Below are 57,671 nucleotides of genomic sequence, written 5' to 3'. Positions count from 1 at the left end.
ATTAGTAAAAGAACTTACAGGTTTAGGTTTGAAAGAAGCTAAAGATGTAGTTGACGGTGCTCCAAGTAACGTTAAAGAAGGTGTTTCTAAAGAAGAGGCTGAAGGTCTTAAAAAATCATTAGAAGAAGCTGGAGCTGTAGTTGAGCTTAAATAATTCAACTCAGTTTTAAGAACTAGGTTTAGGTCTTGAGTGAACGCTCAATGGCCTAAACCATTTTTCGTATAATAAAATATATCAAGTTTTATTATCAAATAGTTTAAAATACGAAAAAGTTTTTGATCAATACGAAGAAAAAAAATTGAACTGTTTTACTGGTTTATTTTTAAAGATGTATTGATTATAATAAGAAAGTATAGATTAAACAGTGTGTGTTTACACAAAAAATTACTTTTTTTTAATCAAAATTTTGTCCATTGATGATAACAAATCAGACTGAAAGATTGAATTTTGCCTCTACAAAAAATATTCCTGACTATCCAGATTTCTTAGATGTTCAGGTTAAATCTTTTAAAGATTTTTTTCAATTAGAAACTAAATCTGATGAAAGAGGCAACGAAGGGTTATACAACACCTTCATGGAAAACTTCCCAATTACAGATACAAGAAATAACTTTGTATTGGAGTTCCTAGATTATTTTGTAGATCCGCCACGTTATACAATTCAAGAATGTATAGAGAGAGGTCTTACTTATAGTGTGCCTTTAAAAGCCAGGTTAAAACTATATTGTACAGATCCAGAACACGAAGATTTTGAAACTATTGTACAAGATGTTTATCTTGGAACAATACCTTATATGACTCCAAGTGGTACTTTTGTTATCAATGGTGCTGAGCGTGTAGTAGTATCTCAACTACACCGTTCTCCTGGAGTTTTCTTTGGTCAATCATTCCACGCAAATGGAACAAAACTTTATTCTGCCAGAGTAATTCCTTTTAAAGGATCCTGGATAGAATTTTCTACAGATATCAACAGCGTAATGTATGCTTATATCGATAGAAAGAAAAAATTACCGGTTACGACTTTATTCCGTGCAATTGGATTTGAAAGAGACAAGGATATCCTTGAAATTTTCGACCTTGCTGAAGAAATTAAAGTTTCTAAAACAGGTATTAAAAAATATATTGGAAGAAGACTTGCTGCACGTGTATTGAACACTTGGCACGAGGATTTCGTTGATGAAGATACCGGTGAGGTAGTTTCTATCGAACGTAACGAAATTATCCTTGATCGTGATACTATTATCGACAAAGATAATGTTGAAGAAATCATTGATTCTAACGTTAAATCTATTTTGTTACACAAAGAGGATAATAATCAGGCAGATTATGCTATTATCCACAATACGTTACAAAAAGATCCAACAAACTCTGAAAAAGAAGCTGTTGAGCACATCTACAGACAATTGCGTAATGCAGAACCGCCTGATGAAGAAACTGCTCGTGGTATTATAGATAAATTGTTCTTCTCTGATCAACGTTATAACTTAGGTGAAGTTGGTCGTTACAGAATGAACAAAAAACTTGGTTTAGATATCCCTATGGAGAAGCAAGTGCTTACCAAAGAAGATATTATTACCATTGTAAAATATTTGATCGAATTGATCAACTCTAAAGCAGAGATTGATGATATTGATCACTTATCAAACCGTCGTGTTAGAACAGTTGGAGAACAATTGTCTCAACAATTCGGTGTTGGTTTAGCACGTATGGCTAGAACTATTCGTGAGAGAATGAACGTTAGAGATAACGAGGTGTTTACACCAATCGATTTGATTAATGCTAAAACATTATCATCGGTTATCAACTCTTTCTTTGGTACAAACCAGTTATCTCAATTCATGGATCAAACGAATCCATTAGCTGAGATTACGCACAAAAGAAGACTTTCTGCCCTTGGACCTGGTGGACTTTCGAGAGAGAGAGCTGGTTTCGAGGTTCGTGACGTTCACTATACACACTATGGTCGTTTATGTCCGATTGAAACTCCAGAGGGACCAAACATTGGTTTGATTTCATCTCTTGGTGTTTATGCAAAAGTTAACGGAATGGGTTTCATCGAAACTCCTTACCGTAAAGTTACAGATGGTGTAGTCGATTTAGAAAGTACACCTATCTATTTAAGTGCTGAAGAAGAAGAAGGTAAAATGATTGCTCAGGCAAACATTGAAATGGATGCTACAGGTAAAATTACAGCGAGTAATGTTATTGCTCGTGAGGAAGGTGACTTCCCGGTTGTAGAACCTTCTGCAGTACATTATACAGACGTTGCGCCTAACCAGATTGCTTCGATTTCGGCTTCATTAATTCCTTTCCTGGAACATGATGATGCGAATAGAGCCTTGATGGGATCTAACATGATGCGTCAGGCGGTTCCTTTGATCCGTCCGGAAGCACCAATTGTTGGTACAGGTTTAGAGCGTCAGGTAGCTTCAGATTCAAGAGTATTAATTAATGCTGAAGGAGATGGAACTGTAGAATATGTTGATGCAAACATCATTACTATCAAATACGACCGTACTGAAGAAGAAAGAATGGTAAGTTTTGATGCTGATGAAAAAACATACAACTTAATTAAATTTAGAAAAACCAATCAAGGAACAAGTATTAACCTGAAACCAATTGTAAGAAAAGGTGACAGAGTAATTCTTGGTCAGGTATTATCAGAAGGATATGCTACTCAAAATGGTGAATTAGCTTTAGGTAGAAACTTAAAAGTTGCGTTCATGCCATGGAAAGGGTATAACTTTGAGGATGCGATTGTAATCTCTGAAAAAGTAGTTCGTGATGATATTTTTACTTCTATCCACGTTGATGATTATTCATTAGAGGTTAGAGATACTAAGTTAGGAAATGAAGAGTTAACAAATGATATTCCTAACGTTTCTGAAGAAGCTACTAAAGATTTAGATGAAAACGGTATGATCAGAATTGGAGCAGAGGTTAAACCTGGCGACATTTTGATCGGAAAAATTACACCAAAAGGAGAATCAGATCCTACTCCTGAGGAGAAATTGCTTCGTGCAATCTTCGGAGATAAAGCAGGTGATGTAAAAGATGCTTCATTAAAAGCTTCTCCATCTTTACACGGTGTAGTTCTTGACAAAAAATTATTTGCAAGAGCCGTAAAAGATAAACGTAAACGTACTCAGGATAAAGATGCTTTAGGTGCTTTAGAAATGGAATTCGAAACTAAATTTGTTGAATTAAAAGACAGATTGGTTGAGAAATTATTCTTGATCGTGAACGGAAAAACATCTCAGGGTGTAATGAACGATTTGGGTGAAGAAGTTTTACCAAAAGGTAAAAAATATACTCAAAAAATGCTTTACGCAGTAGAAGATTTTGCTCACTTAAGCAAAGGTCAATGGGTTGCCGATGACGCTACTAACAAAATGGTTAATGATTTAATTCATAACTATAAAATTAAGCTGAACGACTTACAAGGATCTTTAAGAAGAGAAAAATTCACTATTACAGTTGGAGATGAATTACCATCTGGAATCTTGAAATTAGCGAAAATTTACATCGCTAAAAAACGTAAACTGAAAGTAGGGGATAAAATGGCAGGACGTCACGGTAACAAAGGTATTGTTGCAAGAATCGTTCGTCATGAAGATATGCCTTTCCTTGAAGACGGAACACCGGTTGATATCGTATTGAATCCACTTGGGGTACCTTCACGTATGAACATTGGTCAGATTTATGAGACTGTTCTTGGATGGGCTGGACAAAATTTAGGTAGAAAATTTGCTACTCCAATTTTTGATGGTGCTTCTTTAGATCAAATCAATGCTTTGACTGATGAAGCTGGGGTACCACGTTTTGGACATACACACCTTTATGATGGTGGTACTGGAGAGCGTTTCCATCAAGCTGCAACTGTGGGAGTAATTTACATGCTTAAATTAGGACACATGGTTGATGATAAGATGCACGCACGTTCTATCGGACCATACTCGTTGATCACTCAACAACCACTTGGAGGTAAAGCTCAATTTGGAGGTCAGCGTTTTGGAGAGATGGAGGTTTGGGCACTTGAGGCTTATGGAGCATCAAGTACGCTACGTGAAATCTTAACAGTTAAATCGGATGACGTTATTGGTAGAGCTAAAACTTACGAGGCTATCGTTAAGGGAGAATCTATGCCAGAACCAGGATTACCAGAATCATTCAATGTATTAATGCATGAATTAAAAGGTCTTGGACTTGACATTCGTTTAGAAGAATAAATAAAGTTTTAAGTTACAGTCTCAGTATTCAGTTTGCACTGAAAGCTGAGACTGAAGCTGTTTATTAAAATAAAAGTTTTTAGGATTTATACCCGTAAACCGTTCCGATTTTTTATTTAAACCTGAAAAGTTTTATAATTAGCACTTCAAAATTGACGTTTGAAGTTTAGAGAAGTAATCCGTGGTAGCGACTAATAATTTATTTTTTAAGAGAAATTATTAGTTAAAATCAATTTTTTAATTGCAGATAAATCAATAGTAAAAACTATGATGAATAATAGAAATAATAATAAAGATAAAAATCCGGTTAAAAGATTTAATAAAATCTCAATTGGATTGGCTTCACCTGAATCTATCTTGAAAGAATCAAGAGGAGAGGTTTTGAAACCAGAAACGATCAACTACAGAACTCACAAACCAGAACGTGACGGACTTTTCTGCGAAAGAATCTTCGGACCTGTTAAGGATTTTGAGTGTGCTTGTGGTAAATATAAAAGAATTCGTTACAAAGGTATTATTTGCGACCGTTGTGGTGTTGAAGTTACGGAGAAAAAAGTACGTCGTGACAGAGTAGGACACATCAACCTTGTTGTGCCAATTGCTCATATCTGGTACTTCCGTTCTCTTCCAAACAAAATTGGTTATATCCTTGGTCTTCCATCTAAGAAATTAGATATGATCATTTACTACGAAAGATATGTAGTAATTCAGGCAGGTATTGCTAAAAATGCAGATGGAGAATCATTACAAAGATTAGATTTCTTAACTGAAGAAGAATATTTGAATATTTTAGATACTCTTCCGCAGGAAAACCAATATTTAGATGACATGGATCCTAATAAATTTGTTGCCAAAATGGGAGCAGAATGTATTATGGATTTATTAGCACGTATCGACTTAGATGAGTTGTCTTACCAATTGAGACATAGTGCTAACAATGAAACATCTAAACAACGTAAAACTGAAGCTTTAAAAAGATTACAAGTTGTTGAGTCTTTCCGTGAGTCTAACTTAAACCGCGAAAACCGTCCTGAGTGGATGATTATGAAAGTGGTTCCTGTTATTCCACCAGAATTACGTCCGCTTGTGCCACTTGATGGAGGTCGTTTTGCAACTTCAGATTTAAATGATTTATACCGTCGTGTAATCATCCGTAACAACCGTCTGAAAAGATTAATGGAGATTAAAGCTCCGGAAGTTATCTTAAGAAACGAGAAACGTATGTTACAGGAATCTGTAGATTCATTATTTGACAACACGCGTAAAGCTTCTGCTGTTAAAACAGAATCTAACAGACCATTAAAATCATTATCTGATTCCTTAAAAGGTAAGCAAGGACGTTTCCGTCAAAACTTACTTGGAAAACGTGTGGATTATTCTGCTCGTTCGGTAATTGTTGTTGGTCCTGAATTAAAATTATTCGAATGCGGATTGCCAAAAGATATGGCATCTGAGTTATACAAACCTTTCGTTATCCGTAAATTGATTGAAAGAGGTATTGTTAAAACAGTAAAATCTGCTAAGAAAATTATAGACAAAAAAGAGCCGGTAGTTTGGGATATCCTTGAAAATGTAATTAAAGGTCACCCGGTATTACTTAACCGTGCTCCTACGTTGCACAGACTTGGTATCCAAGCTTTTCAACCAAAATTAATTGAAGGAAAAGCGATCCAATTACACCCATTAGTATGTACGGCTTTCAACGCCGATTTTGATGGGGATCAGATGGCAGTTCACTTACCATTAGGACCAGAGGCTATTTTAGAGGCACAATTATTAATGTTGGCTTCTCACAATATCCTGAATCCTGCAAATGGTGCTCCAATTACTGTACCTTCTCAGGATATGGTCTTGGGTCTATATTATATGACCAAAGAACGTATCTCTACACCAGAACACATAATTTTAGGTCAAGACTTAACATTCTATTCTGCTGAAGAAGTAAATATTGCATTAAACGAAGGAAGATTAGAATTGAATGCTCGTGTGAAAATTAGAGCAAAAGATTTTAATGAAGCCGGAGAATTGGTATACAAAATTATCCAAACAACTGCAGGACGTGTATTATTTAACGAAGTAGTACCTGAAGCAGCCGGATATATCAATGATGTATTGACTAAGAAAAACCTTAGAGATATTATTGGACACATTTTAAGTGTGACTAATGTACCTACTACTGCTGCTTTCTTGGACAATATGAAAGATATGGGTTATAAATTCGCATTTAGAGGAGGATTATCATTCTCTTTAGGTGATATTAGAATTCCAGAACAAAAAACTAAATTAATTGCAGATGCCAGAGAGCAAGTTGAAGGTATTTCTGTGAATTATAACATGGGTCTTATTACCAATAACGAGCGTTACAACCAGGTTATTGACGTATGGACTTCTGCAAATGCTCAGTTAACAGAATTAGCAATGAAAAATATTAGAGAAGACCAACAAGGTTTCAACTCTGTATATATGATGCTTGACTCTGGGGCGAGGGGTTCTAAGGAACAGATTCGTCAGTTAACAGGTATGCGTGGTTTGATGGCTAAGCCTAAAAAATCTACTGCCGGTGGTGGTGAGATTATTGAAAACCCGATTCTTTCTAACTTTAAGGAAGGTCTTTCGATCCTTGAGTACTTCATTTCTACTCACGGTGCTCGTAAAGGACTTGCGGATACTGCTCTTAAAACTGCCGATGCTGGATACTTAACAAGAAGGCTTCATGACGTATCACAAGATGTTATTGTTAACATCGAAGATTGTGGAACATTAAGAGGTGTTGAAGTTTCTGCTTTGAAGAAAAATGAGGAAATTGTTGAATCTTTAGGAGAAAGAATTTTAGGACGTGTTGCATTGCAAGATGTTATTAATCCTCTTACTAATGAAGTTCTGGTTGAATCCGGACAACAAATTACTGAAGCAATCATGAGAGTTATCGAAGCTTCTCCGATTGAAAGAGTAGAAGTAAGATCTCCATTAACTTGTGAAGCTTTAAAAGGTATTTGTGCTAAATGTTACGGTAGAAACTTAGCTACTGGTAAGATGACACAAAGAGGTGAAGCTGTAGGAGTTATTGCTGCTCAGTCTATTGGAGAACCAGGTACACAGTTAACACTTCGTACGTTCCACGTTGGAGGGGTTGCCGGAGGTATTTCTGAAGAGTCTAGTATTGTTACAAGATTCAACGGTAGACTTGAGATTGAAGATTTAAAAACTGTAAAAGGTGAAGACAGTGAAGGTAATGCGGTAGATATCGTAGTATCACGTTCAACTGAGTTAAAATTAGTTGACGAGAAAACTGGAATCGTCTTAAATACACACAATATTCCTTACGGATCTAGTATTTTCGTTAAGGACGGTGAAGTAGTTACTAAAGGATCTGTGATCTGTAAGTGGGATCCATATAATGGTGTAATTGTTTCTGAATTTACTGGTAAGATTGCTTACGAGGATTTAGAGCAAGGACAATCGTTCATGGTTGAAATCGATGAGCAAACAGGATTCCAGGAAAAAGTAATTTCTGAAGCAAGAAATAAAAAATTAATTCCAACTTTATTGGTTTACGGTAAAGAAGGTGAATTGATTCGTTCGTATAACTTACCAGTAGGAGCTCACCTTATGGTTGAGAACGGTGAGAAAATTAAAGCAGGTAAAGTATTAGTGAAAATTCCACGTCGTTCTTCTAAAGCAGGCGATATCACGGGAGGTTTACCAAGAATTACTGAGTTGCTTGAGGCTCGTAACCCTTCTAACCCAGCGGTTGTTTCTGAAATTGATGGTGTTGTATCTTTTGGAAAAATCAAAAGAGGTAACCGTGAAATTGTTATCGAATCTAAATTTGGTGAGATTAAAAAGTATTTAGTTAAACTTTCTAGCCAAATCTTAGTACAGGAAAATGACTTCGTAAGAGCAGGAGTGCCATTGTCTGACGGTGCAATTACACCAGATGACATCTTAAGAATTCAAGGACCAGCTGCTGTTCAACAGTACTTGGTAAATGAAATTCAAGAGGTATACCGTTTACAAGGGGTAAAAATTAATGACAAGCACTTTGAGGTAGTTATTCGTCAAATGATGCGTAAAGTAAGAGTTCAGGATCCAGGAGATACATTGTTCTTAGAAGATCAATTAATTCATACTAAAGATTTCATCGTTCAAAACGATAAATTATATGGTATGAAAGTAGTTGAAGATTCAGGAGATTCTGCTGTATTGAAACCAGGTCAGATTATTTCGCCTCGTGATTTACGTGATGAAAATTCATTGTTGAAACGAAATGATAAAAATCTAGTTGTAGCTAGAGATGTAATTACTGCAACTGCAACGCCAGTTTTACAAGGTATTACAAGAGCTTCGCTACAAACTAAATCATTCATCTCTGCTGCTTCCTTCCAGGAAACAACAAAAGTACTTAACGAAGCTGCTGTAGCTGGTAAAGTAGATGATTTAGAAGGATTGAAAGAAAATGTAATTGTTGGACACAGAATTCCTGCAGGAACTGGTATGAGAGAATACGATAACACTATCGTTGGATCTAAAGATGATTACAATGAAATGATGGCTAATAAAGAAGAATATATCTATTAATTAGGAAACTATGAGTAATCCGAAACAACAACAAGAGCAAATTAATATTGAGCTAGACGAAACAATTGCAGAAGGAATTTATTCTAATCTTGCAATAATCAACCACTCATCATCAGAGTTTGTTTTAGATTTTGTGAGCATTATGCCGGGTATTCCTAAAGCCAAGGTAAAGTCAAGAATTGTCTTGACACCACAACATGCTAAAAGATTATTAAAAGCAATTGGAGAAAATATTCATCGTTTTGAGGCCGCTCATGGCGAAATCAAAGAGACAGAACAAGCACCAATACCGCTTAATTTTGGTCCTACGGGACAAGCATAAATTATTAAAGTCCCATTTTTAAATGGGACTTTTTTATTTAAAATAGAATTGATTCCTAAATAATGTATTTCAACTGATTTAGTTTTACTTTCATCGACTATATTTCTCGTTTGCAATTTATTATCCTAATATTGGTATCTCCTAATATAAAGTAGGGATTTTTGGAATAAAATAACTTACAAGGTTGGTTAATTCAAATTAAAAAAAAGCACTAATATTTAATTAGTGCTTTTTTTATATTCTTTGATAAATTTAGATTTACTCTTGTAGTTATCAAGTGTTAAGGAATACTTCATTTAATAGGAGTGTGGCTTAAAGAAAAAGGGTTCACTTCCTTGTAAAGCTTATTTTACATCTTCAATTTTAGTGTTCTTTTTTTAAAATTTAATTTTATTATTTCAAAGTAATAAAATTATGTTTTTTTTTATTTATTGTTTTTATAAGTAGTTGATTATTATCTATGTATGTGTTTAATTGGAAGGGGAATCAATTTGTATAGCGTTTTTTAACGGCTAAAAGAGACTTTTTAGGGTATAAATATTCAGACGACTAAAAACAAAACCAATTTTTTTGAATGTTAAAATATTATATTTACTTGCTAGAATGTGTTAAAGTTGATGTAGGTTTTGATTTTAAATCATGAAAAATGGGAAAAAACTTAAAAATTTCTATTATATTGTTGTTTTCTGGATTGGCACTTAATTTTGCCAATACTCATCTTTCGATTTTAATCGTTTGTTTTAGCGTCGTTCCATTATTCATCTTACTAAATGAAAGTTCAAAAATCCGATCAATCCTTAATGGTTTTCTCTTTGGTTTTGGAATTGGATTAGGCATGTTCTTCTGGATGATAAAGGGAATTAATCATTATACAGGAAATGGGTTTCTTTATGGAATTTTTGTTTATCTTATCAGTAGTATTTTTTTAGGACTTTATTTCTCTTTAGTTTACTGGATTATTGCAAATATTTATATAAAAAATACGAAATCAACTAGATCATTATTTTTAAATAGATTGTGTATATCTGCAGTATGGACAGTTTTAGAATCTGTTTTAGCATTTGTATTGCAATCTTTTCCTTTACATTATTTCAGAATTGGTTTTTCTTTTGTTACAAATATTTATTTTCTTCAGCTAACTAGTATTGGTGGATTAGCTTTATTAAGCTTTTTAACGATCTTAATAAATCTTTTTTTGGCCGAATTTTATTTGCAAAAAAAGCAACTGTATCTAATATATAGTGGCTCTATTTTATTTTTAATGTTTGTAGTAGGAAGTATTTTCTATTATAGTTATTCACCCATATTTGCTGGGAGATCATTTAAAGTTGCTATAGTGTCAGATAATACAAATCCTGAAACAAAATGGAATAGTGAAAATGGTGACGCATTTGCTAATAAATATTTTCAGCTATGTAAGGACGCTACGAAACTCGAGCCTGATTTTATTATTTGGCCGGAGACAGCATTGCCTTGGACCTATTCAAATGAAGATGATCTTCTAAAAGAAATTGTAAGAATAAGCAATACCCAAAACATTACTCACGTCATTGGTATTAATAATGAAAACAGCGAGGACAAAAAACTTTTTAATTCTGTTTTTTATATTGATAAATACAATAAGGTAAGTGGAATTTACAATAAACAAATTTTGCTAAAAGGTATTGAGGAACCTTTAGGGAATTTTTTGATTCCTTTTTTGAGTCAGGAAGGTTTTGTTCTGTCAAGAGGTAAAAATCAAGTGCCGATTCAAACGAAATTTGGGAAAGCCGGAAATTTAATCTGCAATGAAGTTGTTTCTGAAAATTGTAGCTCAGAACAAGTACGAAGTGGTGCTAACGTCTTATTTAATTTTAGTAATGATGGTTGGTTTAAAGATAATTACATTTCAGATCTTCATTTCTATTACGCTCGATTACAAGCGGTAGAAAATCGTAAAGATATTGCTGTGGCCAATAATTGTGGTATTAATGCTATTATAAATAGTGATGGAACAATTGTATCAGAAAAAAAAGACACAAGTAGTACATTGGTTTTAGGGTCTATTCAGCCCAACACTAATTTATCATTATTTACGAAGTATCCTTTATTATTTAATATACTTCTTATCATTTATGTATTCATTTATTTAACATATATAAAACCTAAAACTATAAGAGCAGACACACATGAAGAATTAAAAAAATAACAAATAATTAATTTAATTAAATTTAAAATATGAATAAAACTTTACTCTTTACATTACTGCTTGCTAATTTCTTTTTTGCGAATGCAAATACAAGAATTTCAGCTTATCGTTGGCGAAATAATAATGGTAGCGAAACTACTGCTACCTGGAAAGCCCCACTTAATACTGCTGTAGAAATCAATAACTTTGACGCTTTAAGAATTAGAATAGCTGCAGAAGAGTATTCTACTGGTAGTACGGGCACTGTAAGTATAAACTCGAAGATTGAATTTTCTGAGAATAACGGAAACAGCTGGCAAAGCATTTTAATTTCGAATTCTCCATTTACTTTCGAAATTAATCCTGATTTAGCTCATGAAACAGCAACTACACAGCAAATTTCTACAGCAAGTCCTGGTATGTTTGTCCCAGGTTTATTTTTAAGCGCAGATTCAAATAGAGTGATAAGCTTAGATACTGGTCAAAATAAATTTACTGAACAGGAATTTTCGTTAAAGCCTACTGCATTCATTAAGATAGGTGTAACTTATAGTTTTAGGATAGCGGGTCTTCAGAACAACATTGTGGTTCCTTCACTTACAAGTACTGTGGGTATATGTACAACTCCTGAAGCCACAGTAGCTTCAACTCAAAAATTAAATATCAATTCAAAAGTGTCTGATTTAGTAGCAACTGGAACTGACATTAAATGGTATGCTGACGCTGTTGGTGGTAGTCCATTAGCTGCTACAACTCCTTTATCAACAGGATTGTATTATGTTTCTCAAACTGTATCTTGTGAAAGCTTACGTACTGAAGTACAGGTAAATGTTGTTGATCTTAATGGTACTTCCTTAGAGTTTCAAGGAGGTTATGTAGAACTTCCTAATAATATGCCTACAACGTATACCAAAGAAGCCTGGATAAAAATAAATGATTTTTCACCGGTAAATAATATTATTTCAGGTGGCGGTGTAGAAGGCGAGCATGCAATTTATGTACCTGGTGGTGTATTATCTTCCGGACATAATGGACAATGGGATGCAGTAGAAGATAGTGAACCATTAAATGCAGATACCTGGTATCATGTTGCTGTAACTTATGATTTAGCTACTTCTACAATGATATTGTATAAAAATGGCGTTGCTATTTCTGAAAATAATAACGTGCCTCCCTTTGTAGGAAATGTAGTAAGGATTGGAGCATTTGACCCGGGCGGAAATCTATTTAGTGGTGTAATGGATGAAGTTCGTATTTGGAATAAAGTTTTAACACAGACTGAAATCCAGAACAATATGAATTGCGAATTATCAGGTGCTCAACCTGGATTGATAAATTATTATAAATTTAATCAAGGAGTTGAAGGAGCAGATAATTCAGCAGTTGCAACCTTGACAGATTCAAGTGGAAATGGAAATGATGGTACATTAACAAATTTTGATTTGTCAGCAAGCACTTCTAACTGGATAACGGGTTCAATTATTCAAACGGGTAGTACTTGCACAACACTTGGCTTAGACGATCATAATTTAGATGGGATTTCTAGTTTAAAAGTATATCCAAATCCATCTAGTAGTGCATTTTTTATCAATAGTGATAGTAACGGTACAGCTGTCTTATTTGATATATTAGGAAAAACGATTCAAACACAAAAAGTGAATGTTGGAACTACTACATTAAATTTAGGAAACACTCCAAACGGAATTTATCTATTAAAGATAACGAATGAAAAAAATCAGTCAAAAACTGTTAAATTGATTAAAAACTAAAATTTAATTATTTTGAGTTTTAAAAAATAAAAGAAATTTAAAAACAGCAAAGAGAATGATTTAAAAGTCATTTTGTTTGCTGTTTATTTTATGAAGACGATTTATCTAAACAAAAATGCCAGCTTTTAAGCTGGCATTTTTTTTATTAAATATTTTAGTCAAATTCTGAAGTAAAAAATAACTTCACACTTGGATATTTATTTTGAGTCATTTGAATCGTAAAGTCAGAATCAGCTAAAAATACTAATTGACCGTATTTATCATGAGCCAGGAATTTTTGTTTGATACGTTTAAACTCTTTAAATTCATCATTTTTAGCATCATCAGGTTTTACCCAACACGCTTTATGAACCGGGAAGTTTTCATAGGTACATTTTGCACCATATTCATGCTCTAAACGATATTGAATAACCTCATATTGAAGCGCTCCAACAGTTCCGATCACTTTACGGTTGTTCATTTCTAAAGTAAATAACTGCGCAACTCCTTCATCCATCAACTGATCAATACCTTTATCCAATTGCTTGGCTTTCATAGGATCAGCATTATTGATATATCTAAAATGTTCCGGAGAAAAACTCGGAATTCCTTTAAAGCTCATTACTTCACCTTCAGTCAAAGTATCACCAATTTTAAAGTTTCCTGTATCGTGCAAACCTACGATGTCTCCAGGATAGGAAATATCAACTATTTCTTTTTTCTCAGCAAAAAAGGCATTTGGGCTGGAGAATTTTAGATTTTTCTTTTGACGAACGTGGTAATAAGGTTTGTTTCTTTCGAAAGTTCCGGAAACGATTTTGATAAAAGCCAAACGGTCTCTGTGTTTTGGATCCATATTTGCGTGGATCTTGAACACAAAACCAGTCATTTTTTCTTCGACAGGATCTACTAAACGAGTTTCAGAATCTTTTGGTCTTGGTGACGGAGCGATTGTTACGAAACAATCTAACAATTCGCGAACTCCAAAGTTGTTTAAAGCTGAACCAAAAAATACAGGTTGTAGTTTTCCATCTAAATAATCCTGACGATCAAATTTTGGATATACTTCATCAATTAATTCTAATTCTTCACGTAATCTATCCGCTGGTTTAGGACCAATAATTTTTTCTAATTCAGGACTTTGTACATCTGAAAAAGCAATTGTTTCTTCAATATTTTTACGACTGTCTCCGCTAAAAATATTAATGTTTTGCTCCCATAAATTGTAAATTCCCTGAAAGTCATAACCCATACCAATTGGGAAACTCAAAGGTGTAACAGTTAGGCCTAATTTTTGCTCTACTTCATCCATTAAGTCAAAAGCATCTTTTCCCTCACGGTCTAATTTGTTGATGAAAACAATCATTGGAATATTTCTCATTCTACAAACTGCTACTAATTTCTCAGTTTGTTCCTCAACTCCTTTTGCAACGTCGATTACCACAATAACACTATCAACAGCTGTTAAAGTTCTAAAAGTATCTTCGGCAAAATCCTTGTGTCCCGGAGTATCAAGAATGTTGATTTTTTTATCTTTATAGTTAAAAGCAAGTACAGATGTTGAAACCGAAATACCTCTTTGGCGTTCGATTTCCATAAAATCACTCGTTGCTCCTTTTTTAATTTTATTGTTTTTTACAGCACCTGCTTCCTGAATTGCACCTCCAAATAACAGTAATTTCTCTGTTAGTGTTGTCTTACCGGCATCAGGATGCGATATAATTCCAAATGTTCTTCTGCGTTGTATTTCTTTTAAAAAGCTCATATTTCGTATAAATAGGTTGCAAAAGTACTATTAATTACGGCTTAATAAAAATATTCACTTCCTAAATTAGGAACTCTTTTATTTTATTAAAGATAAGTTGTCAGCAAAAAATAAGGCCGTATTTTTAGAACGACCTTACTTATTATCATCAATTATTGATTAATTGACCAAACTGTATATCCTTTAGGCGGACATTGAATTTTCACCCATTTATCGGCTTGAGTTGTAGGAAACCAGGTTGAGTTTCCTGTAAAATCCTTAATTTGAGTACTGGCCCAGTTTGTCTCAACCCATCTTTCCTGCCAGGATGTTGAGTTGTTTATATAAACTACTAATCCTGGATTTCCGTTATATCCGTTTCTTCTGGCAACGTATTCATCATTGTCAGAATATAAAATAGAAGTGGTCCCTGTTGCTTTGTTGTTATGAATCCAGATTAGATTGTTTAATTTGTTTTTGTCCAGCCATTCTTCATAATCTCTGTAAAATATGGTAGGATATCCTTCGTGAGTAAGGATATAAGAATACGCTAATAATTTACTCGAAATTTCGTCAGTATCATGATTCGTAACAAAAGTTACTGCTTTATATGGATTTCTTTTCCACATCATATCATCATTCAATAGTGCAAGGTTATTTCCGTCAAAAGCATCATTCATTTTATAGTAACAAGCAAAATCGAATACAGAACTGTTGGCATTATTAGCCCAATCATTTAATATGTTTACATTAGAATCCCATAATTCACCTACAGAAAATCCGCCTACATTAGCATTCCAGTCTCTCACAACCCACGAACCAAAACCTTTTACATAGTCAAATCTCCAGCCATCAAATTTCATGGTGTTTTTATAATATTTACCAACTCCGTCAGTTCTTTTCCATAACCAATCCTGAACATACGGATCAGCATGGCATAAATCAGGAAAACCTCCAAAACTTCCTTCGTCATTATTTCCGTAACTGTTTTTATAGAAATTAGTGTAAGTACGTTTGAATTTTCCAGATGCAATTCCGTTAAAATTTGTCCAGGTATTAGTTCCCGTAAACGGATTGGCTTCAGATTGTCCGCCGCTATTGTGATTAATTACAATATCAGCATACACTTTCATGTTCTCCGTATGTGCGTTTGTAATTAAACTTACCAATTCGGTTTTTGAGCCAAATCGGGTTTCGACAGTACCATTTTGATTGTAATCTCCAAAATCAAAATAATCTGTTGGGTCATATCCCATAGAAAACGCTCCGTTTTGAGCCTTTGAAGCTGGCGGAAGCCATATTGATCCAATTCCCGCATTCCCCCAGGCGACTACTTTACTGCTTACAGTATTCCACCAATTTCCACCGGCCGGTACATCCCAATAAAAAGCTTGCATCATGACTCCGCCACCCGGATTATCAACATATTTACCTGTTAAAGAAGCACTGGAAGTTCCTGTGCTAAAAGGTTTCCCATCGTGATGTGTTACATTAATAATTTTAAATTGCTGACTTTCAGCTTTTGAATCTGTTTCGTTTGTTTCATTTTGAGAGCAGGAATACAAGAGTGTTGTAATTGCTAATAAACAAATCCTTACAATAGGTTTTTTCATAATGTAAATTTGGTTAAGGTTAGATAATAAAGTTTTAAAATTCATATTTATTGACGTCTAAAAAGAGTTATTCGTAATTTTTAGAGCAATAAATTATCAATTATTAATCTAAAGTATATGATTTTTAATTCGATTGGTTTTTATCAGAAAATATTTATATCACGAAAACGTTGTAGTATTAATAACTTTTTTTTATTGGATTGGTAGAGAGTAATCTGACGTCAATTTTTTAGAATTATACGAATCAGCTTTTATGTGATTTTAAAAAAGGATATCATGTCTTTTTTCTCCATAAGTTTATCCTTGTGAAAATAGTCGCTTATAGTAAAAACAATTATGTTCCATATAATTTTTTGTTAATAGTATAGACGATAGTTGTATTATGTAATTGAATTGTTATTTTTGTTCGTTATAAGTTAAAAAGAACTAGATCTTAATTATTTAGTATTTTCACATTCATAAGTTGAAGATGCATTTTTAAAATGATTGTAGTTTAAACGAAACTCTAAAGCAAGATCTTTACATTCAAATTAAATTTAAAATAATGTTATTAAAAAAATTACAGTTAAAAACAATTGATTTCAAGTTAGTGTTGACAATGTGTTTTTTATTTTTTTTCACCTCAATTATCTCAGCTCAGGAAATTATTAAAGATACTGTGATTCAAAAACCAGTTGCAGTTCCTTCTGGTCAAAAGCAAAAAATTGATGGTATTATTGCCACCGTTGGAGATTATATTGTTTTAGATTCAGATATTGACAAAGGATATTTAGAGATTTCTGCCCAGGGAGGTTCTACAAAAGATATTACAAGATGCCAGATGCTTGGTAAACTTTTAGAAGATAAATTATATGCACATCAGGCCATTCAGGATAGTATTGTTGTTAGTGACGCTGAAGTAAGAAGTATGATGGATGAAAGGTTGAATTATATGGTTCAGCAAGTTGGAGATATCAATAAAGTTGTGGCTTATTATAAGAAGAATTCGGTAGAGGAGTTTAAAACTTATTTTGCAGATATCTTAAAAGAACAAAAGTTAGCGTCAGAAATGACTAAAAAAATTGTAGATGCAGTAGAAATTACCCCTGAAGAAGTTCGTAATTTCTTTAAAAAAATACCAAAAGATGAATTACCAACTTTTGGAGCAGAGATGGAAGTTGCGCAAATCGTTGTAGAACCAAAAGTTTCGAAAGACGATGAGCAAAAAGTAATTGACAGATTAAATGCTATTAGAAAAGATGTTCTTGAAGGTTCAAGTTTTGCAACAAAAGCAGTTTTGTATTCTCAAGATCCGGGATCTTCACCAAATGGAGGTTTTTATAAAATGACGAGAAAAACCCCTTTCGTAAAAGAATTTAAAGATGTTGCTTTTAGTCTAGGTGAAGGTGAAGTTTCAGAGCCTTTTAAAACTACATTTGGATATCATATTATTATGGTAGATAAAATAAAAGGTCAGGAAGTAGAGTTACGTCATATTTTGATTGCACCAACTGTTTCTGAAACAGCATTGAAAGATGCAAAAGAAAGAATAACCAATATCAGAAATAAAATAGAAAACAAAGAGATTACCTTTGCTGAAGCTGCGAGAACAGAATCTGACGAAAAAGAAACCAGAGCAAACGGAGGAACTTTAGTGAATCCAAATACTCAGGATACACGTTTCGAGTTGACTAAAATGGATCCAACTTTATACAGTCAGGTTTCTAATCTTAAAGACAACGAAATATCACAACCGCTTTTAAATACAGATGATAAAGGAAAAAAGACCTATAAATTAATCACTGTTACCAATAGAATTGATGCACATACTGCTGATTATGCTAAAGATTATACTAAAATTAAAGAATTAGCATTGAAAGAAAAGCAGATCACTACAATTTCAAAATGGTTTGATACAAAAATAAAAGATACTTATATTAAAATTGTTGGAGAATACAGAGATTGTAATTTTGTATACAATTGGTTAAAAAAATAATTTTTATTAAATAAATAAAAAGAGTTAGTTTTATGAATTCATAGAACTAACTCTTTTCAATTTAAAAAAACATATCTAAATGTCTGACGTAGCAGCAATTCATAATTTAGTTCAAAAAAGAAATGAATTAAAAACCGAAATAGCAAAAATCATTGTAGGGCAAGATGCCGTTGTAGACCAAATTTTACTTTGTATATTTTCTGGAGGACACGCACTTTTAATTGGTGTTCCCGGATTGGCAAAAACATTAATGATAAACACTTTGTCTCAGGCTTTAGGTTTAGATTTTAAAAGAATTCAGTTTACGCCGGATTTAATGCCGTCTGATATTTTGGGAAGTGAAATTCTGGATGAAAACAGACATTTTAAATTCATCAAAGGTCCAATTTTTTCGAATATTGTTTTAGCAGATGAGATTAACAGGACACCGCCAAAAACTCAGGCAGCTTTACTTGAAGCAATGCAGGAACGTTCAGTTACCATTGCCGGACAAAATTATAAATTGGATTTGCCTTATTTTGTATTAGCAACTCAAAACCCAATTGAGCAAGAAGGAACTTATCCTTTACCTGAAGCGCAATTAGACCGTTTTATGTTTGCTATTAAATTAGAATATCCAACTTTTGAAGAAGAAGTTCAGGTAGTAAAACGTACAACATCTGATGCTAAAACAACTATTAATCCGTTGTTTACAGCACAGGAAATTATAGATTTTCAACATTTGATTCGTAGAATACCCGTAGCTGATAATGTGATTGAGTATGCAGTAACTCTGGTAAGTAAAACGCGTCCTGATAATGCATTATCAAATGATTTTGTAAAGAATTATCTGGATTGGGGAGCAGGTCCAAGAGCCTCTCAGAATTTGATTTTAGCCGCCAAAGCACATGCAGCTTTTAATGGTAAATTCTCACCGGATATTGAGGATGTAAAAGCAGTAGCAACTGGAATACTACGCCACAGAATTATTAAAAATTATAAAGCTGATGCTGAAGGAATCACAGAAGAGATTATTATCCAGAAGTTGATGTAAAAAATATAAAAGCCTGATACAATTTGTATCAGGCTTTTTTTATATTAACTCTCTATTACTGGTTTCGTTGATTAAGCGAACAGATTTATTGTAAAAAAGTTTTATTAAAAGAATTTCAACAAGCGAAGTGTATTTTTTATGATCACATTCGTACCACCAATAGGAATAATATTGAATCTTGTTTTTCTCCATTCTGACAAAACATATTTCTTCATTGTTTTTTTTGATCACTTTTGATTCTATTATTTTATATCCATTTCCAGTCCAGCAAATCAAAGGATTGTGAGATGGAATTTTTATATAAATAAGTTTTTCCGGAGTTGCAATTTTAAAAACTTCAGAATTAATCCAGATTCCACTCTTAATATTATAAACGGTATTTAGATTTTCGAGTAAATCATGTTTCAATTCTTTTTTAATTTCTAAACTAGTTGCTAATATTATTGAAAATGCTATGATTACAGGAAAGAAGATAAATTTATTAGAAGTTTGATTTGGTATTTCTTGCTGTTTTGGTTTAAAAAAACGTACTAAAAACAGCATTGGTATAATTTGATAAAAGATAAAACAAAGCATACCAATACTATAATGTAAAGCGTTTTCGTCTGTGCAATCGAATAAAATTAAAATTACGATTCTGAAATAATTCGAAATAATATTTAATAAAATCACCATAAAACAAAACAGGAAAATTTGTTTTACATTGAAATATGTATGTTGTTTACGTTCTTCTAAAGTCAGTAAAAAAGCGCCAATAAGTAATCCTGTTTTAAACATGGATAATCCCATGCATGCAGTATCAATTGTAATCTTCGCATTATTGATATAAAAATTTACACCTTCAATTTTGGTAATCGGAATACTGTTTTTTAAAACTAAGTATACGCCATAGCAAAGTGTCTGTTTAATTTCGACAGTTAAATACTCAAAAAAGGTATTAAATATAGAAGAAAATAAAAAGATACAGATAAAGGCAATGAATGAAAATTTTCCTGTAATAGTATAATATACGAAACAGGCAAATAAAGCTAAAGCTAAAAAATGCAAAGATTTGGTATGCAAACGAAAGCTTATAAATTCTAAGAGAAAAATTATTCCTAAAAGGGGGTAATTCATATTAAATGAAGTTTTTCTGCCCCCTATAAGAAATAGTATTATTGAAAATACAATTCCGAAAAGATTGCTGTCAAGACCGGATAAAACGATATTAGAATTTATAACCAGTAAGCAAACCAGAATCAATAGTACAATTGCGTTTCTATATTGAAATATAAGTTTCATTAAATAACTTGCTTTTTGTTTTTTCTGTAGTAAAAGAAAAGAATTGCCGATCCAAGAATAATTAAGATCCATTCATGTGGTTCAGGAACAGATCCGTCATTGCCTACAGAAGCATTTCCCAGCGTGTCGACGTTTTTCTCAATTCCGTTATTTTTATAATCTTCATCAGTTTCAAGAACAATTAAAGAAGAGATTGGAGTTACGATATTAGCATCTTTTGCTAATTCGACATATTGATTATTTGCTAAAGTGTCATTTTGAATTTTAACTTGTTCTTCAAGAACTTTTCCAAAAGCATACATTCTGTAAATATGATCTGGTCCTTTACTTTTTAACGTGGTGTCTTGCGGGCTTTCCTTAATAGAAATATTAGCAGGTTCAATATTGACCGTATTTTTCTCTGTTTTAAATAAAATAAACTGATTTTTATGGATGAGTTCCAAACTGTTTTTTAAACTGGTTTGAAAATAATCTACATATTTTTGCTCCTTAATAGTTTGCCAAAACGGATTGATATCAGATGAAATATTAATTACTTTTAAATTTCTGTTCTTTGTTTCTGTTCTTATTCTCTTTAAATAATTAGAATCTCCCAGTTCTTCAAAATTGGCCGAAAACGTACCATTTTTGGTTATGATCAAACTGTTTTGTGTTATTGCATAAAGAGGTAATAACGAATAATGCAGATCCTCAAATTCTAATGCTATAGCTTTAAAATTGTCTCTATTGATTTCTTTCTTTTTGCCATTAATAATGACAAATAAGTTCTTTTTGTTTAAGTCTGCAAAAGATTCTATTTGTTTAGTAGTCCAGCTACTGTTTAAATCTAATATAATTTCTGAAGGTGTAAACGGTATAGCTGTTTTCTGAATATTTTCAACTTCATAGGTTTTACCTTTCCATGCAAATGAATTTGATTGTAGGGTTTTTGATAAAGGCATATAAGCCTGCCAATCATCTAATCCTTTCGATTGATTAATATAGTAACCCTTATTAAGTTCAAAATCCTTACTGGTTTCTATGTTTGTATTTCCAACGGTCTGGATTCTTGATATCGTTTCAGCATTCGAAATGTTCGGGCCTTTTATCGAAAGGCACTGATATTTCATTTGGTTATCTTCTACTTTTAATGGAGTCGTAAATCCACATTTAAAGATTCTTGGAGTTTTGTAATTAATGGGAAAAACTCTGACTACGACTTTGTTTCCTTCTTTCCATTGCATTAAGGACGGATCGCGGTATTCTACTCCAACAATTTGTTTATATGCTGCTTTCGCTTTTTCTTTCGTAGTCAGAACACCTTTTCTTTCTGTACCATTAACCCATAATGAGAGTGATGTCGCGACTGAACCTTCAGGAAGCTGAAAAGAATAAATAGCTTCCTGATCACGCCATGAATCTTCTGTACAGGCAATTTTCATTGTAATTTCGGTATAGGCTAAACGTGTATCGGGATATAGTTTTACATCTTCTTTGATGCTTTTGGTAAATAAATCTTCACCACTCCATAATTGCTCTTCAGTTTCTAATCGTTTATCAAAGTTTGATTTTAAAATGTTTATTTTATCATCATTTGTCAGGTTAAGATCTTTACAAAACAAATAAGCAATAGATATAATCGGATTATGGATTTTACGCTCATTATATTGTTTATTACCAAAGGAATCAAATGTGCCAAAAGTAAATATATCATGTAGCGGAATGTAAACGATATCTTTTTTAAGTAAAATTTCATTGAAAAAATTAGGCTTTAAATTCTGAGAAATAGAGATATAGTCAGGAAGATCGTTATTTTGATCAAATGAATTTAATGTAGCAGATTGCGCTATTTTACGGCTTTCAATACTTAATCCTGCCGTAAAGAAAATTATACTAATTAATACCGCTAAAAAACCTCCACTAAAAGAAATAGCATAAATTTTATCTCTGTTTAAGTATCGAATAATTGTTGCGATATGGATAATAAGCACAAGTGCGGGAACCAATCCATAGAAACCTAATCCTAAAGCTAAAATTGCCATAAAAGAGAAAGGCATAATAGGAATCAGGTACATCGCAAAATATAAGATGATTGAAAACGACAAGCCATTTATAAAAAAGGCAATAGAAGTGTTTTTGTATTCGGATAAATTTCTGTAGATAAAAAAATTAGAAAGGCAAAATGCCAGAGTTGCTAAATATACCCATACCGGAAGATCATGAAAAACAGTAATAAAAGTATTTAAGCAGAAACACCCAATAAGCCAGTTCAAAATTAAAAAAGGCGTTAAATGGATATAAGTTTCTTTTTTTCTAAGTATTAAAAAAGAAAGTCCAACTCCATACACAAATTCAAATATCAGGCTTAATAAAGCAATTGGTTCAAAATCGTGCAAAAGGTACTCTTTGCAGACAAGAGAAACAATTAAGAAAAGACTGCTAATCAGTGTTACAATTAAACTAGTTAGGACTCCGGTTTTTTGAGTATAATATTCTGATAATTCTAATTTGTGTCTCATAGTTATATTTTTTTTAAAGTACTTTGAATTGCAAAGTTATAAGAAAATTAGAATTAGAAGTTTTTTATTTCATTTTTTTTATTCAGAATTTTAAAATTAACTAATAGGGCTTAGTTAATATTGTGAAGTGATAAAGACATATAATTTGACAACTATAACGTTGTAAATTTTAATTTAGAAAGATTCTTAGCTAAAAACGGGGTAAAATCTCACTTCCTTTTTAACAATCAATTCCGACTTTGTTAAAGAAAAGATCTTAAAATATCAATAATTCATTTTTTTAATACAAAATTGATGTTTTGGCAAAAACAAGCAGTCAAAATCGTTTTTTAACAATAATAATTTTTGAAAAGCCTACTTCTATTATATTTTTTTTAATTGTCGGCTTTAATATGTAAATTTGCGTACAAAAAAATAAAATACCTAGAAAAGACTTTTATTATGAATATTTATCAGGATTACATCCAAGAGATTGAAGAACGAAAAGGTCAAGGGCTTCACCCGAAACCAATTGATGGCGCTGAATTATTAAGCGATATCATTGAACAAATTAAAGATTTGAATAACGAATACAGAGAAGATTCTCTTAAGTTTTTTATTTATAATGTTGTGCCCGGGACCACTAGTGCTGCTGGTCTTAAAGCCAAATTCTTAAAGGAAATCATTCTTGGTGAATCCTTAGTAAAAGAGATAACCCCTGCTTTTGCTTTTGAATTATTATCACACATGAAAGGTGGGCCTTCAATTGAAGTACTACTGGATCTAGCACTTGGTAATGATGCTGCTATTGCAAAAGAAGCGGCAAATGTTCTTAAGTCGCAAGTTTACCTTTATGAGGCAGACACAGACCGTCTAAAAGAAGCGTTTAAAAATGACAGTCCAATCGCAAGAGAGATTCTTGAAAGTTACGCAAAGGCAGAGTTTTTTACTTCACTGCCAGAAGTTGTTGAAGAAATTAAAGTAGTTACATATATCGCTGGTGAAGGAGACATTTCTACAGATTTGCTTTCTCCTGGTAATCAGGCTCACTCACGTTCTGACCGTGAACTTCATGGAAAATGCATGATTACGCCTCAGGCGCAAGACGAAATCAAAATGCTGCAAGCTCAGTATCCTGACGCAAGCGTAATGCTGATTGCTGAGAAAGGTACAATGGGAGTAGGTTCGTCAAGAATGTCAGGTGTAAACAACGTGGCTCTTTGGACAGGTAAACAAGCAAGTCCGTATGTTCCATTTATTAATATTGCTCCAATCGTTGCTGGAACAAATGGAATTTCTCCTATTTTCCTAACAACTGTTGACGTTACAGGTGGTATTGGTTTAGACCTTAAAAACTGGGTGAAAAAGCTTGATGAAAATGGTGATATTATCCGCAATGAGAACAATGAGCCTGTTTTAGAAGAAGCTTACTCTGTTGCTACAGGTACTGTATTAACAATAAACACCAAAACGAAAAAGCTTTATAATGGTGACAAAGAATTAATTGACATTTCTAAGGCATTTACGCCTCAGAAAATGGAATTTATAAAAGCTGGAGGATCATATGCAATTGTATTTGGTAAAAAACTTCAGACATTAGCGGCAAAAGTGCTGGATATTGAAGCTCCTCTTGTATTTGCTCCATCAAAAGAAATTTCTATTGAAGGACAAGGTCTTACAGCAGTAGAAAAAATCTTCAACAAAAATGCTGTTGGTATAGCTCCGGGTAAAGTGTTACACGCAGGTTCAGATGTTCGTGTAGAAGTAAATATTGTAGGTTCACAAGACACGACTGGTCTTATGACTGCTCAGGAATTGGAGTCTATGGCTGCTACAGTTATTTCGCCAATCGTTGACGGTGCTTACCAATCTGGTTGTCATACAGCTTCGGTATGGGATAAAAAAGCTCAGGCAAATATTCCTAAACTGATGAAATTTATGAATGATTTCGGATTAATCACGGCTCGTGACCCGAAAGCCATTTACCATTCAATGACAGATGTAATTCACAAAGTTCTTAATGATATTACAATAGATGAATGGGCGATCATTATTGGTGGTGACTCTCATACAAGAATGTCAAAAGGTGTTGCTTTTGGTGCTGACTCAGGAACAGTTGCTCTTGCACTTGCTACAGGTGAAGCTTCAATGCCAATTCCGGAATCTGTAAAAGTGACATTTATTGGAGAAATGAAAGGTTATATGGACTTCCGTGATGTAGTGCATTCAACACAATCTCAAATGCTTAAGAAATTTGGTGGAGAAAACGTATTCCAGGGAAGAATTATTGAAGTTCATCTTGGAACTCTTACTGCTGACCAGGCATTTACCTTTACGGATTGGACAGCAGAAATGAAAGCAAAAGCTTCTATCTGTATTTCTGAAGATGATACTTTGATTGAGTCACTGGAGATTGCAAAAGGAAGAATCCAGATTATGATCGACAAAGGGATGGATAATCACAAACAAGTTCTTCAAGGATTAATCAACAAAGCAGATAAGAGAATTTCTGAAATTAAATCAGCTGAAAAACCAGCCTTAACTCCAGATGCAAATGCTAAATATTATGCTGAAGTAGTAGTTGATTTGGATCAAATTGTAGAACCAATGATTGCCGATCCGGACGTTAATAATGTTGACGTTTCTAAAAGATACACGCACGATACCATCAGACCTTTGTCTTTTTATGGAGGAGTGAAAAAAGTAGATCTTGGATTTATCGGTTCTTGTATGGTTCACAAAGGAGATATGAAAATCCTTGCTCAAATGCTTAAAAATATAGAAGATTTACATGGTAAAGTTGAGTTTAAAGCGCCGCTTGTAGTAGCGCCGCCAACTTACAACATCGTAGATGAACTTAAAGCTGAAGGAGACTGGGAAGTTTTACAGAAATACTCAGGTTTCGAATTCGACGATAATGCTCCTAAAGGTGCAGCACGTACAGAATATGAAAACATGTTGTATTTAGAACGTCCTGGATGTAACCTTTGTATGGGGAATCAGGAAAAAGCGGCAAAAGGAGATACTGTAATGGCAACTTCTACACGTTTGTTCCAGGGAAGAGTCGTAGAAGATACTGAAGGTAAAAAAGGAGAATCATTACTTTCTTCAACACCAGTAGTAGTTTTGTCTACAATTTTAGGAAGAACTCCTACTATGGATGAGTATACAGCTGCAGTAGAAGGTATTAGTTTGACTAAATTTGCGCCTTCAAGCAAACAATTAGTGATGTAATACATACGATAAGTTATAATCATTATATATTAAAAGCCCGAGCGATAAACTCGGGCTTTTTCTTTTCCAGCTCCTCAATTATTTGTAACTTGTGATGTTCAAATTAAAATAAAACAAAAACAATTATACTTATGGCTTTTGATATTGAAATGATTAAAAAAGTGTATGAGAACATGCCGGGTCGTGTTGATAAAGCACGCGAGATCGTTGGTCGTCCACTTACCTTAACGGAGAAAATTTTATACAATCACCTTTGGGACGGAAATCCAACTCAGGCGTTTGGCAGAGGAGTAGATTATGTTGATTTTGCACCGGATCGTGTGGCATGTCAGGATGCAACTGCTCAAATGGCATTATTGCAATTTATGCACGCCGGAAAAGCGAAGGTAGCAGTACCAACAACGGTTCACTGTGATCACTTGATTCAGGCAAAAGTAGATGCTGCAACTGATTTGGCCAGAGCAAAAACTCAAAGTAATGAAGTTTTCGACTTCTTGTCATCAGTTTCGAATAAATACGGAATTGGTTTCTGGAAACCGGGAGCAGGAATTATTCACCAGGTTGTACTTGAAAATTATGCTTTCCCGGGAGGAATGATGATTGGTACTGATTCTCATACTGTAAATGCAGGTGGTTTAGGAATGGTAGCTATAGGTGTTGGTGGAGCTGATGCTGTAGACGTTATGTCTGGTATGGCCTGGGAACTTAAATTCCCTAAATTAATTGGAGTAAAGCTAACTGGTAAATTATCAGGATGGACGGCTCCTAAAGATGTTATTCTTAAAGTTGCCGGTATTCTTACTGTAAAAGGTGGAACGGGTGCTATCGTTGAATATTTTGGAGAAGGTGCAACTTCTATGTCTTGTACAGGAAAAGGAACTATTTGTAATATGGGTGCAGAGATTGGAGCTACAACTTCAACTTTTGGTTATGATGATTCGATGAGTCGTTACCTGCGTTCTACAAACAGAGCCGATGTTGCTGATGCTGCAGACAAAGTAGCTTCTTACTTAACCGGAGATCCGGAAGTTTATGCTAACCCGGAACAATATTTTGATCAGGTTATCGAAATCAACTTAACAGAATTAGAGCCACACTTAAACGGACCTTTCACTCCGGATTTAGCGACTCCAATTTCTAAAATGAAAGAAGCGGCAATCAAAAATAACTGGCCATTACAAATTCAGGTTGGTTTAATAGGTTCTTGTACAAACTCTTCTTATGAAGATATTGCACGTGCAGCTTCTTTAGCAAGACAAGTAAGTGCTAAAAACTTAAAAACTAAATCTCAATTCACCATTACTCCAGGTTCAGAGGTTGTTCGTTATACTATTGAAAGAGACGGATTTATCGATACTTTCGAAAAAATTGGAGCAACCGTTTTTGCAAATGCCTGCGGACCATGTATTGGTATGTGGGACAGAGATGGAGCAGAGAAAGAAGAAAGAAACACAATCGTTCACTCTTTCAACCGTAATTTCTCAAAACGTGCAGATGGTAACCCAAACACTTTGGCTTTCGTAGGTTCTCCTGAATTGGTTACCGCAATGGCTATTGCAGGAGATCTTGGTTTTAACCCTTTAACAGATACGTTAATTAACGAAGATGGAGAAGAAGTAAGGCTTGAAGCTCCAACAGGAGACGAATTGCCTCCTAAAGGCTTTGATGTAAAAGATCCGGGATTCCAGGTTCCAGCTGAAGATGGGTCAGGAGTTCAGGTTGTGGTAAGTCCAACATCTGAACGTTTACAATTATTAGCTCCGTTTGATGCTTGGGATGGTAAAAATATAACAGGTGCAAAATTATTAATCAAAGCATTTGGTAAATGTACTACGGATCATATCTCTATGGCTGGACCATGGTTACGCTTCCGCGGACACTTAGATAATATTTCAAACAATATGTTGATTGGCGCTGTAAATGCATTCAACCAAAAAACAAACTCAGTTAAAAATCAATTAACTGGAACTTACGATGCAGTTCCTGCTGTAGCGCGTGCTTATAAAGCGGCTGGAGTTCCGTCTATCGTTGTGGGAGATCACAATTATGGTGAAGGTTCATCTCGTGAGCATGCTGCAATGGAGCCACGTTTCTTAGGTGTTAAAGCCGTATTGGTAAAATCGTTTGCCCGTATTCACGAAACAAACCTTAAAAAACAAGGACTTTTAGGATTAACATTCGCTAACGAAGCTGATTACGATAAAATTCAGGAAGACGATACCATTAACTTTACTGATTTAACGGAATTTGCTCCCGGAAAACCATTAACGTTAGAATTCGTTCATTCAAATGGTTCTAAAGATCTTATTTTGGCAAACCATACTTACAACGCTGGTCAGATTGGCTGGTTTGTTGCAGGTTCAGCATTGAATTTAATTGCAGCTGGAAAAGCTTAATCTTTGAAAGCTTAATTATAATAAAAAAGCTCTGTGAAAACAGGGCTTTTTTTTATGATTTTTTTTTAAAAAACTATCCACGAATTGTATCCAGATTTATTTCTGATGACAAAGTTTTAATCTTGCTGGGTTTTGTAGTTTCAAATTCTTCAATATCAATACTAAAAGCATTTGCAGAAGGTGTTTTAGAATAATAATTTTCACTACGTCCTCCTAAAATATATAACTTGTTATTATTGAAATGCATAGTTGAATATTTCAGGCCTAGCTCAATTTCATATTCTTTTAATTGTTTTGATCTTAAATCATAAGCATACATTTTTCTATCCTCAAAAAAATAAATTATTTCGTTATGATACGTTATGGCAGGTCTTTCTAATCCTAAAAATAATTCACCTTCAGTTTGCCATTTTTCCGTTATTAGATTGAAACTTTCTATTTGAGATACTGGTTTTCCGTTATACCCTCCAATAAGATAAATCTTGTCCTTTATTAGAATCCCTGTGGTTTCTTTTGCTGTTGGCATATTCGCAAGTTCGTACCAATACCCTGAAGTAATGTTATACAAATGCACTTTATTAGTGAAATCTTTTTTACCGCTTTCGTTCATTTTTACAGAACCGCCTATTGTAATAATAGTATCATTATAAATAAAAGAGGCGAAATTAGCTGCTTGGTGAGGATTTGTATTGTCGGTTTTAATGATTTGTTTGTCAAGATCTAAAACTTCAATTTGATCTTGTAAATATTCAAACTTTCCATTTAGGGAAATTCTTTTTCCTCCTATAATATATATCGAATTTTTGTAATAATGAATATTATGATAAGCTCTTTTTTTTAGTTTTAAATCTAAATTATTCCAGGTGTCTGTTTTAATGTCATAAATAGAAAAGTCTCCTTTGTAGTATTCAAAAGTAGCATTACGGCGGACTTCATCTAAGTAATCTTTCATAGTGAAATCGGGTTTTTCATATCGAATTTTTTCCCAGGCATCTGCTTCAAAAGTAGCATTTCCGCCTATAACATAAATTTTATCATCATTTAAAAATGAGCTAAATGCAAAAATCGGATTTTTTAAGGGAGCTAATTTATTAAATGCAAGTTTCGATTTTAACTTCAATTTCTGATTAGCCGAAATAGTTAGTCCTGATAAATTTTGAATGTCTTCTTTTAGTAAAACTTTATAGTCTAGTTTTTTTAAATCTGTTAAAGAAATTTTAGTTGTAAAGTAACCAATATGAGAGAACTCTAATACTTCATCATCATTATATTTTGGAAGAAGTTGTAAAGAGAATTTTCCGTTTTCATTTGTTATTGTTCCAATTTTGCTTGACAATGCAAGTATATTTGTGTTTTCAACCGGAAGATTAGTATTTTGAGAAACTATAGTTCCACTTATATTTTGAGCAATTGATAATAATGGACAAATAATCAAAATTAAAGCTAGTTTTTTCACGCTGTTTTGGTTTAAAATTTTTTTTCTGCTAAAAATACTACATTAGTTTTAAAAGACCTATTTTCAAAGTGTTGGCTCTGTTTTTTTCTTGATAGGGTTAATTAGAGGTAAATTAGTTGTTAAAAAACGTGTATCTTTTACATTAAAAAGTTAAATTCGCTTTTTACATAATATATTTGCTTTTTCTCAAGTTATATTATTTAGGCTTAAAGTTATATTATTTAAACTTAAGAGAGTATTAATTAAATTTAACAGGTATGGTTTTTAGATTAATTATAGTATTGTTTTTTTTTAGTGTTGGTGTTTTTTCTCAGGAGAAGTTTATCAGGCACAAAATATCAAAAGGAGAGAACCTTACTGTAATTGCTAAAAAATATGGTGTAAAAGCGAAAGATATTGAAGACGCTAATCCCGATGCACCTAAAGTTTTAAAACTAAATTCAGTCTTATTAATCCCAAATAATAATAAAAAGGGTATTACCAAAAAAACTGAAATTCTTGCCAATACAACTCCAGCTTCTACAACAATTTCAAATTCAGGTTTACACGAAGTACAGGAAAAAGAAAGCCTTTGGGCAATTTCAAAGAAATATAATATCTCTGTTGATGAATTAAAAAAAGCAAATCCCACATTAGAAAGCGAAGGCTTAAAAATAGGACAGAAGCTTAATATTCCTTCCAATGCAATCGCATCAGCTGAAAGTGTAACAAAAAATCAGAATAAAGAAAAACCGGAACTAATTTCTTCAACAGATGTTGAGGTTGTAGTTGAAGTAAAGCCTAAAGAAACAAAATATCTTATTGCGAAAAAATACGGAATAACGGTAGCCGAATTGGAAAAGCAAAATCCATTTATTAAAGGTAAATTGCCTGTTGGTTATCTTTTAAAAATTAGAACTTCAAAAGAAAAAGCTGATCAGCAAATTAAAGATGCTTCTGTCGCTTCTCAAACTCAGATTGCTGAAAAAGCAGTTGTTACTTCAGAGAATATAAGTAAAACTGACGAAATAAAGCCCGAAATTGTATCCTCAGAAAATGTCGAAGTAGTTGTTGAGGTACAGCCAAAAGAAACTAAATACGCAATTGCAAAGAGATATGGATTAACGGTTGCTGAACTTGAAAAACAAAATCCATTTATTAAAGGCAAATTACCCGTTGGTTATGTGCTGAAAATTCGTACTTCAAAAGAAAAAGCAGATGCGGCGGCAATAATAACTCCACAAATTAATGATAGTTTAGCGCAGCCATCTCAAGTCGCTGATAATTCAGAAATTAAAAAAGACACTACTACAGTGTTCCGAATAAGTAATCATTCAGATTTAGTGAATCAATTAATTGTTAATGCAACTGAAAATATTGGAACTCGCTATCGATCGGGCGGAACTACAAAAGCTGGTTTTGATTGTTCAGGATTAATGATTTGTACTTTTAATAATTTTGATATTAAATTACCAAGAAGTTCTATTGAGCAATCCAGAATAGGAACCAAAGTTGGTACTGAAGAAGCTCAAAAAGGAGATCTGATTTTCTTTAAAACTAATGGAAGACGTCAAATTAACCATGTAGGTATGGTGGTAGAAGTGGCAGATGGGGAAATTAAATTTGTACATTCCTCAACTCATGGAGGTGTAATGATTTCTTCTACTAAAGAGCCTTATTATCAGAGAACCTTTTCTCAGGTAAATCGAATTCTGCAGTAATAATTTAACTGTTAAGTGATTTAAATTTTCTTTTAAACTCTTCAATCGGAAAAGGTTTGTTTAAAAATCCAGTCACATAATCATTTTTATCAATATGTTCCAGTTCATCATGATCTAAAGTTGATGACAGCACATAAATCTGAGTTTCTTTCTTCGTTTCTTTACTTAATTTGTGAAACTCATCCAGAAATTCAAAACCATTCATTAGTGGCATTTGTATGTCTAATAAAATAATTAATGATGGAGTCATTTTTTGAGTCTTAAGCCAGTCAATACCTTCTTTACCATTATTAACGATTATTATTTGATCGATCTCAAGTACTTTTTTTAATAATTGAGTAATTACAAGCTGATCAATTAAATTGTCTTCAATTACAAGGAATACAGGTTTAAGTTGCATATTAGTTTGGTATTGTTACGATGAAACTGCTTCCAATAGTACTTTCAGAGAATACAGAAATATTACCCTTTATATTTTCTACAGCTTCTTTTACGATGTATAGTCCTAATCCGGAACCTTTGTTTTTATTTGTCCCAAAGTACATTTCAAAAATATTATCCTTGAATTCCTCTTTGATTCCAATTCCGTTATCTGTTACTTCAATTTTATTGCAGCCATCAATGAAGTATGTTTTGACACTAATAAACATTTCCTGTTTATTGATATCCGCATATTTTATGGCATTTGAGAGTAAATTAGAAATTATGATTTGTAGTCGTAATCCATCGCTTTGGATTTCATCTACCAGCAATTCTTTTGTAAAAGTTATTCTGCTGGCATTTTCAATATGCATTAATTGTGAGATCGCTTCGTCAAATAATTCTTGCAGGCTTACAGGTTCCGTTACAACTTGTTTTCGTTTGTTTTTTGAGTAATCAATAATATCAATTATAAATTGATCCTGTTTTGTCAGACTTTTGTGCATCAGTCCTAAATAATTTTTAATCTGGTCGATATCATCTTCTAATTGAGTGATTTCTATTAAACCTTTTAATGACGTTATTGGTGATCTCAAATCATGTGATGCACTATATACAAATCGATCTAACTCGCGATTAACAATAACCAGATTCTCATTTTTAATCTCAATTTCTTTTTTAGAAACAAGTAATCGTTTTACCATTATCGAATAATAAGAACACACACTTAATACAATTATTAAAATGAATACAATATTGGTAATGATTAAGAGGTTTTTGATTTTGCGGGTTCCTTCGCCCAGTGTATTTGAGAAATTACGTTCGTTGATAGTAAGTTTATCGCTGATCGAACTAATTTGCTTTAAATAAATTTGCTGACTTGCCGGAGTTAAAAGATTATGATTTATCTCGGCATTAATTTGTTGGCCAACAATAAATAACTTAAAAATGAGCTCGTCTCCCTGTCCCCATTCATTAATAGCTTTTGACAAAAAAGAAACTTGCTGAAAATTCACAAATAACCAAACAAGATCATCTAAATCATCTCTATGGTTTCTCCCAATTAAAAATCCTTCTCGTGCTATTTTATTATCGCCTGCTTTTAGAAGTGTTTTTCGGGCAATACCATCTCCTTGAGGAACCTTTAATTCTTCAAGATATAATTTCCATTGGTTTGGGTCTTTTGTATAGAGATACGTAATAAGATGTCTGGAGGCGTCTTTTTGTCCTTTCGAATAATGTGATTCTCCATTGACATATGCTCTGTTCGCAGATAATATTTTTATAGTAAAGAAGTTGATACAAATAAGCAAAGCACAAGAAATAAATACAATAAGCAAAAGAATGAAAACATTTGGGAAACGTATGTTTCTAAAAAACGAACTCTTAGACATAACTTTAGATTTGTAGGTTAATAATTTTCTCTGTCTGGTAAGAGTGCTTGTCTGAACGTGTCTTTCTGTAAAATAAGCTTAGGGGTTTAGCTAATTTAACAGGGTTTAAAAGTAAACAATTGTTAATAAAATGTTTGTTTTTTTAAGACTGATGAACACTTATCCCAAATTTAATAAAAAAAAGATACGCTTCGACAGCTTGTTTATTTTTTCTTATTAAATTTATTTTTAAATAAGTTTTAGGTTTAAATTGCTGATAATGTGTTATTTGCTTTTATATTCTGATTTCTTAAAAACACTTTGAAAATGTAAATAAGTAAAGATTAATTTAAAAATGAAAAATTATAGAAGTCAAAAAATCTTAGAATAAGTTGCTTTTTTTGTTTAACAATTCTGCATGAAAAGTTCATCTTAATTAGATAATAAAAAAAGTTTCAACTCTTAAGATTATAACTTCAGAAAATTATTAAAATAAGTTTTCCATTTATTGTAAGGAATGCCAAAAATGTCCACAGCCATTCTTACATTCAGTATTTCTTCTTTCTGTATCTATTACCTTAAAAATCCAAAGTAATGAGGTTATAACTTTTATATTTTCATTTTGAGGAAGTTTGGCTAATTTAGAAAAAGCAATTCGTGTTGGAAAATGTTTTAAAATTACAATTGGAGTGTAGGTTGGTTTTAAAGGAATTGTATTAATAGATTTTTGATAATTTTCTGTATTATAATAGATTTTCTCAGGAATAGCGTTGAATATGTAATTTTTTAAAGTCATAAAAAGCTCTTCGAAATCATATTCCAAATCTTCTGCCAAAAGCTGTATTCCAAGATTAAAGTCTAATTTATCTTGAGCAACCTTATTGATTATTTCTTCTTTTTTGGACATTTGATACATAAAAGTAATTCAATTTGATTTTTGTGTAAATTGTTGTCTGCATTCTTCAACTTCATTATTGCTAAACTATAGAATATTTTTTTGAGTTTTAGAATTAATTTTTTTCTAATTAAACCAGAATTCGTGAGGGATAGAGTCGGTATTCTTTTTATGGGAGAAGCGGAACAAAAGATATAGCCGATCCAGAAGCTTAGGAACGACCCGGAATGACATGTGTGATTTATTTTTAGATTTTGGAATTTGACAATTTTAGGATTAAAAAATACTCATTGATTTAGTAATATGATCATTTATAATAAGGCTTTTAATAAGAATCTAAAATCAACAATCTAAAATCTAAAATTTCAGAAAAAAGTATATCTTTAGCCAACCAAAAAAAACAAACCATGCAAGAAAAAGACCAGGAAAATTTTAAAAGAGAACTCGGATTATTAGACGGAACCATGCTTGTGGTTGGTTCTATGATTGGATCAGGGATATTTATCGTGAGTGCTGATATCGCCAGACAAGTAGGTTCTGCAGGATGGCTAACTTTAATTTGGCTGATCTCCGGATTAATTACCATTATTGCCGCTGTAAGTTATGGCGAACTGAGTGCGATGTTTCCAAAAGCCGGAGGGCAATATGTTTACCTGAAAGAAGCTTATAACAAGTTAATTGCTTTTTTATATGGTTGGAGTTTTTTTGCTGTAATTCAAACTGGAACGATCGCCGCTGTTGGTGTCGCTTTTTCGAAGTTTGCAGCTTATCTTTATGAACCATTGAGCGATGAAAATATAGTGTATGAGTTAGGATCTTTTAAACTCAACGCGGCTCAGATTGTTTCAATATTAACGATTGTTTTACTAACTTTTATCAATAGCCGCGGGGTTAAAAACGGAAAAATTCTGCAAACTGTTTTAACTATTATCAAAATTTTGTCGTTACTGGGATTAATCGTCTTTGGACTAACTCTGGCAGCAAAAGCTTCGGTTTGGGATGCTAACTGGACAGATGCCTGGACAACACGTTCGTTTAATAAAGATACAGGATCATGGCTGCCTATTAGCGGAACAGCTTTGATTACGGGAATTTCGGCCGCAATGGTTGGATCGTTATTTTCCAGTGATGCCTGGAATGGTGTGACTTTTATTGCAGGAGAAATTAAAAATCCAAAAAGAAACGTTGGTTTCAGTTTGTTCTTGGGAACTTTTATTGTGACTATAATTTATGTTCTTACTAATTTAATGTATTTAGCGGTTGTTCCGTTAGACGAAATTGCAACTGCAAAATCTGATAGAGTAGCGGTTGTAGCCTCGCAATATATTTTTGGCGATATTGGAACTTTGATTATTGCCATTATGATTATGATTTCGACTTTTGCCTGCAATAACGGACTTATTATGGCTGGTGCAAGAGTTTATTATACAATGGCAAACGATGGTCTTTTTTTTAAAAAAGCAGCTATTTTAAATAAATCAAGTGTTCCTGCATGGGCACTTTGGGCACAATGTATTTGGGCTTCGGCTTTATGTCTGACAGGAAAATATGGTGATTTGCTGGATTTTGTAATTATCATTGTTTTGATTTTCTATATTTTAACGATCTACGGAATTTTTATCTTACGCAAAAAAATGCCAGATGCAGAAAGACCTTATAAAGCATTTGGATATCCTTTTTTACCAATGTTATACATCATTATTGCAACAGCAGTTTGTATTTCGTTATTAATCACAAAATTTTCGACTTGTGGTTGGGGAGTTTTGATTATGTTAACGGGAATTCCAGTATATTATTTAACGAAACCAAAAGGAGAATAAAAGGGACAAAGGTTCAAAGTTTAAAGAGGTAAATTTGCCCGCGGGTTTTACGGATTAAACGGGTTTACGCAGGTTTTCTTTTTTTTAACGTTGCAAGTTCTTTTTAGATATAAAAAATGCCTTGTTTTAGCAAGGCATTTTTTGTATTCCATTTTGAGTAATAAAAAATCGGTGTAAACCCGTTTAATCCGCCAAATCTGTGGCCTAAAAAAAAAACACTACAATTTGCAATAGCAAAAATATAGTGTCTTTAAATGTAATAATCTAATGAATTTTTAATGGTAATTATGCCATTTCAGTCTCAAGAGAAGATTTTATAGATGAATTAATAATAGACAAAGTTGATGGATCAGATTCTCCAGAGAAAAAGGCTTCTAATACTTCCTGAAATATTGGATTTGTATTGTCTACCAAAGAAAACAACGTCATGGAAGAACGTAATTTACGTGCGTCTAAATCGCCTAAAATTCCATCTGCTGATTTTCTTTTAAAAGTCAAAAACAATTCTGAAATTTCGATAAGATGTTTTCCCAAAATAGGATGTTCAAGAAAATCCGTTGCTTCTTTTAGATCGTTAATGGCGTAATAATTTGCAGTATCACTCTGACCTAATCCTTTAATCTGAGGAAAAATGAACCACATCCAGTGTGTCTCTTTTTTTCCTTTTTTGATTTCAGAAAAAGCAGTAAGATAAAGTTTGTTTTGCGCATCTAAAAAACGCAATAAATCATTGTTGGAGTAAGCCATTGTGGTAATTTATATATAAAAAAAGGTTGCAAAAGTAGTAAAAAAGATAAGGTCTGCCTAATAAAAGGTTCATGTACTGAGTATTTTAACTTTTAGAGGAGGAATTTTCCTCGTCGTTTCCTCGTCAAAAAAAACTCATTTTGAGTGCTTTATAATCATTCACTTCGTTTAGTTCTTCTAAAGGTTAAATTTATTCTTGGCAATACATTTTTAGCTGTTTTAGGAACCTGATGTTGCCAAAAACTATTGGTTGTTCCTGCCATTAATAAAAAAGATCCATGATGTAAAGGAATCTCTACTTGCGGAATTTCTTTTCGAAATTTATGACGGAGTTTGAACATTCTGGTTTCGCCAAAAGTCACCGAAGCAATAATCTGGTTTGGTCCTGTATTGTGTTCTTTGTCACTGTGCCAGCCAACGCCATCATTTCCATCTCGGTATAAATTTAAGAGGAGACTATTAAAATCAAGCTGTGTTTCTTTTTCTACACGGCTCCTAATAGTTAATAATTCATAAGTCCAGTCAGGTCCGTTTTGGTCTGCTCCTGGATTATCCTTGTCTTCATACCAGGAAATCATTCGGGGCACAGTATAGGTTTTATCATAAATTTCCATTTCATATTCTCTCCATTTGGTCTTGTGGAGTATCCTTTCGTAAAAGCGATCAGATTCTTCTTTCGTGAAGAAATTATCGATCAAAATAAGTTCTGCATCAGGCAGGTCAAATACTTTCTTTCCTGCTAAACCTGTGGCAAATAATTCAGTATCGCTAAATAGTGTCATTGTTCGATTATTTTGTGTCAATTTCAATCCATACCGGAGCATGGTCGCTTGTTTTTTCCCATCCCCGCACATGGCGGTCAACTCCTCCGGAGAGCAGTTTTTTTGCTAATTGCGGACTTAGTAAAAAATGGTCAATTCTAAGGCCTGCATCCCGCTCATAAGCCTTTCTGAAATAATCCCAAAAAGTGTAAATTTTCTCATTAGGATATAATTTTCGAATTGCATCTGTCCATCCCTGTGAGACAATATCTCTAAAAGCTGTTCTGACTTCGGGTAAAAAAAGGGCATCATTTACCCATTTTTCAGGTTTATAAACATCTAGTTCTGTTGGCATCACATTATAATCTCCAACCAATATTACCGGAACTTTTAAACTCAAAAGTGTTTGTGCCCGATCAGCTAAACGTTCAAACCATTTTAGTTTATATTCTAATTTTGGTCCAGGAGCAGGATTTCCATTTGGTAAATAAAGGCATGCAACTACAATTCCATTAATCAAAGCTTCGATATAACGACTTTGAACATCGTCGTCATCTCCCGGAAGAACACGGGTTACTTCCTCAATATCCATATTACGGGCCAGAATCGCAACGCCATTCCATTGTTTTTGTCCGTGCCAAATGGCATTGTAGCCGGCATCATTAATTTCTTTAATTGGAAATTTATCCTGTGGCGCTTTTAATTCCTGCAGACACACAATATCAGGAGCAGCTTCTTCAAGCCATTTCAATAAAACATTTAATCGTCCGTTGACTCCGTTTACGTTATAAGTTGCTATTTTCATAGTAGATTTAATTAGTTGGAGCATTAAATTTACAGCTTTTTACGCCTTTATATTTACACAAATTCATGTTCTTATTTCAGAAACTGTTTGTTAAAGAATACTTTACGTGGATTTTTTTCTGCATACGCAAAAATCAGCTGCACAATATATTGATTGCTTTTATAAGGCGTAGCATAATTCTTTATTTCTAAAGGATCAGTAATCGCAACATCTAACGGAATATACCCCATACCATAAAAATGGCCATTTTCTATCCAGATACAGCTTCTTTCATGTGCTGTTCTTCCTTTTTCTATAATGGCAAAAGTAGGTCTGTTGTTTACTAAAAAATCAATCGCATTGTCGACTTGTTCATTGTGAAGCGAAACCTCCGGCAAATCTGTTATATCTTTATTTTGAAATATTTCTCCTTCCTGAGGTTTTGAATATTTGCAAAATCTATAATCAATTTCAAATCGTTCTGCCAGACCCCTCAGTATGTTTGTTGCTTCATGTAAACTACTAAAATGCTCAATACATGACTGAAATTTATTGAGTTTGCCAATTGCCAGATATTTGTATCCGTTGCGGGCTTCATATTCATATAATCCAAATTTTGGTTCAAATCGTTTTAATGCTCTGTTATAAGTTGGCCAAAGATGTTTGATTTCAGTACATTCTAATAAAAGAGCCATTAATTCGTTGCCACAAACTTCAAAAGAAATCGAATAAATATCCCGTAAGAAATGCTGTCTTTGCGGATTAATCTTATGTCCGCTAAAATGAGAAGCAACACGTTTTTTTATATTAACCGCTTTCCCGACATAGATTACTTTTTTTACCTCATTATAAAAATAATATACACCTGGTTTTTCGGGTAAATTATTAAAATCTTCTGGCGGAAGGTTAGGCGGTAAACGCTGATCTTGTGCTGTATTTTTGATCATTTTTTCGATATGACCTTCATCGTCCCATTCGAGCAATCGTGAAAATAATATAGCCGTAGCATCAGCATCTCCGCCGGCACGATGTCTGTTTTCTAAAGATATATCTAATGAGTTGCATAGATTTCCTAAACTATATGATCCTAAACCGGGTCTGATTTTTCTAGCTGCGCGAACGGTACACAATTTTCTTGCAGTCCATTTAAAACCTGTTTGTTCGAGTTGATGGCGAACGAATGAATAATCAAAGTTGACATTGTGTGCTACGAAAATACGATCAGTAAGCATTTCCAGAACTTTATCCGAAATGTCATCGAAGATTGGCGCATTAGCTACCATTTCATTATTAATTCCGGTTAAGGCAAAAATCGAAATTGGTATTTCTTTTTCCGGATTCACAAGCGTTTCATAACGATCAATCACGTTTTCTCCGTCATGAATGATGATCGCAATTTCGGTAATGCGGCTGCCACTGGCGTTACCACCGGTGGTTTCGATATCTACTATGGCATATTCTTGCTTTTTCATCTTATTTATATAACGTGAAATCGATTGTTTTTCTGTTGTTTTTTAAAATAACATTTTAAACTTTAACCGTAATAATATCTGTCAGTAAAGTAGAAAACTTGGGAGATAATCTGTCTTGTTTCATTTTCCATTGCCGTCCCAATGACTGCACGCCGAATTTGACTTTATTATTACCATAGCTTTGGTTCATTTTATCAATCGCACTCATTAAAGGCTTATGTTTAGGATTTGAAGTTTCGAATAAATTAAGCTGCGTTTCACTATTTGGCGTTAATCCCATTACAATTACACCAGCTTTTTTATAGCGATATCCTTTTTTAAAAATAGCTTTAAATCCTTTTTGCGCGGCCTCATTAAGTTCTATTGTCGAATTAGTTGGAAAATCAGTAGTAATAGTGATACTTCGTGAATAGCGAGTTTCTTCATTTTTTAAAAAGCTAGTTTGTATAAAAACCGTCACCATATTACAATGGCAATTCTGACGTCTTAATTTTTCGGCACAGGAAGCTGTAAACGTGCTGATTCGTTCTGAAATTTCTTCATAAGTGGTATACTTTTTTTCGAAAGATCTTGTAGTAGCAATCATTTTTCGATCTGTGGCATCTTCTAATTCCAAAGTTGGTTTTCCTTCTAATTCATGTTTTAATCGAAGACCAACTACAGACATTTCTTTTCTTACCCAGGCATCCGGAAACTGGGTAAATTCATAAGCTGTGTTGATTTTTTTTAATTTAAGGCGTTTGGCGTGTTTTCTTCCAATTCCCCAGACATCTTCAATTTTAGTCCATTTTAATGCTTTAATTCTTTTTTCTTCAGAGTCAATACAATAAACACCTTGTGTGCGATCTGCAAATTTTCGGGCAATTTTATTCGCCACTTTAGCCAAGGCTTTGGTGGGTGCAAACCCTATACTTACGGGAATACCAGTTCCTTGTGTTACTTCTTTCCGCATTTTTAAGCCCAGCGTATTCAGATCAAATAAATCATAACCTGAAAATTTCAGGAAAGCTTCATCAATACTGTAAATTTCGATTTCGGGAGTATAAGTTTGAAGCAGGTTCATTACCCGATTGCTCATATCGCCGTATAGCGGATAATTAGAAGAATAAACAAAAATGTTTTTTTCTTTAAAAATAGATTCATATTTAAACGCAGGAATTGCCATTGGTACACCCAGAGCTCTGGCTTCATCAGAGCGCGAAATAACGCAGCCATCATTATTAGAGAGAATAACGATAGGTTTTCCTCTTAAACGTGGATCAAATACTCTTTGACAAGAAGCATAAAAATTGTTACAATCGACTAAAGCAAACATTTCTAAACGTGTTTTTTTATTTCTTATTTCGTTGCCGTGAGCGAAGTCGAAGGGCTTCATCGTATAAAGGCCTCAACTTCGATCAGGGTGATAATTAATTTAAAAAGATTTAATACAATGAATCACAATTCCCCAAATCACAAAATTATTTTCAGGAGTTACTTTTATAGGCTGATAATCTTCATTTTCGGCAATAAGCCAGATAATGTCTTTTTCTATTCTGATACGCTTTACAGTAAATTCACCATCAATTTGGCAAACAGCAATTTTATTGTTTTGCGGTTCCAGGCTTTTATCAATAATCAATAAATCACCATCGTTAATACCAACGTTTTTCATAGAATGTCCTTTTACCCTGGCAAAATAAGTAGTATATTTATGCTTGATGAATTCTTTATTGAGATCAATTGATAATTCGATAAAATCATCAGCAGGCGAAGGAAAACCTGCGCTAATACCAACATCAAAAAAAGGCAGCTTTACTTCTGAACTTACATCCGGAATGTACAATTCTATTGATTTTGTGGTATTTATATTTCTCAATTTCATAATCACTTCAAAAGTTGTTTTTTTGTACATCACAAAATTAGTACAGATGATAACATTTTTTTGTATATTTGTTGTTCCAAATTATAACAAAATTAATTATGTCCTTATTTTCAGATAACATCAGAGCATTGAGGGTTAAGCATAAAATATCTCAGGAGAAATTAGCTGAAAACCTTAGAATTACCCGAGGAAGATACGTTAAATACGAAGATGGAACCTCCGAGGCACCGTATGATATTTTAAAGCAGATTGCTTTATATTTTCATATGAGTATCGACTTATTATTATCTGTCGATATACGAAAAATACACATTGAAAACCTGATAAAATTAGAAGGTAACCGACTTATTTTACCGATACAAGTAGATAGTTATGGAGAGAATTATATCGAAATTGTATCCCAAAAAGCAAAAGCAGGTTATCTAAACGGTTATGCCGATCCGGAATACATCGAGAGTTTACAACAAGTTTCCCTTCCGTTTTTAGGACCGGGAAAACATCGCGGATTTCCTGTAGAAGGCGATTCGATGCCACCACACGAAGACGGTTCGATTATTATTGGTCGTTATGTAGAAAGACTAGGAGAGGTGATGGACGGTAGAACCTACATCCTGATTACTAAAAATGAAGGAATGGTGTACAAACGATTGAACAAGAATAAAAAGAATGCTTTGGTTCTCGAATCTGATAATCGCTTTTATCCGAATTATGAAGTGAAAGCCTCTGATATTTTAGAAATCTGGGAATACGAATGTAGTATTGGCCGAAGCGATAAACGACATGAAGTAACAGAATCTCAAAGTATGAAAGATTTGCTTCTGGAAGTAAAAAGAGAAGTTATGGAGATTAAGAATAATACTTCGAATACATAAAAGTTTTTTGCTACTCCCGATAGTTATCGGGAGTAGCTCTCAATAAAAATTTGTGTCTTAGCGCCTTCGTGGCAAAAGAAATCTAAAAGACCTTCACAAAACCCAATCCGTATTGTTGTCCATTATAAAAAGGCATTATCATAGAAGTTGATTTACTTTCAGATGACGATTTGAATAATTTTTTGGTAATATATGGATTCATCCAATACGCCAATTTGGTACTCAAAATTCCGATTCCGGCTCCGGCAGCAACATCCGTTAACCAATGGCGATTGTTGTAAATTCTAAATAATCCGGTTCCGGTTGCAACGGCATAACCGGCAATTCCGTACCAGATTGATTTGTCTTTGTATTCCTGCCATAAAAACTCCGCCCCGGCAAAAGCAGTTGCAGTATGTCCGGAAGGGAAAGAGTTATTCGAACTTCCGTCCGGGCGCTCTTCATGTACAAGCGATTTTAAACCCAAAACCGTCGTAGCCATAATGGCATACGAAGTCACAAATATCACAGAGCGATCCCGCATATTGTTCTTACCTTTTACGCCAAAAGCATTCAAAGCATAAACGGAAGCTGCAGGTGCATATTGCGAGAAATCATCAATAGTGATTTTGTTATCAATATCTTCTGTAACTTCAGCTTTGATTTGATGATTAAAAGTTAATAATTGATCACTTTCAAGACCAATAACACCATAACCAATCAATACTCCCGGAATGATTAATTGTTTGTAATTGAATTTTAAATAATTTGATGTACTGTCAATTTTTGTTATGGAGTCATTTTGTTGTGCATTTGCACTCAAAAAACCGAATAAAAATACCAGAGAAACCGCTTTGTAAAACATCTTTCGTTATCGTTATAAGTTGCAATAATAACGAATGTTAGATCTATCTATTTTTGACTTAATTGAACCTTAAGTCAATATTAATTTGTTGGTTTTAAAAGAGATAGTTTGATTAAGATTGGCTAAATGTTAAGAGATAAAAGATTCAATTTCAATGTCAGATTCCGGAGGAATGATTTATATTATAGCAACGTCCCGTCCCGAAGTTTCGGGATCGGGACAGCCCTACAATATAGGTCGAGCCTGTGGCTCTTTTTTATACTTTTAATGAAAACCAGAATGTGCTTCCCAAACCTAAATTGCTTTCAACGCCAACATTCCCATTTTGGGCTTCGATAAATTCTTTGCTGATTGCCAAACCTAATCCCGTTCCGGATTTTTGACTTCCCGGAATTTTAAAATATTTATCAAAAACTTTGTCTTTGAATCGTGAATCAATTCCTTTTCCGGTATCGATAACCTGAAATACAATTTGATTGTTTTCATTTTTTAATTTAATGATAATCTTACTTTTTTCAGACGAATAGGTGATAGCATTCGATAGATAATTAATCAAAACCCAGCCTGTTTTTTCGCTGTCGGCTTTTACATCTTGTAGATTTTCGTCGGCATCAATTATGAGTTTAATTTGTTTTTGATCGGCCTGAATTTTTACGGCCTCGGTAGCATAATTTACAATAGCATACGGATTGCTTTTTTCGATATTCAACTGAATATTTCCGGTTTCTAATTGCGATAAATTCAGTAATTCACCTGTGATTTTTAATAAACGCTGACTGTCATCTTTAATGCTTTCTACTAATTGTTTCTGATCGTCATTCATGTCGCCCGTTTTAGTGTTTTGAAGCAATTGAAGACTCAGTTTTATAGAAGCAATTGGTGTTTTTAATTCGTGTGAAACCGTAGCAATAAAATTAGTTTTTGCAAAATCCAGTTCTTTAAATAAGGTAATATTGCGCAGAATAATCACATCGCCAATATTAATTTCCCTTTCTTCTCCCGTTGGCGTTATAGTAATGTTGATGGTTTCTTTATCAAAATAACTTTCTTTTCCGTGAGCGAAAATCTTCATCGGTTGTTTTTTCTGAGAATCAGTTGATTCTTCTTTCAAAATCAAAGACCGAATCAAATCATTCGATAAAGCCAATGTCGAAGCTGATTGCCCAATAACATCCTCAGATTTCATTCCGATAATTTTCAGCGCTTCATCATTCACAAATAAAATAACACCTTCATTGTCCAGTCCAATAATAGGGTCGTGCATGTTATTGATAAGCGTTTCCAGTCGTTTCTTTTCGAAGAATAATTTGTATAAATTGCTACTATTGTATTCCTCTAGTTTTTGCGCCATGGTATTAAACGATTTTGCCAAATCTCCATATTCATTATGATTGGTAAAATGTACTCGTTCCGAATAATTTTTATTCGCAATTTCTTTAATGCTCAAAGTCAATTCCTTAATAGGATTTGCGATATTATTGGGTAAATTAATTAGTAAATTAAAAGCAATTAAAAAGCACAAAGTTCCCACAATAGCAATCCATAAATTGGCGGTTTCAGCCGTATGTTTCGCGATATCACTTTTTTTCTTTATGGCATTCATATTGAGTTTCATAATCTCGAAAATGTCCTGTCTGATTTGCATTTTTAGAGACTCATCAGAACTGTTTTTTTCTAAAAGAGCAAAGTTTCTCTTAAGATTATCGGTTCCTTTTTTCTCTCCTTCTTCAGTAACATTTTGTGTTTGCTTCTGAAGGTTTTCTTTAAAAGTAACAATCGCCTTTTCTTTATTAGAATTAATTTCGTCCAAAGACAAAAGCATATTTCTGGAATATTCAAGCGTATTATAATTTGCTTTCAGAATATTCTCTGTGTCTTTTTTTATCGAGAAAATATAAAAGGCACTCACTAATGTGAGTATTATTATTAGTAAAAATAATAGTCCAACTCCCAGATTCAATTTAGTTTTAATTCTCATGATGTTTATTTTAAAACATTTTATTCTTTTTTTTAACCATGTAAGTGATATAAGGAAATATAAGAGGACGCATAATTAAGAAAGGCAGGAAAAACTTCAGCAAACCTTGCGTTCTTTGCGGTTAAATTTTTCACGCATCCAATTTAAATGAACTTATATAACTTATATGGTTAGATTTTTTTTACGACAGAATAACAAGATCAACATTCGATAAAGAAAGACTATTCAATAAGCGTCTGAAAATCGTTGTAGACAAAATTACTTTAAATAAATTCAAATGCGGTTTCCCAATGCAAACAGTTGTAATATGTTTTTCTTCAACTGCCATCAAAATAGCATCGGCAATATTTTTGTTCTCTAATTTAATGACTTCTGCGCCTAATTGTACAGCGAGTTTAAAATTATTAATCAAATGACGTTGCTTGTCCAATGCAATTTTAGTGCTGCTTTCTTTTGGTGTTTCTACATACAAAACATACCAGGATCCGTTGTAATAACTTGCCAAACGCGCTGCTTTTCTAATCACAATTTTAGCTGTTTTGTCATTACTGCTAATGCAAGCTAAAAGTTTTTCATGTCTTAAAGCATTCAGTTGAGGCACTTCACTTTCCACTTTTCGAACCACCTGACTTGCTACTTCTTTCAATGCCAATTCACGCAACTGTAAAATCTGATCAGACTTAAAGAAGTTGGTCAAAGCCGTCTGAATTTTATCCGGCGTATAAATTTTCCCTTCTTTTAAACGTGCAATCAAATCTTCAGCCGTTAAATCGATATTTACGACTTCATCTGCTAATCGCAAAACATTATCCGGAATACGTTCCTGAACATCAATATTAGTAATGCGTTTTACGTCTTCATTCAAACTTTCAATATGCTGAATATTGACTGCCGAAATTACATTAATTCCTGCATCCAGAATTTCCAGAACATCCTGCCAGCGTTTTTCGTTTTTGCTTCCTTCAACATTCGTGTGTGCCAATTCATCAACAATCACCACTTCAGGTCTAAGGTTGATAATCGCCTGAACATCGAGTTCTTCCAGCTCTTTCCCTTTATAGAAAATGGTTCGCCGTGGAATTACGGGCAAACCAGATAAAAGTTCATGCGTTTCCTTTCGCATATGTGTTTCGATGTAACCAATTTTTACATCAATTCCGTTCTTCAACAGCGAATGTGCTTCTTGCAGCATGCGGTACGTTTTCCCCACACCGGCGCTCATCCCAATATAGACCTTAAACTTTCCTTTTCGTGATTTCTGAATTAAATCGAGAAAGTGCTGTGCATTATTTTCTTTTTCCTGTTCCATATATTTGTGTGAAGGTGCTAAGTCACAAAGTTTTTTTAATTTTTTTAGCCACAGATTGCATAGATTAAAAAGATTATTGAATGGCTTTGAGTAGATTTATTTGACACGAATTCACGAATTATAATTTATCCTATTTATAATTAGAAATTCGAGAATTCGTAGCGAAAAAAAATCCTTTCAATCTGTGCAATCTGTGGCTAGTAATCTTCTAGAAACTAATCGCCAGCGAAGTCGTTACAAACGTATTTGTATCCGTTGGAACGTTATCTTTTGTGAAAATCTGATCTTTACTGGAAAGATTTCTTGCTTCGATTCTAAACATTACATTATCAGTAACTAAGTAATCAAAGTTAGCCGAAAAACCGTAAGTTTTAAAACCATTTGGTGTTTCAGTTGCGATGATAACACCTTTTTCATCACTATAATATTCGCCACGAGCGGCAAGCTGAATTTTATCAGTTGGTTTGTATTGCAGAATCAAAACTGGCGAAAACCAAGTATCGTATTTATTACTGTTTTTAGCCGCTTGTTGCGATCCAACATCAAAACCAGCCGTAACATTTGTTTTATCCGTTACTTTAAATTGTCCGTAAAAGTTATTAAAATAACGCCATTTTTTGTCAATATCCGGTTGCTCATTTCCAACATAAGTACTCCAGTTCAAAACCACTTTGTCTGATGGTTTGTAAGTAACTTGGGTTCCAAAAGCTGGCGTTTGATTTCCTTTTACTTTCTCGATACGTTGCCATCCGTTTAAGTACATTCCGGCCAAATACCATTTTCCAGATTCAGAGGTGTAACCAATTTTAACTCCCGTTTCATAATAAGGCGAGTTTTCAGCCAAAATGCTTCGGGTCAAAGTCTGGCAATCTTTTCCAATTGCACTTTCAAAACCTATGTGAGCCGGCATAATCCCCGCATCGATCCATAAATTATGGCTTTGCGAAATCTTCACACCAACATTTGCTTCATAGATGTTTTTCAATAAACCTTGTTCAGCTGCCATGTTATATTCGGCGTAAGTTCCGGCCATCAAAGCAAAATTTCCACGAATATTATCTTTCGAATAATTCACTTTTGCCAAACCCAAATTAATATTCACTTCATTACTTTTATTAAAATTGTATAAAAAGCTCGGACGCGTATGATCTTCTGGTTTTCCAAAATCATAACTATAATAAGTCTCTACATATCCTGAAAACGTAAACGGACTTTTTGTTTCTTCCTGAGCGTGTAAATTGCTAAAACCAAAGGCAATTAAAGCGGTAAGTATTATTTTTTTCATTTTTGTGGTATTCAATTATTTATTTAGTAGATTTTTTAGGAGCTAATCCCGCTATCCGTTTCAATCTTTTACTTTTTAAAGAAAAAAGTAAAAGGATTTCCACTACTATCGGGGCTAGGGCTTTTGGGGTAAAAAAGGGTGTTTATTATCCTAACAATCCCGAAGCTTCGTAACTGTTAGGTATTTTATTTTATTCATAAAGTTTATAATCGTTACAATAGATCAACGCACAGTTAGTCATCCCGAGGAACGAGGGATCTCCGTAAGAAACTCGACACAGATTGGTGATTCACTTTATGGTTACTCCGCGGAGATCCCTCGTTCCTCGGGATGAAAAAAATGCGCGCATATAAAAAACATAGAACCTTAGCAACTCAGTAACTAAGAACCTTTTTTAGAAAGCTCATCCAAAGCCACATTCAATTCCAACACATTAACTGTTTCAGGTCCCATAACAGCTGTGTTAATTTTAGATTCAACCAAAGCTTTTACTTTAGTTTCATCCAATTTTCTTTCTTTGGCAACACGTTTCACCTGAATCAAAGCACCTTGTGGAGAAATGTTAGGATCCAATCCACTTCCTGAAGCAGTCACCATATCGGCAGGAATTTCAGATTTTTTCAAATACGGATGAACAACTAAAAACGTATCAATTCTTTTTTGAACCAAAGCCAAATATTCAGCATTGCTTGGTCCTTTGTTACTTCCGGCACTTCCGGCCGCGTTATAATCCACAGCCGAAGGTCTTCCCCAGAAATAATTCGACTTATCGAATTTCTGACCTATTTTTTGGTAACCAACGACTTTTCCGTTAACCGAAATAGTTTCTCCTTTTCCATGATTTGGAGCAAATTGTGCAATTCCGTAAATCGCAAGAGGATAAATAACTGCAAACAGGATTACGGTAAGCAGTGTCAATTTTAATAGTGAAAATATTGTTTTCATTTTTTCTAGTGTAAAATGTTAGATGTAAAAAATGATTTGTAAATTGTTATCTGTGTTTTTTTGATTTCATCATTTCACATTTTACAAATCACATTTCACTAAATAAAAAGTGTTACGAGTAAATCAATTAATTTAATTCCGATAAAAGGGACAATCAATCCACCTAAACCATAAATCAAAAGATTTCTTTTTAGGATTGCGCTTGCACCAATTGGTTTATAATCTACACCTCTCAACGCTAATGGAATCAATATTGGAATGATGATTGCGTTAAAAATTACAGCTGATAAAATCGCACTTTCAGGACTATGCAAACGCATGATATTCAATCCTTCAAGCGCAGGAATCGCAGTAATAAAAAGAGCAGGAACAATAGCAAAATATTTCGCAACGTCATTTGCAATAGAAAAAGTAGTTAAAGTTCCTCGGGTCATTAAAAGCTGTTTTCCAATTTCGATAATCTCAATTAATTTAGTTGGGTCATTATCAAGATCGACCATGTTTCCGGCTTCTTTTGCAGCCTGAGTTCCGCTGTTCATCGCAACACCCACATTCGCTTGTGCAAGGGCAGGAGCATCGTTTGTTCCGTCACCCATCATGGCAACCAGTTTACCCAGGTTTTGCTCATTTTTGATGTAATTCATTTTATCCTCAGGTTTTGCTTCGGCAATAAAATCATCAACACCGGCAGCTTCTGCAATAAACTTAGCCGTAAGCGGATTATCTCCGGTAACCATCACCGTTTTTACACCCATTTTTCTCAATCGGTCAAAACGTTCTTTCATTCCTGTTTTGATGATATCCTGCAATTCGATAACACCTTGAACCTGATCGTTTTTAATTACGACTAGTGGCGTACCTCCGTTTGAAGAAATGTCTATTACTTTTTGAGCAGTATCTTCAGGAAAAGAATTCCCGGCTTGTTTTGCAATATTTTTTGCAGCATCCTGAGCCCCTTTTCTAATATTAGTTCCGTCTTTTAAAATAACTCCGGAAGTTCTCGTTTCAGCGGTAAATTTGATTAAAGTAGCACCTTCAATTGACAATTTATTGGCAGTTTCGGCTCCTGCCAGTTCCACGATACTTTTCCCTTCCGGAGTGTCATCCGCTAGTGAACTTAACACGGCAGATTTTATAAAATCTTCTTCAGTAACACCTTTTGCTGGATAAAAATTCGTTGCTTTTCTATTTCCTATTGTGATTGTTCCGGTTTTATCCAAAAGCAATACATCAATATCTCCGGCAGTTTCAACCGCTTTTCCGGATTTTGTAATTACGTTAGCACGCAACGCTCTGTCCATTCCCGCAATACCAATCGCAGAAAGTAAACCACCAATTGTAGTTGGAATCAAACAAACGAACAAAGCAATAAAAGCCGCAATCGTGATGGGTGCATTTGCATAGTCGGCAAATGGTTTTAGCGTAACGCACACAATCACGAATATCAAAGTAAATGCGGCTAATAAAATGGTTAGGGCAATTTCGTTTGGTGTTTTCTGACGGCTTGCACCTTCAACCAAAGCAATCATTTTGTCCAAAAAGCTTTCGCCAGGTTCAGAGGTTACGATTACTTTAATTTTGTCAGATAATACTTTTGTACCTCCGGTTACTGATGATTTATCACCGCCAGCTTCCCGAATTACAGGAGCACTTTCTCCTGTAATAGCACTTTCGTCTATAGTTGCCAGACCTTCGATAATTTCACCATCAGTTGCAATTAAATCACCGGCTTCACACACGAAAATGTCTCCTTTTTTTAATTCAGATGAACTGATTTTTTTAATTTCTCCGTTAGGCAAAATTTGTCTTGCCGGAGTTTCTTCACGTGTTTTTCTTAAACTATCCGCTTGTGCTTTTCCTCTTGCTTCGGCAATAGCTTCGGCAAAATTGGCAAACAAAAGTGTTGCAAGTAAAATTAAGAACACAATTAAATTATAGATGAAACTACCCTGATCTGTTGCTCCCATTAAAATGGAAATACAAACGGCGAACATAATGGCAGTTCCTATTTCTACGGTAAACATTACCGGATTTTTGATCATCATTTTTGGATTAAGCTTCACAAAAGATTGCGCTAAGGCTTCTTTTACCTGTTTGCTTTCAAACAATGAATTGGATTTATTAGTTGTCATTTTTCTTTTTATATTATTTTAAAGTAAAATATTCTGCCAATGGACCTAAAGCCAACGCTGGGAAGAATGATAAAGCGGCGATAATTGCGATTACGGCAAAAACCATTATTCCAAAAATAGAAGTGTCGGTTTTTAAAGTTCCTGCACTTTCCGGAATGTATTTTTTATTCGCCAATAATCCTGCAATTGCCAATGGCCCAACGATAGGAATGAAACGACTCAATAGTAACACAATTCCTGTAGTGATATTCCAAAACGGATTGTTATCGCCTAAACCTTCAAAACCAGAACCATTATTAGCAGCGCTCGAAGTATATTCGTATAACATTTCTGAGAATCCATGATGTCCGGGATTGTTTAGCCAGCCTGTTGCGTTTCCGCTAAACCAATAACCCATTGCAGTATCGTTTGCAGCAAAATAAGAAGCCAAAGCTGTTCCGGCTAATATTAATAAAGGGTGAAGAATTGCGATGAAAGCAGCAATTTTAACTTCCCGAGCTTCGATTTTCTTTCCTAAAAATTCAGGAGTTCGCCCCACCATTAATCCGGAAATAAATACCGCCAGAATAATGAAAATGTAGAAGTTAAGAATACCAACACCACAACCGCCATAAAACGCATTGACCATCATGGCAAGCAATTCCATAGCTCCGGAAACTGGCATTGAACTATCGTGCATACTATTTACAGAACCTGTAGAAATTACGGTTGTTGCGATGCTCCAGAAACCTGAAACGGCAGGTCCAAACCGAACCTCTTTTCCTTCCATTGCTCCGGTTGTTTGGGCAATTCCCATTTTTTCGATAGCAGGATTTCCGTTCATTTCCGTCATCATTGTTGGAATAACCAGTAGTAAGAATCCAACTGTCATAACTCCAAAAATCACATATGATAATTTCTTTTTCTTTAGATAAAAACCTAAAGCAAAGATCATCGCAAACGGAACAATTAATTGTGACCATAATTCAACTGCATTGGTAAAATAAGTTGGATTTTCTAATGGATGTGCCGAGTTGGCTCCAAAAAATCCACCACCATTTGTACCTAAATGTTTAATGGCAATAAAAGCAGCTGCAGGTCCGCGGGAAACATCAACGTGATCACCTTGTAAAGTTGTGATAGAATCTTTGCTGTCAAAATCCATCGGAGTACCGCTGAATGCTAATATAGTAGCTACAATTACTGAAAGAGGTAATAATATACGTGTACAACTTTTGATGAAATAGTTGTAGAAATTCCCTAATTTATCTGTGGTTCGCTCTTTCATTGCAGTAAAAATCATCGCTGCAGCAGCCATTCCGACACCAGCAGAAACAAATTGCAAGAACATAAGGAACATTTGTGATAGGTAAGAAACTCCGCTTTCACCTGAATAATGTTGTAGGTTACAGTTTACAACAAATGAAATGGCAGTGTTAAAAGCCAAATCCGGTGTCATGTTTGGATTATTGTCAGGATTTAAAAACAACGATCCCTGAAACAATAAGACGAAAAAACAAAGAAAGAACCAAATCATATTAATACTTAAAAGTGCTTTTAAGTGTTGTTTCCAGTTCATTTCTTCAGTGGAATTAATACCGCTGATTTTAAAAATAAATTTTTCAATTGGATTGAAAATCGGATCAAACAATGTTTTATCTCCCAAATAAACTTTAGCAATATATTTTCCTAACGGAATGGCTAAAATTATCGAAACGATAAAAATACTGATGACGCCTAGTAATTCTGTGTTCATAATATGTGAGTTTTTGTAAAATGCAAAATGTGATTTGTAAATAATTAGGATGTAAGACATCTAACATTTCACATCTGATTTTTTACATGATTTAAAATTTTTCAGGTTTAATTAATACATAAACCAAATAGCCAAAAACGACGATGGAAACAATAAATAGTGCAGTCATGATTTAGATTTTTTCAAAAAATTCAACTGATTTAAAACAAATCGCAAACAACACAACGGCCAATGCGAGTAAAAGAAAAGTGATTAACATAGGTTTTTATTTTAGATTTTAGAATTCAGATTTTAGATTTGTGAAATGTGATTTGTAAAAGAAGAAACGATCATCTAAACATTTTACAACTCACATTTTACACACCAGACGTATTAACTTGTTTGATATATTCTGCTTTTAACGTTTGAGGAAAAAGATGAGAAATATTGCAGTGGCGCACTTCCATAAATGAAGAAACCGAGAAAACGTACACATTAGAAATGGCGTTTTTAGTTTCGATACTTCCGTTAATAAAAAGGCGTTCAGCAAGTGCCAGACATTTTTTTGCACGGACGATGTTACCTGAAATAATAGATTTTTTGGTAATATCAGCAAAACGTTCCGCTTGTTTGTAGATTGAAGTGACTTGATTTTTCATGAGATGAATTTTTATGTTCTTCCCACTAATGCCAAAAGTCAGACCGAAAAAAAGAGATAATAGGCAAAGTACTGCCAATAAAAGGATTGCGTGTTCGTGCCAAAAATCAGGCATAAAAAAAGCCTATCATTTTGATAAGCTTTTCTCGTTTTGATATGTTATTGTCAAGCTCCAGAGGAGCGAAATATTTATAGAAATGATGAATCCACATTTATCAGAGCCCCAGCGGGGCGACATATTTTTGGATTGTAGGTGTCGCTCCGCTGGAGCTTTTTTTATCATTGGCAATAAATAATCTATAAATATTACGCTTCTCCGAAGCTTTAAAAATTGTAATTGATATTGAAATTGTTATTGAATACTATATTCCTCCAATTTTCGATACAAAGTAGCAATACCAATTTCTAGTAAACGAGCAGTTTCTGCTTTATTACCTTTCGTATAATTTAAAACTTTCTGAATATGTAGTTTTTCAACACTTTGCATTGAGAATGCCGACATCGATTTGGTTGGTTTTTCAGGTTGATGTTGCATTTCGTAAGGCAAAACATCAGCGGTCAAAATATCTCCGTTACTTAAAATTACAGATCTTTCGATAATATTTTTAAGTTCTCGAATGTTTCCCGGCCAGGAATAATTTTCTAATTTATGTAGAAAATCATCTGATATGTTTAAGGTTTTTTTATTCGTTTTTTCAGAAAACTGTTGAACGAAATATTGGGTTATCGGCGCAATATCTTTAATTCTTTCTCTTAACGGAGGAAGTTTTATTTCGAAAATATTCAAACGAAAGTACAAGTCAGAACGAAAACGGTGTTCATCACTTTCTGTTTTCAAATCTCGGTTTGTTGCAGCAATTAATCTGAAATTTGATTTTTTGGGAGTCGTATCTCCAACCGGAATATATTCACTGGTTTCTAAAACGCGTAATAATTTAGCTTGCAGTTCAATTGGCATTTCTCCAATTTCATCAAGGAATAAAGTTCCGCCATTTGCTTCCTCAATGAAACCTTTTTTATCTTTTAGAGCTCCGGTAAATGCGCCTTGTTTATGACCGAATAATTCGCTTTCCAGAATTTCTTTGCTGAAAGTACTGCAGTTTAAAGCCACAAACGATTTGCCAACACGATTACTATTTTCATGAATCGCTTGTGCAAAAACCTCTTTTCCTGTTCCTGTTTCTCCGGTAAGTAAAACGGTCGAATCGGTTTTTGCTACTCTTTTAGCAAGATCAATAACTTGTTCGATTCCTTTTGATTTTCCTATAATGGTATTAAAAGAATATTTATCGCCAATACGTTTTTCCAGTTGTTTTACCTTTTTCTGTAAATGTGCTTTTTCGACCGCTTTGTATAAAAGCGGAATAATTTTGTCGTTATCATCACCTTTTACAATATAATCAAAAGCGCCATTTTTCATTGCCTGCACTCCATCTGGAATATTTCCGAAAGCAGTTAACAAAATAACTTCAATCAAAGGAAAACTTCCTTTTATGTTTTGCAGAAAATCAACACCATTCCCGTCAGGCAGTTTTACATCACATAAAACAACATCAATTTCAGTTTGTTCCAGTTTCTTAAAACCTGATTTAAGATCTTTGGCTTCAAAAACTTCAAACCCTTCTGATTTTATAATGCGCGCTAACAGACTTCTCAGTTTTTCTTCGTCGTCTATAATTAAAATTTTATGTGTCATTTGAGGAAAAGGCTAGGGTCGAAATTCATTTTTTGAAGTACAAATTTAGGTTTTTAATCATTCAACTTTTTTGATCGATAGGAAATTCTTGCGAAAATAATTTTAAGATCATAAAATTGTTGCTTCTAGTATAAAATTAAGTTTTAAGTTATTTAATGGCAATATTTAAAGTGTATATAACATCATTAAAGTATTTAACACTGATAAATTTTACAATTCTCTTAACATGAAAAAATTTAGGCTTTGTCATAAATGAATTAATTTTGCATAAAAGCTACATTATATATGAAAGACCCAATTTCAATCTCGATATTAGAATTAGCTATCATTACACAAGATAGCAATGCACCCGAAACATTTCAAAAAACAAAAGAAATAGCCCAACTTGCAGACAACTTAGGTTATAAGCGTTTTTGGCTGGCCGAACATCACAATATGGCGCACGTTGCCAGTTCTGCAACCGTAGTCTTAATTGGCTATATTGCCAGTCAAACAAAAGACATACGAGTAGGCTCAGGCGGAATCATGTTACCCAATCACTCTCCATTAATAGTAGCCGAGCAATTTGGAACCTTAGAAACGCTTTATCCAAACCGAATTGATTTAGGATTAGGAAGAGCGCCAGGAACAGATCAGCCAACTGCCGAAGCCATCCGAAAAGACTTTTTTGAGCAGGCACAACGTTTTCCTCAAAACGTAACCAAACTTCAGGATTACTTCTCAGCCGAAAATGCCACGGCAAAAGTAAGAGCCTTTCCAGCCGAAGGAACCAATGTTCCCATCTGGATCCTGGGTTCAAGCATGGACAGTGCCGCTCTTGCTGCAGCTTACGGATTACCGTATGCGTTTGCAGGACATTTTGCACCACGCCAAATGATACAGGCTTTTGAGTTCTATCGCGAAAATTTCCAGCCTTCCGAAGTTTTAGATAAACCAAAAACAATGGCCTGCGTTAATATCATTGCAGCTGATACAAACGAAGAAGCCGAAAAACTATCTACAAGTTTATATCAAATGTTTCTTAACCTAATTAGAAACGACCGTAAAGGTTTACAGCCACCCGTAGATTCACTAGATGATATTATGAGCGAAGAAGAACGTTTCCATGTCAATCAAATGACCGCATGTACCTTTACAGGAAACAAAGAACAACTAATAACAGATCTTAAAAAGTTCATCGACTATGCCCGTGTAGATGAGCTAATGGCAACAGGTCCAATTTTCGATCATCAAGCCAAACTCAAAAGCATTCACATTACAAAAGAAGTGATAGATGGTATAAACAATATATAAGGACAGTTTTCTTCTTCCTATATATAAGGTAAGATTTCAAACCTCAAACCCGACAGTTTTAAAAAGCTGTCGGGTTTGTTTTTTGCACCTATATATAAGGAGAAGCAACTTTGTCCTGCTGAGCGATCCCGATAGCTAACGGGAGAAGCTTTTTGGAATTTGGAATTTAAAAATTTTGTATTTTGGTTTAGGAGCTATTTCCCGCTGTCCTTCCAATCTTTTGCTTTTTAAAGAAAAAAGCAAAAGGATTTTCCCTCCCATCGGGGCTAGGGCAGTAGTTTTGAGAATAAATATTAGTAATAAGAAGAAAGAAACCGCCCCAAAAGAAGAAACTTTGCGACTTGGCGCCTTTGCGCGATTAAAAAAAACAGTAAAACCTCCAACTTTGTGACTTTTTCAAAACAAAGCCAAGAAAAAAAGAGACCTTCGCGCCTTAGCGTCTTCGTGGCAAAACTCATTAAAACCACCCAAAACAGGCAAAACCCCAAAGCCATCCAAAAAACTTCGTCTTGTAAAAAACACCAAACCAGCCACTTATGAAAAAGATTGAAAATAGTTAAGAAAAGCTATTGTTTTACTGAATAAACCAGCTACTTTTGCACCCGCAACAACGATAGACGTTCACAGAAATACCGGCAAGCTAAAGAGATCAAAACGGAAATTTATTTTCAAAAAAAGATTAAAAAAAGCTTGTGGGAATTGAAAGAAAGTTTTAAGTTTGCACCCCGCAAAACACGGAAAGTTCATTGATAGGTTGGCAGATAAGGAGAAGGAAAACGAAATGAGAATTTTCAAAAAAACTTCAAAAAACATTTGCCGGTTAGAAATAAGTTTTCTACTTTTGCACCCGCTTTG

General features: G+C 33.8%; 38 protein-coding genes (1 of these 38 running past the window's edge). 14 read left to right on the top strand and 24 right to left on the bottom strand.

The window, feature by feature from the left end:
* The 6 genes from rplL to RC62_RS08710 form a co-directional block, all read left to right on the top strand.
* Nucleotides 1-154 carry the end of a 50S ribosomal protein L7/L12 gene (gene rplL, locus RC62_RS08735; RefSeq protein ID WP_007807437.1) on the top strand. 218 nt of this gene lie to the left of the window's left edge, so the window shows 154 of its 372 coding nt (coding positions 219-372); the start codon falls outside the window, past its left edge; it ends in the stop codon at nt 152-154.
* A 263-nt stretch (nt 155-417) separates the two neighbouring features.
* The gene (gene rpoB, locus RC62_RS08730; protein ID WP_055094618.1) at nt 418-4,230 is read left to right on the top strand and encodes a DNA-directed RNA polymerase subunit beta; all 3,813 of its coding nucleotides are present in this window, start codon (nt 418-420) and stop codon (nt 4,228-4,230) included.
* Between the two features lie 267 nt (nt 4,231-4,497).
* On the top strand, nt 4,498-8,808 hold the full coding sequence (gene rpoC, locus RC62_RS08725) for a DNA-directed RNA polymerase subunit beta' (protein WP_055094616.1): 4,311 nt from the start codon (nt 4,498-4,500) through the stop codon (nt 8,806-8,808).
* Nucleotides 8,809-8,818: 10 nt separating this feature from the next.
* Nucleotides 8,819-9,130, top strand: a complete 312-nt coding sequence (locus RC62_RS08720; RefSeq protein WP_055094614.1) for a DUF3467 domain-containing protein — start codon at nt 8,819-8,821, stop codon at nt 9,128-9,130.
* Between the two features lie 646 nt (nt 9,131-9,776).
* The gene (lnt, locus tag RC62_RS08715; protein WP_055094612.1) at nt 9,777-11,318 is read left to right on the top strand and encodes an apolipoprotein N-acyltransferase; all 1,542 of its coding nucleotides are present in this window, start codon (nt 9,777-9,779) and stop codon (nt 11,316-11,318) included.
* A gap of 29 nt (nt 11,319-11,347) precedes the next feature.
* Nucleotides 11,348-13,066: a LamG-like jellyroll fold domain-containing protein gene (locus RC62_RS08710; protein ID WP_055094610.1), complete on the top strand. Its 1,719-nt coding sequence runs from the start codon at nt 11,348-11,350 to the stop codon at nt 13,064-13,066.
* 154 nt (nt 13,067-13,220) lie between these two features.
* Here RC62_RS08710 and RC62_RS08705 read toward each other — a convergent pair whose 3' ends face one another.
* Complete coding sequence (locus tag RC62_RS08705) at nt 13,221-14,810, bottom strand: peptide chain release factor 3 (RefSeq protein WP_055094608.1); 1,590 nt, start codon at nt 14,808-14,810, stop codon at nt 13,221-13,223.
* Between the two features lie 152 nt (nt 14,811-14,962).
* The gene (locus RC62_RS08700; protein ID WP_055094606.1) at nt 14,963-16,402 is read right to left on the bottom strand and encodes an alpha-amylase; all 1,440 of its coding nucleotides are present in this window, start codon (nt 16,400-16,402) and stop codon (nt 14,963-14,965) included.
* A 544-nt stretch (nt 16,403-16,946) separates the two neighbouring features.
* On the opposite strand from RC62_RS08700, the gene RC62_RS08695 reads away from it, so the two are divergent.
* Together RC62_RS08695 and RC62_RS08690 are read left to right on the top strand one after the other, a co-directional pair.
* Nucleotides 16,947-18,377, top strand: coding sequence for a peptidylprolyl isomerase (locus RC62_RS08695; protein WP_055094604.1), 1,431 nt, complete (start codon nt 16,947-16,949; stop codon nt 18,375-18,377).
* A gap of 79 nt (nt 18,378-18,456) precedes the next feature.
* Nucleotides 18,457-19,410 (top strand): AAA family ATPase, encoded by a 954-nt coding sequence (locus RC62_RS08690; RefSeq protein ID WP_055094602.1) that lies wholly within the window; start codon nt 18,457-18,459, stop codon nt 19,408-19,410.
* Nucleotides 19,411-19,449: 39 nt separating this feature from the next.
* Here RC62_RS08690 and xrtN read toward each other — a convergent pair whose 3' ends face one another.
* On the bottom strand, nt 19,450-20,691 hold the full coding sequence (xrtN, locus tag RC62_RS08685; RefSeq protein ID WP_167343851.1) for an exosortase N: 1,242 nt from the start codon (nt 20,689-20,691) through the stop codon (nt 19,450-19,452).
* Nucleotides 20,691-23,189, bottom strand: coding sequence for an XrtN system VIT domain-containing protein (locus RC62_RS08680; protein ID WP_055094598.1), 2,499 nt, complete (start codon nt 23,187-23,189; stop codon nt 20,691-20,693). The genes xrtN and RC62_RS08680 overlap by 1 nt, the downstream gene beginning before the upstream one ends.
* Before the next feature lie 441 nt (nt 23,190-23,630).
* Between RC62_RS08680 and RC62_RS08675 the strand changes: the two genes are divergently transcribed.
* A complete protein-coding gene (locus RC62_RS08675) occupies nt 23,631-26,402 on the top strand; it encodes a bifunctional aconitate hydratase 2/2-methylisocitrate dehydratase (protein ID WP_055095162.1) in 2,772 nt (923 codons plus the stop codon).
* A gap of 131 nt (nt 26,403-26,533) precedes the next feature.
* Nucleotides 26,534-28,798: an aconitate hydratase gene (locus RC62_RS08670; RefSeq protein WP_055094596.1), complete on the top strand. Its 2,265-nt coding sequence runs from the start codon at nt 26,534-26,536 to the stop codon at nt 28,796-28,798.
* A gap of 73 nt (nt 28,799-28,871) precedes the next feature.
* Here RC62_RS08670 and RC62_RS08665 read toward each other — a convergent pair whose 3' ends face one another.
* Nucleotides 28,872-30,254: a carboxypeptidase-like regulatory domain-containing protein gene (locus tag RC62_RS08665; RefSeq protein WP_055094594.1), complete on the bottom strand. Its 1,383-nt coding sequence runs from the start codon at nt 30,252-30,254 to the stop codon at nt 28,872-28,874.
* A 257-nt stretch (nt 30,255-30,511) separates the two neighbouring features.
* On the opposite strand from RC62_RS08665, the gene RC62_RS22735 reads away from it, so the two are divergent.
* Complete coding sequence (locus RC62_RS22735) at nt 30,512-31,954, top strand: peptidoglycan endopeptidase (RefSeq protein ID WP_082421253.1); 1,443 nt, start codon at nt 30,512-30,514, stop codon at nt 31,952-31,954.
* A 4-nt stretch (nt 31,955-31,958) separates the two neighbouring features.
* Here the strand turns inward: RC62_RS22735 and RC62_RS08655 are convergent, their stop codons facing one another.
* The 3 genes from RC62_RS08655 to RC62_RS08645 form a co-directional block, all read right to left on the bottom strand.
* Nucleotides 31,959-32,354 carry a response regulator gene (locus tag RC62_RS08655; RefSeq protein ID WP_055094592.1) on the bottom strand — a complete coding sequence of 132 codons (396 nt, stop codon included), beginning with the start codon at nt 32,352-32,354 and terminating at the stop codon, nt 31,959-31,961.
* A 1-nt stretch (nt 32,355) separates the two neighbouring features.
* Entirely contained in the window at nt 32,356-33,768 is a 1,413-nt protein-coding gene (locus RC62_RS08650) for a sensor histidine kinase (RefSeq protein ID WP_055094590.1), read from the bottom strand.
* Between the two features lie 484 nt (nt 33,769-34,252).
* Complete coding sequence (locus tag RC62_RS08645) at nt 34,253-34,654, bottom strand: DUF5958 family protein (protein WP_157472439.1); 402 nt, start codon at nt 34,652-34,654, stop codon at nt 34,253-34,255.
* A 395-nt stretch (nt 34,655-35,049) separates the two neighbouring features.
* Here RC62_RS08645 and RC62_RS08640 point away from each other — a divergent pair, with 395 nt between their 5' ends.
* A complete protein-coding gene (locus RC62_RS08640; RefSeq protein WP_055094586.1) occupies nt 35,050-36,462 on the top strand; it encodes an APC family permease in 1,413 nt (470 codons plus the stop codon).
* A 285-nt stretch (nt 36,463-36,747) separates the two neighbouring features.
* Here RC62_RS08640 and RC62_RS08635 read toward each other — a convergent pair whose 3' ends face one another.
* The 6 genes from RC62_RS08635 to RC62_RS08610 all read right to left on the bottom strand — a co-directional run bounded on the left by RC62_RS08635 (nt 36,748) and on the right by RC62_RS08610 (nt 42,090).
* Complete coding sequence (locus RC62_RS08635) at nt 36,748-37,209, bottom strand: DUF1810 domain-containing protein (protein WP_055094583.1); 462 nt, start codon at nt 37,207-37,209, stop codon at nt 36,748-36,750.
* Between the two features lie 155 nt (nt 37,210-37,364).
* Entirely contained in the window at nt 37,365-37,991 is a 627-nt protein-coding gene (locus RC62_RS08630) for an alpha-ketoglutarate-dependent dioxygenase AlkB family protein (RefSeq protein ID WP_055094581.1), read from the bottom strand.
* 7 nt (nt 37,992-37,998) lie between these two features.
* Nucleotides 37,999-38,775, bottom strand: coding sequence for an exodeoxyribonuclease III (xth, locus tag RC62_RS08625; RefSeq protein ID WP_055094579.1), 777 nt, complete (start codon nt 38,773-38,775; stop codon nt 37,999-38,001).
* A gap of 71 nt (nt 38,776-38,846) precedes the next feature.
* Nucleotides 38,847-40,226: an exonuclease domain-containing protein gene (locus RC62_RS08620; protein ID WP_055094577.1), complete on the bottom strand. Its 1,380-nt coding sequence runs from the start codon at nt 40,224-40,226 to the stop codon at nt 38,847-38,849.
* Nucleotides 40,227-40,281: 55 nt separating this feature from the next.
* Entirely contained in the window at nt 40,282-41,601 is a 1,320-nt protein-coding gene (locus RC62_RS08615; protein ID WP_082421252.1) for a Y-family DNA polymerase, read from the bottom strand.
* A 39-nt stretch (nt 41,602-41,640) separates the two neighbouring features.
* Nucleotides 41,641-42,090 (bottom strand): LexA family protein, encoded by a 450-nt coding sequence (locus RC62_RS08610; protein WP_157472469.1) that lies wholly within the window; start codon nt 42,088-42,090, stop codon nt 41,641-41,643.
* 98 nt (nt 42,091-42,188) lie between these two features.
* Here RC62_RS08610 and RC62_RS08605 point away from each other — a divergent pair, with 98 nt between their 5' ends.
* The gene (locus tag RC62_RS08605) at nt 42,189-42,962 is read left to right on the top strand and encodes an XRE family transcriptional regulator (protein ID WP_055094575.1); all 774 of its coding nucleotides are present in this window, start codon (nt 42,189-42,191) and stop codon (nt 42,960-42,962) included.
* 82 nt (nt 42,963-43,044) lie between these two features.
* On the opposite strand, the gene RC62_RS08600 is transcribed toward RC62_RS08605, so the two are convergent.
* From RC62_RS08600 to RC62_RS08560, 10 genes are all read right to left on the bottom strand, one after another.
* On the bottom strand, nt 43,045-43,806 hold the full coding sequence (locus RC62_RS08600; RefSeq protein WP_055094573.1) for a phosphatase PAP2 family protein: 762 nt from the start codon (nt 43,804-43,806) through the stop codon (nt 43,045-43,047).
* 256 nt (nt 43,807-44,062) lie between these two features.
* Nucleotides 44,063-45,784, bottom strand: coding sequence for a sensor histidine kinase (locus RC62_RS08595; protein ID WP_055094571.1), 1,722 nt, complete (start codon nt 45,782-45,784; stop codon nt 44,063-44,065).
* A gap of 181 nt (nt 45,785-45,965) precedes the next feature.
* The gene (locus RC62_RS08590) at nt 45,966-47,093 is read right to left on the bottom strand and encodes a histidine kinase (protein WP_055094569.1); all 1,128 of its coding nucleotides are present in this window, start codon (nt 47,091-47,093) and stop codon (nt 45,966-45,968) included.
* A 208-nt stretch (nt 47,094-47,301) separates the two neighbouring features.
* Nucleotides 47,302-48,378 carry a porin gene (locus RC62_RS08585; protein WP_055094567.1) on the bottom strand — a complete coding sequence of 359 codons (1,077 nt, stop codon included), beginning with the start codon at nt 48,376-48,378 and terminating at the stop codon, nt 47,302-47,304.
* Between the two features lie 381 nt (nt 48,379-48,759).
* Nucleotides 48,760-49,323: a K(+)-transporting ATPase subunit C gene (locus RC62_RS08580; protein ID WP_055094565.1), complete on the bottom strand. Its 564-nt coding sequence runs from the start codon at nt 49,321-49,323 to the stop codon at nt 48,760-48,762.
* Between the two features lie 98 nt (nt 49,324-49,421).
* Nucleotides 49,422-51,455: a potassium-transporting ATPase subunit KdpB gene (gene kdpB / locus RC62_RS08575; RefSeq protein WP_055094564.1), complete on the bottom strand. Its 2,034-nt coding sequence runs from the start codon at nt 51,453-51,455 to the stop codon at nt 49,422-49,424.
* A gap of 13 nt (nt 51,456-51,468) precedes the next feature.
* The gene (gene kdpA, locus RC62_RS08570) at nt 51,469-53,190 is read right to left on the bottom strand and encodes a potassium-transporting ATPase subunit KdpA (protein WP_055094562.1); all 1,722 of its coding nucleotides are present in this window, start codon (nt 53,188-53,190) and stop codon (nt 51,469-51,471) included.
* A gap of 91 nt (nt 53,191-53,281) precedes the next feature.
* Nucleotides 53,282-53,359 (bottom strand): K(+)-transporting ATPase subunit F, encoded by a 78-nt coding sequence (gene kdpF / locus RC62_RS22730; protein ID WP_082421266.1) that lies wholly within the window; start codon nt 53,357-53,359, stop codon nt 53,282-53,284.
* Nucleotides 53,360-53,546: 187 nt separating this feature from the next.
* Nucleotides 53,547-53,828: a hypothetical protein gene (locus RC62_RS08565; RefSeq protein ID WP_055094560.1), complete on the bottom strand. Its 282-nt coding sequence runs from the start codon at nt 53,826-53,828 to the stop codon at nt 53,547-53,549.
* A 351-nt stretch (nt 53,829-54,179) separates the two neighbouring features.
* The gene (locus RC62_RS08560; RefSeq protein WP_055094558.1) at nt 54,180-55,523 is read right to left on the bottom strand and encodes a sigma-54-dependent transcriptional regulator; all 1,344 of its coding nucleotides are present in this window, start codon (nt 55,521-55,523) and stop codon (nt 54,180-54,182) included.
* 285 nt (nt 55,524-55,808) lie between these two features.
* Between RC62_RS08560 and RC62_RS08555 the strand changes: the two genes are divergently transcribed.
* On the top strand, nt 55,809-56,816 hold the full coding sequence (locus RC62_RS08555) for an LLM class flavin-dependent oxidoreductase (protein WP_055094556.1): 1,008 nt from the start codon (nt 55,809-55,811) through the stop codon (nt 56,814-56,816).
* Nucleotides 56,817-57,671 lie beyond the last annotated feature (855 nt).

This window comes from Flavobacterium aquidurense (assembly GCF_001404985.1).
Taxonomy (GTDB): domain Bacteria; phylum Bacteroidota; class Bacteroidia; order Flavobacteriales; family Flavobacteriaceae; genus Flavobacterium; species Flavobacterium aquidurense_B.
Note: the sequence above shows the minus strand (reverse complement) of the source record. Positions and strands in the feature narration are given on the sequence as shown.

What these genes read in the sequence shown, in the direction of transcription:
- RC62_RS08640 (WP_055094586.1), top strand. Translation starts at nt 35,050, where the DNA reads ATGCAAGAAAAAGACCAGGAAAATTTTAAAAGAGAACTCGGATTATTA.
- rpoB (WP_055094618.1), top strand. Translation starts at nt 418, where the DNA reads ATGATAACAAATCAGACTGAAAGATTGAATTTTGCCTCTACAAAAAAT.
- RC62_RS08650 (WP_055094590.1), bottom strand. Translation starts at nt 33,768, where the DNA reads ATGTCTAAGAGTTCGTTTTTTAGAAACATACGTTTCCCAAATGTTTTC.
- RC62_RS08595 (WP_055094571.1), bottom strand. Translation starts at nt 45,784, where the DNA reads ATGAGAATTAAAACTAAATTGAATCTGGGAGTTGGACTATTATTTTTA.
- lnt (WP_055094612.1), top strand. Translation starts at nt 9,777, where the DNA reads ATGGGAAAAAACTTAAAAATTTCTATTATATTGTTGTTTTCTGGATTG.
- RC62_RS08655 (WP_055094592.1), bottom strand. Translation starts at nt 32,354, where the DNA reads ATGCAACTTAAACCTGTATTCCTTGTAATTGAAGACAATTTAATTGAT.
- RC62_RS08695 (WP_055094604.1), top strand. Translation starts at nt 16,947, where the DNA reads ATGTTATTAAAAAAATTACAGTTAAAAACAATTGATTTCAAGTTAGTG.
- RC62_RS08620 (WP_055094577.1), bottom strand. Translation starts at nt 40,226, where the DNA reads ATGAAAAAGCAAGAATATGCCATAGTAGATATCGAAACCACCGGTGGT.
- RC62_RS08675 (WP_055095162.1), top strand. Translation starts at nt 23,631, where the DNA reads ATGAATATTTATCAGGATTACATCCAAGAGATTGAAGAACGAAAAGGT.
- kdpF (WP_082421266.1), bottom strand. Translation starts at nt 53,359, where the DNA reads ATGACTGCACTATTTATTGTTTCCATCGTCGTTTTTGGCTATTTGGTT.
- RC62_RS08590 (WP_055094569.1), bottom strand. Translation starts at nt 47,093, where the DNA reads ATGGAACAGGAAAAAGAAAATAATGCACAGCACTTTCTCGATTTAATT.
- RC62_RS08700 (WP_055094606.1), bottom strand. Translation starts at nt 16,402, where the DNA reads ATGAAAAAACCTATTGTAAGGATTTGTTTATTAGCAATTACAACACTC.
- RC62_RS08705 (WP_055094608.1), bottom strand. Translation starts at nt 14,810, where the DNA reads ATGAGCTTTTTAAAAGAAATACAACGCAGAAGAACATTTGGAATTATA.
- kdpA (WP_055094562.1), bottom strand. Translation starts at nt 53,190, where the DNA reads ATGAACACAGAATTACTAGGCGTCATCAGTATTTTTATCGTTTCGATA.
- RC62_RS08605 (WP_055094575.1), top strand. Translation starts at nt 42,189, where the DNA reads ATGTCCTTATTTTCAGATAACATCAGAGCATTGAGGGTTAAGCATAAA.
- RC62_RS08580 (WP_055094565.1), bottom strand. Translation starts at nt 49,323, where the DNA reads ATGAAAACAATATTTTCACTATTAAAATTGACACTGCTTACCGTAATC.
- RC62_RS08635 (WP_055094583.1), bottom strand. Translation starts at nt 37,209, where the DNA reads ATGGCTTACTCCAACAATGATTTATTGCGTTTTTTAGATGCGCAAAAC.
- RC62_RS08560 (WP_055094558.1), bottom strand. Translation starts at nt 55,523, where the DNA reads ATGACACATAAAATTTTAATTATAGACGACGAAGAAAAACTGAGAAGT.
- RC62_RS08600 (WP_055094573.1), bottom strand. Translation starts at nt 43,806, where the DNA reads ATGTTTTACAAAGCGGTTTCTCTGGTATTTTTATTCGGTTTTTTGAGT.
- RC62_RS08710 (WP_055094610.1), top strand. Translation starts at nt 11,348, where the DNA reads ATGAATAAAACTTTACTCTTTACATTACTGCTTGCTAATTTCTTTTTT.
- RC62_RS08645 (WP_157472439.1), bottom strand. Translation starts at nt 34,654, where the DNA reads ATGTCCAAAAAAGAAGAAATAATCAATAAGGTTGCTCAAGATAAATTA.
- RC62_RS08670 (WP_055094596.1), top strand. Translation starts at nt 26,534, where the DNA reads ATGGCTTTTGATATTGAAATGATTAAAAAAGTGTATGAGAACATGCCG.
- kdpB (WP_055094564.1), bottom strand. Translation starts at nt 51,455, where the DNA reads ATGACAACTAATAAATCCAATTCATTGTTTGAAAGCAAACAGGTAAAA.
- rpoC (WP_055094616.1), top strand. Translation starts at nt 4,498, where the DNA reads ATGATGAATAATAGAAATAATAATAAAGATAAAAATCCGGTTAAAAGA.
- xth (WP_055094579.1), bottom strand. Translation starts at nt 38,775, where the DNA reads ATGAAAATAGCAACTTATAACGTAAACGGAGTCAACGGACGATTAAAT.
- RC62_RS08615 (WP_082421252.1), bottom strand. Translation starts at nt 41,601, where the DNA reads ATGAAGCCCTTCGACTTCGCTCACGGCAACGAAATAAGAAATAAAAAA.
- RC62_RS08565 (WP_055094560.1), bottom strand. Translation starts at nt 53,828, where the DNA reads ATGAAAAATCAAGTCACTTCAATCTACAAACAAGCGGAACGTTTTGCT.
- RC62_RS08585 (WP_055094567.1), bottom strand. Translation starts at nt 48,378, where the DNA reads ATGAAAAAAATAATACTTACCGCTTTAATTGCCTTTGGTTTTAGCAAT.
- RC62_RS08555 (WP_055094556.1), top strand. Translation starts at nt 55,809, where the DNA reads ATGAAAGACCCAATTTCAATCTCGATATTAGAATTAGCTATCATTACA.
- RC62_RS08680 (WP_055094598.1), bottom strand. Translation starts at nt 23,189, where the DNA reads ATGAGACACAAATTAGAATTATCAGAATATTATACTCAAAAAACCGGA.
- RC62_RS08630 (WP_055094581.1), bottom strand. Translation starts at nt 37,991, where the DNA reads ATGACACTATTTAGCGATACTGAATTATTTGCCACAGGTTTAGCAGGA.
- RC62_RS22735 (WP_082421253.1), top strand. Translation starts at nt 30,512, where the DNA reads ATGGTTTTTAGATTAATTATAGTATTGTTTTTTTTTAGTGTTGGTGTT.
- RC62_RS08610 (WP_157472469.1), bottom strand. Translation starts at nt 42,090, where the DNA reads ATGAAATTGAGAAATATAAATACCACAAAATCAATAGAATTGTACATT.
- RC62_RS08690 (WP_055094602.1), top strand. Translation starts at nt 18,457, where the DNA reads ATGTCTGACGTAGCAGCAATTCATAATTTAGTTCAAAAAAGAAATGAA.
- RC62_RS08720 (WP_055094614.1), top strand. Translation starts at nt 8,819, where the DNA reads ATGAGTAATCCGAAACAACAACAAGAGCAAATTAATATTGAGCTAGAC.
- xrtN (WP_167343851.1), bottom strand. Translation starts at nt 20,691, where the DNA reads ATGAAACTTATATTTCAATATAGAAACGCAATTGTACTATTGATTCTG.